Annotated in this window: 49 protein-coding genes (1 of these 49 running past the window's edge); 22 read left to right on the top strand and 27 right to left on the bottom strand. The window is 61.5% G+C overall.

All coding sequences use genetic code 11. The features are described 5' to 3' along the window. Nucleotides 1–479, top strand: partial view of a malate synthase G gene (locus ACTJK7_RS21500; protein ID WP_085654017.1) — the end only. The gene continues 1,699 nt to the left of window position 1, outside the view; only the last 479 of its 2,178 coding nucleotides appear in the window; its start codon lies off the left edge, out of view; the stop codon is at nucleotides 477–479. Between the two features lie 71 nt (nucleotides 480–550). Here the strand turns inward: ACTJK7_RS21500 and ACTJK7_RS21495 are convergent, their stop codons facing one another. Beyond that, nucleotides 551–997, bottom strand: coding sequence for a response regulator (locus ACTJK7_RS21495; RefSeq protein ID WP_085654016.1), 447 nt, complete (start codon nucleotides 995–997; stop codon nucleotides 551–553). A 253-nt stretch (nucleotides 998–1,250) separates the two neighbouring features. On the opposite strand from ACTJK7_RS21495, the gene ACTJK7_RS21490 reads away from it, so the two are divergent. The 8 genes from ACTJK7_RS21490 (at nucleotide 1,251) to ACTJK7_RS21455 (ending at nucleotide 10,170) form a co-directional block, all read left to right on the top strand. Next, nucleotides 1,251–3,191, top strand: a complete 1,941-nt coding sequence (locus ACTJK7_RS21490; RefSeq protein WP_085654015.1) for a putative nucleotidyltransferase substrate binding domain-containing protein — start codon at nucleotides 1,251–1,253, stop codon at nucleotides 3,189–3,191. Then, nucleotides 3,188–3,895 (top strand): 3'-5' exonuclease, encoded by a 708-nt coding sequence (locus ACTJK7_RS21485; RefSeq protein WP_011336254.1) that lies wholly within the window; start codon nucleotides 3,188–3,190, stop codon nucleotides 3,893–3,895. The genes ACTJK7_RS21490 and ACTJK7_RS21485 overlap by 4 nt, the downstream gene beginning before the upstream one ends. A gap of 110 nt (nucleotides 3,896–4,005) precedes the next feature. Next, nucleotides 4,006–4,524 (top strand): RNA polymerase sigma factor, encoded by a 519-nt coding sequence (locus tag ACTJK7_RS21480; RefSeq protein ID WP_039768032.1) that lies wholly within the window; start codon nucleotides 4,006–4,008, stop codon nucleotides 4,522–4,524. After that, entirely contained in the window at nucleotides 4,521–5,492 is a 972-nt protein-coding gene (locus ACTJK7_RS21475) for a FecR domain-containing protein (RefSeq protein ID WP_085654014.1), read from the top strand. Before ACTJK7_RS21480 ends, ACTJK7_RS21475 begins: the two co-directional genes overlap by 4 nt. Before the next feature lie 176 nt (nucleotides 5,493–5,668). Beyond that, entirely contained in the window at nucleotides 5,669–8,095 is a 2,427-nt protein-coding gene (locus ACTJK7_RS21470; RefSeq protein WP_085654013.1) for a TonB-dependent siderophore receptor, read from the top strand. Between the two features lie 73 nt (nucleotides 8,096–8,168). Beyond that, nucleotides 8,169–9,299 (top strand): PepSY-associated TM helix domain-containing protein, encoded by a 1,131-nt coding sequence (locus ACTJK7_RS21465; RefSeq protein ID WP_108563417.1) that lies wholly within the window; start codon nucleotides 8,169–8,171, stop codon nucleotides 9,297–9,299. Beyond that, nucleotides 9,296–9,484, top strand: a complete 189-nt coding sequence (locus ACTJK7_RS21460; RefSeq protein ID WP_108563418.1) for a hypothetical protein — start codon at nucleotides 9,296–9,298, stop codon at nucleotides 9,482–9,484. Before ACTJK7_RS21465 ends, ACTJK7_RS21460 begins: the two co-directional genes overlap by 4 nt. A 56-nt stretch (nucleotides 9,485–9,540) precedes the next feature. Beyond that, nucleotides 9,541–10,170 carry a glutathione S-transferase gene (locus ACTJK7_RS21455; protein ID WP_085654036.1) on the top strand — a complete coding sequence of 210 codons (630 nt, stop codon included), beginning with the start codon at nucleotides 9,541–9,543 and terminating at the stop codon, nucleotides 10,168–10,170. A 132-nt stretch (nucleotides 10,171–10,302) separates the two neighbouring features. Here ACTJK7_RS21455 and creD read toward each other — a convergent pair whose 3' ends face one another. The 4 genes from creD to rloA2 form a co-directional block, all read right to left on the bottom strand. Then, nucleotides 10,303–11,628, bottom strand: coding sequence for a cell envelope integrity protein CreD (gene creD / locus ACTJK7_RS21450; protein WP_440779555.1), 1,326 nt, complete (start codon nucleotides 11,626–11,628; stop codon nucleotides 10,303–10,305). An 82-nt stretch (nucleotides 11,629–11,710) separates the two neighbouring features. Next, on the bottom strand, nucleotides 11,711–13,126 hold the full coding sequence (gene creC / locus ACTJK7_RS21445) for a two-component system sensor histidine kinase CreC (protein ID WP_323150829.1): 1,416 nt from the start codon (nucleotides 13,124–13,126) through the stop codon (nucleotides 11,711–11,713). Then, complete coding sequence (gene creB, locus ACTJK7_RS21440) at nucleotides 13,126–13,806, bottom strand: two-component system response regulator CreB (RefSeq protein WP_323150828.1); 681 nt, start codon at nucleotides 13,804–13,806, stop codon at nucleotides 13,126–13,128. Before creB ends, creC begins: the two co-directional genes overlap by 1 nt. 73 nt (nucleotides 13,807–13,879) lie before the next feature. Beyond that, nucleotides 13,880–14,383 carry a retropepsin-like aspartic peptidase RloA2 gene (gene rloA2, locus ACTJK7_RS21435; RefSeq protein ID WP_007959815.1) on the bottom strand — a complete coding sequence of 168 codons (504 nt, stop codon included), beginning with the start codon at nucleotides 14,381–14,383 and terminating at the stop codon, nucleotides 13,880–13,882. 265 nt (nucleotides 14,384–14,648) lie between these two features. Here rloA2 and ACTJK7_RS21430 point away from each other — a divergent pair, with 265 nt between their 5' ends. Then, entirely contained in the window at nucleotides 14,649–15,536 is an 888-nt protein-coding gene (locus tag ACTJK7_RS21430) for an acyltransferase (RefSeq protein WP_085654009.1), read from the top strand. Nucleotide 15,537: 1 nt separating this feature from the next. On the opposite strand, the gene ACTJK7_RS21425 is transcribed toward ACTJK7_RS21430, so the two are convergent. Then, nucleotides 15,538–16,095 (bottom strand): DUF2780 domain-containing protein, encoded by a 558-nt coding sequence (locus ACTJK7_RS21425; RefSeq protein ID WP_011336267.1) that lies wholly within the window; start codon nucleotides 16,093–16,095, stop codon nucleotides 15,538–15,540. Nucleotides 16,096–16,358: 263 nt separating this feature from the next. On the opposite strand from ACTJK7_RS21425, the gene ACTJK7_RS21420 reads away from it, so the two are divergent. After that, entirely contained in the window at nucleotides 16,359–16,757 is a 399-nt protein-coding gene (locus tag ACTJK7_RS21420; RefSeq protein ID WP_108563421.1) for a hypothetical protein, read from the top strand. Nucleotides 16,758–16,837: 80 nt separating this feature from the next. Here ACTJK7_RS21420 and fdhA read toward each other — a convergent pair whose 3' ends face one another. From fdhA to ACTJK7_RS21380, 8 genes are all read right to left on the bottom strand, one after another. Beyond that, on the bottom strand, nucleotides 16,838–18,037 hold the full coding sequence (gene fdhA / locus ACTJK7_RS21415) for a formaldehyde dehydrogenase, glutathione-independent (RefSeq protein WP_011336270.1): 1,200 nt from the start codon (nucleotides 18,035–18,037) through the stop codon (nucleotides 16,838–16,840). A gap of 201 nt (nucleotides 18,038–18,238) precedes the next feature. After that, nucleotides 18,239–19,096, bottom strand: a complete 858-nt coding sequence (purU, locus tag ACTJK7_RS21410) for a formyltetrahydrofolate deformylase (RefSeq protein ID WP_007959808.1) — start codon at nucleotides 19,094–19,096, stop codon at nucleotides 18,239–18,241. Nucleotides 19,097–19,109: 13 nt separating this feature from the next. Then, complete coding sequence (locus ACTJK7_RS21405; protein WP_108563422.1) at nucleotides 19,110–19,742, bottom strand: sarcosine oxidase subunit gamma; 633 nt, start codon at nucleotides 19,740–19,742, stop codon at nucleotides 19,110–19,112. Between the two features lie 132 nt (nucleotides 19,743–19,874). Next, nucleotides 19,875–22,892 carry a sarcosine oxidase subunit alpha gene (locus tag ACTJK7_RS21400; protein ID WP_085654007.1) on the bottom strand — a complete coding sequence of 1,006 codons (3,018 nt, stop codon included), beginning with the start codon at nucleotides 22,890–22,892 and terminating at the stop codon, nucleotides 19,875–19,877. Beyond that, nucleotides 22,889–23,218, bottom strand: a complete 330-nt coding sequence (locus ACTJK7_RS21395) for a sarcosine oxidase subunit delta (protein WP_011336273.1) — start codon at nucleotides 23,216–23,218, stop codon at nucleotides 22,889–22,891. The genes ACTJK7_RS21400 and ACTJK7_RS21395 overlap by 4 nt, the downstream gene beginning before the upstream one ends. Nucleotides 23,219–23,232: 14 nt before the next feature. Continuing rightward, a complete protein-coding gene (locus ACTJK7_RS21390) occupies nucleotides 23,233–24,483 on the bottom strand; it encodes a sarcosine oxidase subunit beta (protein ID WP_003206307.1) in 1,251 nt (416 codons plus the stop codon). A gap of 20 nt (nucleotides 24,484–24,503) precedes the next feature. After that, nucleotides 24,504–25,757, bottom strand: a complete 1,254-nt coding sequence (glyA, locus tag ACTJK7_RS21385; RefSeq protein WP_011336274.1) for a serine hydroxymethyltransferase — start codon at nucleotides 25,755–25,757, stop codon at nucleotides 24,504–24,506. A 282-nt stretch (nucleotides 25,758–26,039) separates the two neighbouring features. Beyond that, nucleotides 26,040–26,750: a TraX family protein gene (locus ACTJK7_RS21380; RefSeq protein ID WP_108563423.1), complete on the bottom strand. Its 711-nt coding sequence runs from the start codon at nucleotides 26,748–26,750 to the stop codon at nucleotides 26,040–26,042. A gap of 127 nt (nucleotides 26,751–26,877) precedes the next feature. Here ACTJK7_RS21380 and ACTJK7_RS21375 point away from each other — a divergent pair, with 127 nt between their 5' ends. From ACTJK7_RS21375 to ACTJK7_RS21350, 6 genes are all read left to right on the top strand, one after another. Beyond that, on the top strand, nucleotides 26,878–27,918 hold the full coding sequence (locus tag ACTJK7_RS21375; protein WP_064380249.1) for a threonine aldolase family protein: 1,041 nt from the start codon (nucleotides 26,878–26,880) through the stop codon (nucleotides 27,916–27,918). 314 nt (nucleotides 27,919–28,232) lie between these two features. Beyond that, nucleotides 28,233–28,766 (top strand): REP-associated tyrosine transposase, encoded by a 534-nt coding sequence (locus ACTJK7_RS21370; RefSeq protein ID WP_039768014.1) that lies wholly within the window; start codon nucleotides 28,233–28,235, stop codon nucleotides 28,764–28,766. A gap of 248 nt (nucleotides 28,767–29,014) precedes the next feature. Next, the gene (locus tag ACTJK7_RS21365) at nucleotides 29,015–29,839 is read left to right on the top strand and encodes an SDR family oxidoreductase (protein WP_108563424.1); all 825 of its coding nucleotides are present in this window, start codon (nucleotides 29,015–29,017) and stop codon (nucleotides 29,837–29,839) included. A 90-nt stretch (nucleotides 29,840–29,929) separates the two neighbouring features. After that, nucleotides 29,930–30,415: an Hcp family type VI secretion system effector gene (locus tag ACTJK7_RS21360; protein ID WP_064380246.1), complete on the top strand. Its 486-nt coding sequence runs from the start codon at nucleotides 29,930–29,932 to the stop codon at nucleotides 30,413–30,415. Beyond that, on the top strand, nucleotides 30,412–31,860 hold the full coding sequence (locus ACTJK7_RS21355) for a hypothetical protein (protein ID WP_108563720.1): 1,449 nt from the start codon (nucleotides 30,412–30,414) through the stop codon (nucleotides 31,858–31,860). Before ACTJK7_RS21360 ends, ACTJK7_RS21355 begins: the two co-directional genes overlap by 4 nt. Beyond that, nucleotides 31,857–32,243 (top strand): hypothetical protein, encoded by a 387-nt coding sequence (locus ACTJK7_RS21350; protein ID WP_064380244.1) that lies wholly within the window; start codon nucleotides 31,857–31,859, stop codon nucleotides 32,241–32,243. The genes ACTJK7_RS21355 and ACTJK7_RS21350 overlap by 4 nt, the downstream gene beginning before the upstream one ends. A gap of 67 nt (nucleotides 32,244–32,310) precedes the next feature. Here ACTJK7_RS21350 and gbcB read toward each other — a convergent pair whose 3' ends face one another. After that, nucleotides 32,311–33,411, bottom strand: a complete 1,101-nt coding sequence (gene gbcB, locus ACTJK7_RS21345) for a glycine-betaine demethylase subunit GbcB (protein ID WP_011336281.1) — start codon at nucleotides 33,409–33,411, stop codon at nucleotides 32,311–32,313. Nucleotides 33,412–33,692: 281 nt separating this feature from the next. On the opposite strand from gbcB, the gene gbcA reads away from it, so the two are divergent. Then, entirely contained in the window at nucleotides 33,693–34,985 is a 1,293-nt protein-coding gene (gbcA, locus tag ACTJK7_RS21340; protein ID WP_011336282.1) for a glycine-betaine demethylase subunit GbcA, read from the top strand. A 142-nt stretch (nucleotides 34,986–35,127) separates the two neighbouring features. On the opposite strand, the gene ACTJK7_RS21335 is transcribed toward gbcA, so the two are convergent. The 9 genes from ACTJK7_RS21335 to ACTJK7_RS21295 all read right to left on the bottom strand — a co-directional run bounded on the left by ACTJK7_RS21335 (nucleotide 35,128) and on the right by ACTJK7_RS21295 (nucleotide 50,647). Further along, the gene (locus ACTJK7_RS21335) at nucleotides 35,128–36,372 is read right to left on the bottom strand and encodes a metallophosphoesterase family protein (protein WP_323150826.1); all 1,245 of its coding nucleotides are present in this window, start codon (nucleotides 36,370–36,372) and stop codon (nucleotides 35,128–35,130) included. A 25-nt stretch (nucleotides 36,373–36,397) separates the two neighbouring features. Continuing rightward, a complete protein-coding gene (locus tag ACTJK7_RS21330; protein WP_108563428.1) occupies nucleotides 36,398–38,266 on the bottom strand; it encodes a hypothetical protein in 1,869 nt (622 codons plus the stop codon). A 148-nt stretch (nucleotides 38,267–38,414) separates the two neighbouring features. After that, complete coding sequence (locus ACTJK7_RS21325) at nucleotides 38,415–41,867, bottom strand: alpha/beta fold hydrolase (protein WP_440779552.1); 3,453 nt, start codon at nucleotides 41,865–41,867, stop codon at nucleotides 38,415–38,417. 994 nt (nucleotides 41,868–42,861) lie between these two features. After that, nucleotides 42,862–43,632, bottom strand: a complete 771-nt coding sequence (gene etfB / locus ACTJK7_RS21320) for an electron transfer flavoprotein subunit beta (RefSeq protein ID WP_064380237.1) — start codon at nucleotides 43,630–43,632, stop codon at nucleotides 42,862–42,864. Nucleotides 43,633–43,641: 9 nt separating this feature from the next. After that, a complete protein-coding gene (gene etfA, locus ACTJK7_RS21315; RefSeq protein ID WP_085654001.1) occupies nucleotides 43,642–44,862 on the bottom strand; it encodes an electron transfer flavoprotein subunit alpha in 1,221 nt (406 codons plus the stop codon). Beyond that, complete coding sequence (dgcB, locus tag ACTJK7_RS21310) at nucleotides 44,862–46,811, bottom strand: dimethylglycine demethylation protein DgcB (RefSeq protein ID WP_011336288.1); 1,950 nt, start codon at nucleotides 46,809–46,811, stop codon at nucleotides 44,862–44,864. Before dgcB ends, etfA begins: the two co-directional genes overlap by 1 nt. Nucleotides 46,812–46,985: 174 nt before the next feature. After that, nucleotides 46,986–49,046, bottom strand: a complete 2,061-nt coding sequence (dgcA, locus tag ACTJK7_RS21305) for a dimethylglycine demethylation protein DgcA (protein ID WP_011336289.1) — start codon at nucleotides 49,044–49,046, stop codon at nucleotides 46,986–46,988. Between the two features lie 15 nt (nucleotides 49,047–49,061). Continuing rightward, the gene (locus ACTJK7_RS21300) at nucleotides 49,062–49,592 is read right to left on the bottom strand and encodes a DUF5943 domain-containing protein (protein WP_007926354.1); all 531 of its coding nucleotides are present in this window, start codon (nucleotides 49,590–49,592) and stop codon (nucleotides 49,062–49,064) included. Nucleotides 49,593–49,669: 77 nt separating this feature from the next. Beyond that, complete coding sequence (locus ACTJK7_RS21295; RefSeq protein ID WP_007959776.1) at nucleotides 49,670–50,647, bottom strand: dipeptidase; 978 nt, start codon at nucleotides 50,645–50,647, stop codon at nucleotides 49,670–49,672. 234 nt (nucleotides 50,648–50,881) lie between these two features. On the opposite strand from ACTJK7_RS21295, the gene ACTJK7_RS21290 reads away from it, so the two are divergent. After that, nucleotides 50,882–51,283: a lysozyme inhibitor LprI family protein gene (locus ACTJK7_RS21290; protein ID WP_064380231.1), complete on the top strand. Its 402-nt coding sequence runs from the start codon at nucleotides 50,882–50,884 to the stop codon at nucleotides 51,281–51,283. 45 nt (nucleotides 51,284–51,328) lie between these two features. On the opposite strand, the gene ACTJK7_RS21285 is transcribed toward ACTJK7_RS21290, so the two are convergent. Continuing rightward, nucleotides 51,329–52,294, bottom strand: a complete 966-nt coding sequence (locus ACTJK7_RS21285; RefSeq protein WP_108563431.1) for a tyrosinase family protein — start codon at nucleotides 52,292–52,294, stop codon at nucleotides 51,329–51,331. A 261-nt stretch (nucleotides 52,295–52,555) separates the two neighbouring features. Between ACTJK7_RS21285 and ACTJK7_RS21280 the strand changes: the two genes are divergently transcribed. Beyond that, nucleotides 52,556–52,972: a DUF3010 family protein gene (locus ACTJK7_RS21280; RefSeq protein ID WP_007959772.1), complete on the top strand. Its 417-nt coding sequence runs from the start codon at nucleotides 52,556–52,558 to the stop codon at nucleotides 52,970–52,972. On the opposite strand, the gene ACTJK7_RS21275 is transcribed toward ACTJK7_RS21280, so the two are convergent. Both ACTJK7_RS21275 and ACTJK7_RS21270 read right to left on the bottom strand, forming a co-directional pair. Then, nucleotides 52,973–54,145: a hypothetical protein gene (locus ACTJK7_RS21275; RefSeq protein ID WP_011336293.1), complete on the bottom strand. Its 1,173-nt coding sequence runs from the start codon at nucleotides 54,143–54,145 to the stop codon at nucleotides 52,973–52,975. A 68-nt stretch (nucleotides 54,146–54,213) separates the two neighbouring features. Then, nucleotides 54,214–55,158: a GlxA family transcriptional regulator gene (locus ACTJK7_RS21270; protein WP_440779551.1), complete on the bottom strand. Its 945-nt coding sequence runs from the start codon at nucleotides 55,156–55,158 to the stop codon at nucleotides 54,214–54,216. 193 nt (nucleotides 55,159–55,351) lie between these two features. On the opposite strand from ACTJK7_RS21270, the gene choX reads away from it, so the two are divergent. Both choX and ACTJK7_RS21260 read left to right on the top strand, forming a co-directional pair. Then, a complete protein-coding gene (gene choX / locus ACTJK7_RS21265) occupies nucleotides 55,352–56,296 on the top strand; it encodes a choline ABC transporter substrate-binding protein (protein WP_064380226.1) in 945 nt (314 codons plus the stop codon). A gap of 75 nt (nucleotides 56,297–56,371) precedes the next feature. After that, nucleotides 56,372–57,259 (top strand): 3-keto-5-aminohexanoate cleavage protein, encoded by an 888-nt coding sequence (locus ACTJK7_RS21260; protein WP_064380223.1) that lies wholly within the window; start codon nucleotides 56,372–56,374, stop codon nucleotides 57,257–57,259. Nucleotides 57,260–57,302: the final 43 nt, after the last annotated feature.

The following is a 57,302-nucleotide window of genomic DNA, read 5'->3' as shown; positions in this document are numbered from 1 at the left end:
AACGTGCCCGCGCGTCGGTCGATGACATCCTGACCATTCCGCTGGCGGTCAACCCGAACTGGACGCCGGAGCAGATCAAGAACGAACTGGACAACAACGCCCAGGGCATTCTCGGTTACGTGGTGCGCTGGATCGATCAGGGCGTGGGTTGCTCGAAAGTGCCGGACATCAACGACATAGGCCTGATGGAAGACCGTGCGACGCTGCGTATCTCCAGCCAGCACATCGCCAACTGGCTGCGCCACGGTGTAGTGACCGAGGCGCAAGTGATGGAAAGCCTCAAGCGCATGGCGCCGGTGGTGGACCGTCAGAACGCCAACGACCCGCTGTACCGTCCGCTGGCCCCGAACTTCGACAGCAACATCGCCTTCCAGGCGGCAGTCGAACTGGTGATCGAGGGCACCAAACAGCCGAACGGCTACACCGAGCCGGTCCTGCACCGTCGTCGCCGCGAGTTCAAGGCTGCCAACGGCCTGTAACCCGCGCAGATGCCGGACATGAAAAAGCCCTGATCTTTCGATCAGGGCTTTTTTTGTTTGCGCCGGATTGGCTAGGGCTCGATGCCCAGCTCATGTCTGACGAGACCGAGCAATTTGGCGGTATCAATCGGCTTGAGCAAAAAATCCACCACGCTCAAATGCATCGCCGCAATCGCATCCTTCACGTCGGCATCGCCGGACACAATGATGATCGGCATCGCCGCCCTGACGGATTCGCGCACCTGGCGGATCAGCTCCAGGCCATCGACGTTGCCCATGCGCAGATCGGTGATCACCAACCCGATCGAAGGTTTTTCCGCGAGCATTTTCAGCGCGGTTTCGCCGCTGGCGGCGGTCATGCAACGGATACCGTCCAATCCCAGAATCTCCGACAACAGCTCCCGGGCGTCCTTGTCGTCATCGACGATCAATACACGCTGCGGTGGCAGATCGGGTTCGAGCATTACAGCGCTGAGCGCTTCCCGCTCGGCGTCGCTCAAAATATCGTGGTCGGACATGGCGTTCTCTACGTTTTCAATTCGATCCCCTGGCACAGTGGTCAGACATCGCTGGGCAGAGCTTCAATGTGCACTTCGTCGGATTTTTTTCCAAGGGGCGAACCGAAGAATTTCCGACTGATTTTGTAGGGCATATCCGAAAACTACCCAACGGCATGCCCAACCTAGACTTACGTCCAATGGGCACCCCGCGCGATGGGGCCGACCATGGCTGCAACGATCCGACAACAACAATTCGAAAAAGACTGCGGTAATGGTTATGAGTAAAGCGGACGCCTTCACCCAGGCAGGGAAAACCGCGGTGTTGCAGAACATTCAGGGCACTTTGCAATTCCTCCAGCGCTTCCCCCCTTTCAATCAAATGGAACACGCTCACCTGGCCTATCTGGTGGAGCAATGCCAGCTGCGCTTCTACGGTCAGGGCGAGAGCATCATCAAACCCGCCGACGGGCCGGTCGAACACTTCTACATCGTCAAGCAGGGCCGGGTAGTCGGCGAACGTCCGCACACGGCCAAGGGCGGCACCGAAACCACCTTTGAAATCACCACCGGCGAGTGTTTTCCCCTTGCCGCGTTGCTCGGTGAACGGGCGACCCGCACCGAGCATCTGGCTGGCGAAGACACCTTCTGCCTGCAACTGAACAAACTGGCGTTCATCAAGCTGTTCGCCCTCTCCAACACCTTCCGCGACTTCGCCCTGCGCGGGGTCAGCAGCCTGCTGGATCAGGTCAATCAGCAAGTCCAGCAGAAAGCCGTGGAAACCCTCGGCACCCAATACTCGCTAAACACCCGTCTCGGCGAATTGGCCATGCGCCATCCGGTGACCTGCAGCTCTTCCACCCCACTGCGCGAAGCAGTGAAGCTGATGCACGAACAACAGGTCGGCAGCATCGTCGCGGTGGATGAGCACAAGGCGCCGCTGGGGATTTTCACCCTGCGCGATCTGCGGCATGTAGTGGCTGAAGGGGTTGGCGATTTCAGCGAGCCGATCGACCGTCACATGACCCGCTCGCCGTTCTATCTGTCGCCGGATCACAGCGCCTTCGACGCGGCGATTGCCATGACCGAACGGCACATCGCCCACGTCTGTCTGGTCAAGGATCGGCGCCTGTGCGGCGTGGTCTCCGAGCGGGATCTGTTCTCGCTGCAGCGGGTGGATCTGGTGCACTTGGCGCGGACCATTCGCAGCGCCCAGCGGGTCGAACAACTGGTGACCCTGCGCGGCGAGATCGGCCAACTGGTGGAGCGCATGCTGGCTCACGGCGCCTCGTCGACCCAGATCACCCACATCATCACCCTGCTCAACGATCACACCGTGTGCCGGGTGATCGAACTGACCCTCGCCGAAAAAGGCGATCCCGGTGTGCCGTTCAGCTGGCTGTGCTTCGGCAGCGAAGGCCGGCGCGAGCAGACGCTGCACACCGATCAGGACAACGGCATTCTGTTCGATGCGCGGGATGCGGTCCATGCGGCGGAGATTCGCGGCAAGCTGCTGCCCATCGCCCAGCAGATCAATACCAGCCTGGCGCAATGCGGTTTCACCCTGTGCAAGGGCAACGTCATGGCCGGCAATCCGCAGCTGTGCCTGTCCCGTGCCGAATGGGCCCGACGGTTTTCCGCGTTCATTCGCGAGGCGACGCCGGAGAACCTGCTGGGCTCCAGCATCTATTTCGACCTGCGCGTGGTCTGGGGCGACGAACAGGGTTGCGAACAATTGCGCCGGGGGATTCTCGATCAGGTCGGCGACAATCGTTTGTTCCAGCGGATGATGGCCGAGAACGCCTTGCGCAACCGCCCGCCAGTGGGACGTTTCCGTGAGTTCGTGCTGACCCGCAAGAACGGCGAGAAAGCCACCCTGGACCTGAAGATTCAGGGCCTGACCCCGTTTGTCGACGGTGCGCGCCTGCTGGCACTGGCCAACGGCATCGACGCCAACAACACCCTCGAACGCTTCCGCCAACTGGTGGATAAAGAAGTCATCGACCGGCTGGATGGCGCCGCGTACGAAGAGGCGTACCACTTCATTCAGCAGACGCGCATGCAGCAGCATCAATTGCAGACCCGGGAAAACCTGCCGTATTCGAACCGGGTCGATCCCGACAGCCTCAATCATCTGGACCGGCGCATCCTGCGTGAATCCCTGCGCCAGGCCCAGCGCCTGCAAAGCAGCCTGACCCTGCGGTATCAGCTATGAGCCTGTTCTCGTGGCTGCGTCCGGCCAGCCCCGTTGTGCCGGACGACCTGCAACAGCGCCTGACGAAACTGCCGGCCATCGGCGAACTGCGCGAGTGCAGCCTGCGCGAGCAACGCTGGGTAGTGCTGGATCTGGAAACCACCGGGCTGAACCTGAGCAAGGATCGGGTGCTGTCGATCGGCGCGGTGGTGATCGAGGACGGTGCGATCGACTTCAGTCAGCAATTCGAACGCACCCTGCAATGTCACGAGTTGAAACTCGGCCCGAGCGTGTTGATTCACGGCTTGGCCCCGAGCGCGATTGCCGCCGGCAGCGAGCCCACCGAAGCCCTGGTCGAGTTGCTGGAGTTTATCGGCGACAGTCCGGTGCTGGCGTTTCACGCTTCGTTCGACCAGCACATGCTCGGCCGCGCACTGAAGGAACATCTCGGGCACAAGTTGCAGACGGTGTTTCTCGATGTGGCGCAGATCGCCCCGCTGGTTTGCCCGCAGGCACATATTCGCGAGGCGGGGCTGGACGAGTGGATCGACTGGTTCAAGCTCGAAGTGTTCGAGCGCCACCATGCGAGCGCCGATGCTCTGGCCACCGCGGAACTGGCGCTGATCCTGTTCAGTCGGGCGCGCCAGCAGCAGATCCACAGTCCGCTGAATCTGCAGCAACGCCTGAGTCAGTGGAAGCGCCGCCAGCAGACGCATTCGTTCTGAATCCGGGTTGTCGCCCGACAACCCGACCGGTGGCCAATTGCTAACCATTCCCACCTCTGCCACAATCGCGAACAATTCTCGTTAGTTAACACTTCCCAGTCGGTGTCGTCGTGTCTTCAGCCCAAAGCCCTCACAGTGAGCTCGTCGGTGCGTTGTATCGCGACCACCGCGGCTGGCTGCTGGCTTGGCTGCGGCGTAACGTGGCTTGCCCGCAACGGGCCGAAGACCTGAGCCAGGACACTTTCGTCCGCCTGCTCGGCCGCGACGAACTGCTGACACCGCGCGAACCCCGGGCGTTTCTGGTGGCCATTGCCAAAGGCTTGTTGTTCGACTACTTCCGCCGGGCGGCGCTGGAACAGGCGTATCTGACCGAACTGATGCTGATCCCCGAGGGCGAGCAGCCCTCGGTCGAAGAACAGCAACTGATCCTCGAAGACCTCAAGGCCATCGACCGCATGCTCGGCAAGCTGTCGACCAAGGCCCGCGCCGCTTTCCTCTATAACCGCCTCGACGGCCTGACCCACGCCGAGATCGCCGACAAACTCGGCGTGTCGGTCCCGCGCGTGCGCCAGTACCTGGCCCAAGGTATTCGACAGTGCTACATCGCGCTGTACGGTGAGCCAACATGAGCCCGGCCAGTTCTAGACCGGTCCCGGCCCATGTGCTGGACGCGGCGATTGCCTGGCAATTGACCCTCGATTCCAGCACGCCGCTGGAGCGCGAAGAGTTCGCCAAATGGCACGCGGCCAACGAAGAACACGCCCGCGCCTGGCGCCAGCTGGGCATGCTCGACCAGCGTTTCAGCGTGGCCAAGGGCCCGGCACGCAGCGCGTTGCTGCAATCGCGCGAAGGCATCCGCCGCCGGGTGCGCAAGCTGGGCAGCGGATTGGCCAGTGTCGTGGCGGTGGTTGGGCTGGCGCTGTTTGCCGGTGAACGTTATCTGCCGCTGGACTACTGGCTCGCGGATCAACGCACATCCACCGGCGAACAGCGCACCGTGCGCCTGACCGACGGCACCGTGCTCAACCTCAATACCCACAGCGCAGTGGATGTCCGCTTCGATGAAAAACAACGCCTGATCGTGTTGCAGGAAGGCGAAATCCTCGTCGAAACCGGTCACGGCGATGCACGGCCGTTCATCGTCGAAACCGCCGAGGGCAGCATGCGCGCCCTGGGCACGCGGTTCCTGGTCAAGCGCGAAGACGCCGGCACGCGCCTGAGCGTGTTGCAGTCGGCGGTGGCGGCGCATCCGCAATCCGATCCGCAGGAACAGATCCTGCGCGAAGGCCAGCAAGTGCTGATCCGCAATAACGGTCTGGATTCGGTGGTGGCGCTCAACCCCGGCGCCGATGCCTGGACCCGCGGCATGCTGGTAGTGGACAACGCGCGCCTGGAAGACCTGGTGCATGAACTCGGGCGCTATCGTCGCGGCCATCTGGGCATCGCGCCGGAAGTCGCCGACCTGCGCATCACCGGCAGCTTCCCGCTGCACGACACCGACAAGGCGCTGAACGCCCTGCTGCCGACTTTGCCGGTGCAGATCGAACAGCACACGCCATGGTGGGTGACCGTGGCCAAGGCGGATCCGAAGCCCTGACATTCGGTGCTGCCTGCCCGCGACAGGCCACCTGCCCCCCCTGAAAACGGACTTTCTGCTGACTTGCGCAGCGATGCCGTTCGTTAATCGAAATTATTTTCATCCAGCCCTATCACTTTTCGAATCTCGTCCGGCACACAGGCAATTGAGAAATATTTCCATTCAGGAGCCGCCGTATGTCCCGTTCGCTAGACACCTTGTTGCGCCCCAGTTTGCTGGCGGTCGCCATTGCCCTCTGCACCCCGCTGGCCAGCAGCCAACTGATCGCCGCTGAACAGGCGTCGAGCGTACGCGCCTACAACCTGCCGGCGGCTCCGTTGTCGACCACCCTGAATCAGATCGCCAGCCAGGGCGGCCTCACGCTGTCGCTGAACCCGTCGCTGGCGGCGGGCAAGACCTCGGCGCCGGTCAACGGCCAATATGACGCGGCCGGCGCCCTGCGCGCGGCCCTGCGCGGCACCGGTCTGCAACTGGAACAGAGCAGCACCGGCACCTACACCCTGGTCGCCGTGCCGGAAGGCGCGATGGCTCTGCCGGAAACCTCGGTGATCGGCGTGGAAAACTTCGAAAGCGCCTGGGGCCCGGTCGAAGGCTACACCGCCACCCGCACCGCCGCCGGCACCAAGACCGACACCGCGCTGGTCGAAGCACCGCGTTCGATTTCGGTCGCCACACGCCAGCAAATGGAAGACCGCGGCGTGCACAGCCTCGATGACGCCGTGCGCTATATGCCGGGGATCACCGCCAGCAGCTACGGCAGCGACACCCGCGCCGACTGGCTGCGCGTACGCGGTTTCGAACCGACTCAGTTCCTCGACGGCCTGCCCCTGCCAAAAGGCGTGTACGCCAACCCGAAACAGGAAACCTGGAACCTCGATCGCCTCGCCCTGCTGCGCGGCCCGGCCTCGTCCGTCTACGGCCAGACCCCGCCGGGCGGCCTGCTGGACATGGTCAGCCGTCGCCCGAGCGATGTGCAGAGCAGCGAAATCCAACTGCAATACGGCAGCGACAACCACCGCCAGATCAACTTCGCCAGCACCGGCAAGATCGATGACGCCGGCCAGTTTCTCTACGGCCTCAGCGGTGTGGTACGTGACAGCGGCACGCAGATCGACCACGTCGACAACAAGCGCTACAACATCGCGCCGAGCCTGACCTGGAACATCGACGACGACACCAGATTCACCCTGCTGACCCAGTTCACCCGCGACGATACCGGCATCACCAGCCAGTTCCTGCCGGTGCAGGGCACCAAGATCGACATGCCGTTCGGCAAGGTTTCCCATCACAAGAACCTGGGCGATCCGGACTGGGAATACTACGACCGCACCTATTACGCGCTGGGCTATGCCTTCGAACATCGCCTGAACGATGTGTGGCAGTTCAAGCAGAACCTGCGCTACACCAAGTCGGATCTGTCGTTCCAGGGCATCACCGTCGGCTCCTACCCGTTCACTCAAGTGGACAATGACGGCAACGTCGGCCGTACCACCACCATCGTCGACGAAGACATCAGCCAGTTCGCCGTGGACAACAACTTCCAGGCCGACTTCGCCACCGGCGACATCCGCCACACCCTGCTGCTGGGTCTGGATCACCAGCGCAGCAACACCAACTACACCTCGATCTTCGGCAGCGCGCCGGAGATCAACGTGAACAATCCGATCCATGGTCAGCCGATCGTGCGTCCGGCGCGCACCACCGCGTTCTATGACTACAACCAGAAGACCTACCAGACCGGCCTCTACGTTCAGGACCAGATGGCCCTGGACCAATGGCGCCTGACCCTCGGCGGCCGGGAAGACTGGGTGCACACCAGCACTCAATTCATCAACAAGGGCGACGCCACCAACACCCAGCGTGACAAGGCGTTCAGCGGTAACGCGGCGATCAGCTACGTGTTCGATTCCGGTTTCGTGCCGTACCTGTCCTACGCCGAATCGTTCCAGCCGACCACCGGCGCCGACGCCTCGTCGACCGAATCGCTCAAACCGACCGAAGGCAAGCAGTGGGAACTGGGCATCAAGTACCAGCCACCGGGCAGCAAGACCCTGCTGACGGCAGCCGTGTATGACCTGACCCAGAAAAATGTCTCGGTCAGCTCGTTCGTCAACGGCGTATCGATCACCAGTCAGACCGGCGAAGTGAAGGTCAAAGGCCTTGAGCTGGAAGCCGTCTCCGACGTCACCGACAACCTGAAGGTCATCGCCGCGTACACCCTGGCCAAGTCCGAAGTGCAGAACGGCGCCGACAAGGGCAACCGTCTGCAACTGATGCCGAATCAGCAAGCCTCGCTGTGGGCCGATTACACCTGGCACAGCGGTGTGCTCGACGGCTTCGGCATCGGCGCCGGCGCGCGCTACACCGGCAACACCTACGGCGACAAAGCCAATACCTGGCTGGGCAAGGCGGACGCGTACACCGTGTTCGACGCCGCCGTGCATTACGACCTCGGCCGTCTGGACAACAGCCTCAAAGGCGCGTCGCTGGCACTCAACGCCACCAACTTGCTGGACAAGGACTACATCTCCACTTGCGACAGCTTCTACTGCTACTACGGCGACCAGCGCAGTGTCGTCGCAAGCGCCACTTACAAGTGGTAAGCGCCTGAGCTGAACAGGCCCTGCAACCAGGCCGTCCCTCGTGGACGGCTTGGGTGTTTTTGAAGGTCATGAAATGAAAAGTAAAACAATTCGCCGCTGGTCCTTGGTCCACACCTGGACCAGCCTGATCTGCACCGTGTTTTTGCTGCTGCTGGCCCTGACCGGCCTGCCGCTGATTTTCCATCACGAGATCGACCACCTGCTGGGCGATGCGCCCGAGTTGCGGGTGATGCCGGCGGACACGCCGCATCTGAACCTGGCGCAACTGGTCGAAGCGGCGGAGAAGCATCGCCCCGGCGAGGTCGTGCAGTACTTCGGCTTCGAAGACGACGAACCGAATGCCGTGCTGACGATCATGGCCAGGACCGCCGGCACCGAGCCCAATTCCTCGCACACCTTCATGCTCGACGCGCGCACCGGCGAAGCCCTGGAAATGCCGTCGGCCAACGGTGGGCTGATGCTGTTCATCCTGCGCCTGCACGTCGACATGTTCGCCGGGCTGCCGGGCAAATTGCTGCTGGCGTTCATGGGCTTGCTGTTCGTGGTCGCGATCGTGTCCGGCACGGTGTTGTACCTGCCGTTCATGCGCCGCTTGGCGTTCGGCACCGTGCGCCAGGACAAATCCACCCGCCTGCGCTGGCTCGACCTGCATAACCTGATCGGCGTGGTAACTCTGACCTGGGCGCTGGTGGTCGGCGTGACCGGGGTGATCAGCGCCTGCGCCGATCTGATCATCGCTGCATGGCGCAACGATTCGCTCAACGCCATGATCGCGCCCTACCGCGATGTCCCGCCGCTGATCCACCTCGCCCCGGCCACGCGACTGCTGGATATCGCCAACGAAGTCGCACCGGGCATGAAACCGGACTTCATCGCCTTCCCCGGCACCCGTTTCTCCAGCGAGCACCATTACTCGGTGTTCATGAAGGGCGGCACCCACCTGACCTCGCACCTGCTGACCCCGGTGCTGATCGACGCCAGCACCCTGCAGGTCACGGCGGTGGCAGAACGACCGTGGTACATGGACGCCATGGGCATGTCGCAGCCGCTGCACTTCGGTGACTACGGCGGCATGCCGATGAAAATCCTCTGGGCCACGCTGGACGTGCTGACCATCATCGTCCTCGCCAGCGGCGTGTACTTGTGGGTGGTACGACGCAAGGCCGCGAAACCGGTACTGGAACCGGCGCAGGCCTCTGCATGAAGCCGCGTCAGTCGAATTTCTGGAAGGTCTTCAGCACACCGCTGGTGATCGCGCTGCTGAGTGCGGCGGGCCTGTTCGCGGCGTTGCTGGGCGACGGGATCTGGGATGGCCTGAGCTGGATTGGTCTGGGCATTCCGGCAGTCATTGCCCTGCGCGGATTGCTGCAACGCCGCCGAACGGCTTGAGCCTGACGGGCAACGCGCTATGCTGCCCGTCATTGCCCCTGACCGAGACCCTGCCGATGTCCGCTCCCAGCATGACCCTGTTCCACAACACCCTGTCCCCGTTCGTGCGCAAAGTCATGGTGCTGCTGCACGAGACCGGCCAGCAGGATCGCGTCGCGCTGCAGGACTGCGTGCTCAGCCCTGTCAGCCCGGACGCCGCCCTCAACGCAGACAACCCGCTGGGCAAGATCCCGGCCCTGCGCCTGGCCGACGGCAATGTCATCCATGACAGCCGGGTGATCCTCGATTACCTCGACCACCAGCACGTCGGCAACCCGCTGATCCCCCGCGACGGCTCGGCCCGCTGGCGGCGCCTGACCCTGGCCTCGATGGCCGACGGGATCATGGACGCCTCGGTCATGGTGCGTTACGAGCAAGTGCTGCGCGCCCCGGAAAAACACTGGGACGAGTGGCTCGAGGCCCAGCGCGAGAAGATCCGCCGCGCCCTCGCCTTGCTGGAGCGCGACGCGATTGCCGAACTGACCTGCCACTTCGACGTCGCCGCGATCAGCGTGGCCTGTGCACTGGGTTATCTCGACCTGCGCTTCCCGGATCTGGGCTGGCGTGACGCCAATCCGCAACTGGCCAACTGGTTCTTTGAAGTGAGCCAGCGGCCGTCGATGATTGCGACCATGCCGAAGGCTTGACGCACCGGGCGGGAGGCAACGAGGCAAAGATCAGCGTCATCAACACCTCGGCCTCCCGCTGCTCCTCACGCAATCCCACGAACCGGCTCATTGCACCGCTCCGATATCGAATTGCAGCGGTTTGGCCGGTTTCTACCCGATCCCGTACCAGTCCAGATTGCGGGTCAGCACCATGAACACACCGAGCAGACCGAACAGCAGCAGCGAACCCATCAGCAGCGCGTAATCCTCGGCGCTCAGCAAGCCGTAGAGCAAACCGAACAACGCCGCCAGCCCCGCCGAAAAACTCAAGCCATGCCGCACGCTGCGCAGCACGTGGCAGACATAGAACCCGATCAACAGCACACAACCGCTGGCCGACAACAGATACGCCAGGGCAAACCCGATGTGCTCCGACAACGACAGCAGCAACAGATAAAAGAACGCCAGCGCCACGCCCACCAACGCGTATTGCACCGGGTGCACCGCCAGGCTTTTCAGCACTTCGAACAGGAAGAAACCGGCGAACGTCAGGACGATGAACAACAGCGCATATTTGATCGCCCGGTCACTCTTCAGATACTGATCCACCGGATCGATGAAGCTCACGCCGAAACTGCGCCCGTTGAACGCCTCGCAATCATTGCCCGACACACAACGGCTCATCGCCTCCTGCAAATTGGTGGAGAAAAACGAGGTCTGCCAATCGGCGGTGAAACCCTGATCGTTGATCTCGCGTTTGGCCGGCAGAAAGTTGCCGATGAAGCTTGGGTGCGGCCAGTTGGCAGCGAGGTTCACCCGACTGGTCTTGCCCACCGGCAGCACTTGCAACGAGCCGGTGCCTTGCAGGCGCAGGTCGAAGCCGAAGGCCAGTTCCGTGGTCTTGCTGGTGTCCAGCGCCGGCAGCGTCACTCGCACACCCTCGCCCAGCCAGCCGACCTGGGTGCCGGGCACGAAGTCCAGACGCTGCGCGCCCAGTTCCAGCTTCAGCGCGTTTTCAATCCCGCGAATGTCGCTGATGCCGACTGCAAGGAACGGCGCATCGAAGGTGTAATCGGCAAAGTCTTCCTTGACTCCCAACTGCGCAGGCACCGAGAAATGCCCGCTGATACGGTTATCGGCATGGAACAGCCGCGCCTCGTAAATGCCACGCGCGCGCAGCTCGGTCTGCACCTGGCCGTCGAGTTCAAAGCGTTCCGGGAGGAAATACAGGCGTCCGCGTTCTTCGCCGATTTCCTGATAACGCTCGTCGCTCTTCTCTTTGGTCTTCCAGGTGCGAACAACTTTGCGATACGGCACAACCATCACCGGCCCGCTGAGTTGCTGGCTGTAGCTTGAGCTTCTGGCGATGTCTTCGAGCACACCGTCACGCAGTTGCTGGCGATCGTCGATGATGCCGTCGATCATCAGCAGCGGTACCAGCAATACCAGGATCAGCAGGGCAATGGCCCCGAGTTTTATCGTCAGACTTTTGTTCATGGGACTCTCCCTGTTTCGATGGGCAGAGTCTGCAAAGAGGATGTGGGGGTTTTGTGGGAGGAATGTGGAGTTTGTGTGGAGACTACAACTGCAGAACGACTTCCACCCCGGCTTCGACGTTGCCGATGCGCATCGAACCACCGTGCAACTTGACCACCTCTTCGACAAAATTGAGCCCGAGACCAGTGCTTTTACGTCCGCTGTCCGGGCGTGGCAGGGAGTAGAAGCGCTCGCTCAAGCGCGGCAAGGCGTAGTCGGGAATCGGCGTGGTTTCGTTGAACAGGCGAAGCTCGACCCGCTCACCGATTTTCTCGGCGCCGAAGCGCAGCAGACCGTGCGACGGGGTGAAATCCAGTGCGTTCTCCAGCAAATTGCCCAGCGCCTGACGCAACAGAAACGGCTCGCCTATCAACGCCAGATCCGGCGCGATGGTTTGCTCGATCCGCAGTTGCCGGCCTTCGATGCGTGCCATTTGAGCCTGTAACAGCTCATCCACCAGCGCCGCCAATGGCACTGCGACGCGTTCCTCAAGACCCTGCCGCTGTTCGACCTGAGCAAGATTGAGCAGGCGCTCGATCAACTGCTGCATCCGGGCACTTTCACTGTCGATGTTGCCGACAAAACGCAATCGCTGATCCGCCGACATCTCGTCCTGCAACAACTCGGCGGCACCACGAATGGCGGCCAGGGGGCTCTTCAATTCATGGGTCAGGGTGTGCACATAGCGCTCGACGTAGGCCTTGCCTTCGAGCTGGGTGCGCATCTGTTCCACGGCGGTCGCCAACTGCTCCAGCTCGCCGCCGCGATAGTGCGGCACCGCCACCCGACGGCCCTCGCTCACGGCCTGGGCGTACACGGTCAAGCGGTGCAGCGCGCGACTGAGCCACCACGACAGCACGGCGCCAAGCAACAGGCCGAGGACGATCAACCCGGCGCCGTACCCGAGCAAACGGCGTTCGGTGCGATCGACATAAGGTTGTAGCGAACTGTTGGGCTTGGCCACGGTGACCACGCCGATGATCGCGCCGTTGTCGCGGATCGGCGCGCCGACATGCATCACCGAGGAGTTCGGGTCATTCGGGTCACTGCGGCTGGAACGTGCGCCGTATTCACCGCGCAGGGTCAGGTAGACGTCGTTCCAGCGCGAGTAGTCCTGACCGACCGCAACACCGCTGGAGTCCAACACCACGATGCCCTTGGCGTCGGTGACGTAGATGCGGTGGTTGACCTGGTTTTTCGCCAGGCCCCAGATCGTCGCCTTCGGCTGGCGTTCGCCATAGGCGCGGAGCAGCTGCGGCCAGCGATTCTGGTTCAGGGTGCCGGCCTTGAAATCGTCCCGCAGGATTTCCGCCATCAGGTTGGCGGTATCGACCAGGGTTTCTTCGGTGGACTGGCGCACGCCGGGGCGGATTTCTTCCATCACGGTATTGAGTACGAAGTATCCGGTGAGACCGATGAACAGCACGTACACCAGGAAAATCCGCAGCCCCAGCGACATCAGCTGTGCCCCGGACTGTAGCTGTAGCCGAGGCCGCGGTGGGTCTGGATCGGCTCGGCTTCGGCGCGCACCAGACGCAATTTGGCGCGCACGCTTTTGATATGGCTGTCGATGCTGCGCTCGTACCCGGCGTCCGCCGCTACGCCCAACGCATCGAGCAGTTGCTCGCGGCTGAATACCCGCTCGGGTTGCTCGAGCAGGCATTGCAGCAGGCGGAATTCGTGGCGGGTTAGGCTCAGGGGCTGGCCGCGATAGATGATCTGTACGCGTTCGGGATCGACGCGAAACAGCGCCGAGGATGCCTCGATGACCGGGCGTGGCGCCATGCGCTTGAGAATCGCCCGGACCCGCGCCGCCACTTCCCGTGGGCTGAACGGCTTGACCACGTAATCGTCGGCGCCGATTTCCAGACCCACCACCCGGTCAATCTCGGCATTGCGCGCACTGAGAAACAGCACCGGCACTTCACTGAAGCGACGCAGTTGCTTGCAGGTTTCGAAGCCACTGATGTCCGGCAAACCGATGTCGAGGATGATCAGATCCGCCGGGGTCTGGCGCTGATGTTCCAGCGCCGCTGCGCCCAGGCTCAGCCAGGTCGTGGTGAAGCCCTCGCCCTGCAAGGCAAAAATCAGCGTGTCGGCAATCGCCGCTTCGTCTTCGACAATCAGGATATGAGGCATGGCGTCCGAGCCTGTGGGTTAAGTGCGCGAACGGTGCCCCAAGCCCGGCGTTACGTCAATGAGACCACTTGTTTCAGCAGTCCGGCTTGTCCGCCGTGAAGCGCCGCGCCGGGTTCACCGCCGCGCCGAACTCGCGCAGGGCCTTGGCACCGATCAGCAACGGGTAGTTGAAGTTGCTGCGGTCGGTCAGGTTGACCTCCACGGTACGCTTGACGTCGCCCAGGCACAGCTCCAGATCGACTACCGGGCGCTTGGCCACTTCGGTGCTTTCGCCCTCGTCTTCTTCATCCGAGCGACTCTTGATCTTGCTGATCCGCGCAACCTTGTGTTCGTACACCTTGTTGCTGGCGTCCTTGGTGGCCAGACGGAAACGCACCCAGTCTTCGCCGTCGCGCTTGAACGTCTCGATGTCCTTGGCCGACAGCGAGGCAGTCAGTGCGCCGGTGTCCATCTTGGCCTTGAGCACTTCGCCGCCGATTTCCGGCAGTGCGATGTATTCATAGCGTCCGTAAAGGGTCGGCTCGGCTGCCAGGACCGGCAGGGCGACGAGGGAAAGCAGTGCAAGGAGGGATTTCACGTAAGGGGCTTCCTTGGGAAATGGGGGCGTCAGACGCGAGATTTTAGACCGTTGTTTACTTGATCGTTCCCACGCTCCGCGTGGGAATGCATCAGGTGACGCTCCGCGTCACAGGGACGCAGAGCGTCCCCGGCGGCGTTCCCACGCAGAGCGTGGGAACGATCAGACTAACGCCCCACAGGTGAAACATTCGTCACCGGCGGATTTGGCCTGTCGGCCGAAGCCACTTATCATGGCGCGCCCATCCGTTTTCCAAGAGTTGCTTATGCGCCGCCTGCTCACCGGCTGTTTCGTCACCCTGCTGCTGTTGTCCAACACCCTGGTGCTGTTCGGCCCGCTGATGGTGTTTGCCCTGCTCAAGCTGATTCTGCCGGGGCGCTTTCGCGACTACGCTTCGTGGGCGGTGATGTGGATCGCCGAAACCTGGGCGGAAATCGACAAGCTGATCTTCCGCCTGTGCATCCCCACGCAATGGGACATTCGCGGCGGCGAAAACCTGCGCAGCGACACTTCCTACCTGGTGATCAGCAATCATCAGTCCTGGGTCGATATCCCGGCGCTGATCCAGACCCTCAACCGGCGCACGCCATTCTTCAAGTTCTTCCTCAAGAAAGAGCTGATCTGGGTGCCGTTCCTGGGCCTGGCCTGGTGGGCGCTGGACTACCCGTTCATGAAGCGCTACACCAAGGCGTTCCTGGCGAAGAACCCCGAGTTGGCCGGCAAGGATCTGGAAATCACCAAAGCCGCGTGCGAGCTGTTCAAGCGCCAGCCGGTGACGGTGGTGAATTATCTGGAAGGCACCCGTTACACCGCCGCCAAAAGCACTCAGCAGCAGTCACCGTTCAGCCATCTGCTCAAGCCCAAGGCCGGTGGCGTGGCGTTCGTACTGGCGGCGATGGGCGAACAGCTGGACGCGATTCTCGACGTGACCGTGGTTTATCCACAGCAGAAGATTCCGGGGTTCTGGGACCTGATCAGCGGCAACGTGCCACGCGTGATCGTCGACATCCAGACCCGCGAGCTGGACCCGGCCCTGTGGCAGGGCGATTACGAAAACGATCCGGCGTTTCGCGAGAAGGTCCAGAATTGGGTCAACCAGCTCTGGACGCTCAAGGATCAGCGCATCGCCGAACTCAAGGGCGAGCGCCGCTGAGTCAACCGTTGGTGCCGGTGCCCCAGATGCTGCCCAGGCTTTGCAGCAGCGAACCGCCGACACCCTGCTGACCGAGGTATTGCAGGAGGATCGGGGCAAACTGGCCGACCATCCCGCTGTCCATGCCCAGCGCACCGAAGGCGTTGTTCAGGTCATTGGTGTCCTTGACGTTGCCCAGCGCATTTTCCAGCCCGGCGGACTTGCCCGACGAGCCGAGCAAACCGCTCAGCGCCGCCAGATTGCCAGCGCCGCCCGACAGCTTGTCGATGCCCGGCACTTCCTTGGCCAGCTCGGAATAGTCCGTGTTGCTCAGCTGGTTCTTCGCCAGTCCCAACATCGCACTGGTGCCGCCGACCGCTTGCTGCGGCGTGACGTTCAGCGCGCTCAAGGCACTCAACAGACCGGCGGTTTCCGAGGTCGGTGCCGCAGCGGCGGCCTTGTCCCCGCCTTGCATGCCCGATACCGCACCGGCCACGTCATTCAAACTGAAACCGGCAAACACCGGCCCTGCCGCCAGGGTCAGGAGCGATGCCAGGGCAAAACCGCGTGAAATCTTCATTCAGACATCCTCTTGTGGCGTGGATTGCGCCGGATACAGGCGCTCAAACTGCCGGTTTGACCGGACGACCGTCGGCATGTTCCAGCCGGTAAAGATCATTTTCCTTTAAAGAAACGCCACAAGACGACGGCCTTTAGCTCAGAAATTTTAAAAACCGACAGCGGTTATTTCGAAAAATGCTTAAAACCTGTCATTTATGACAGTTAACGAATAGAACATTAACAGACAGCATTACAGCTCAATCCCGTAACGGAGTACGAGTAATGTTGAAAAAAACATTTGCTGCTGCGCTGGTCACCGTTGCTCTCACCAGCACGGCCTATGCCGATTGCCCCGCTGTCACAACATTTATAAAACTGCCGGACGGCAGGTTCGTCGCGCAGATGAACCCCGAATTAGCGATACCGGTTGACGTCGATCCTGCCACTGCCAGTGAATCGGAGGTCCGGAGCCTTCTCTTCACCGCTGTACGCCTCAAGGAAAAAGATGATAAGGATAACGCCAGGGCCGTCTGCCAGTACGAAGATGGGAAAAAACCTTCTTTACTAGGGGCATCTTTGGTCTGGAAACCCGGGAAACCCATCACGCCTTCCGGTCCGAACTGGAAGAACGATGACTGTGCGACAAAGAGCGGGAACGTTGGGGACTGCCCGTTCCAGTAACGAGCCAAACAACGTACTTTTTGAAGCGTATGCAACGAAAAAGGGCAGCCCGACGGGCTGCCCTTTTTCATCTATGCAACTTACGCCGCACTGAACAACTTGTGCGGATCAATCACAAACTTCTTCGGCACGCCGGCATCGAACTCGCCGTAACCTTCCGGCGCCTGGTCGAGGCTGATGACCTGCACGCCCACCACTTCGGCGATGTTGATGCGGTCCCACATGATCGCCTGCATCAGCTGACGGTTGTACTTCATCACCGGGGTCTGACCGGTGTGGAAGCTGTGGGATTTGGCCCAGCCGAGGCCGAAGCGGATGCTCAGGCTGCCCATTTTCGCGGCGGCATCGACAGCACCAGGATCTTCAGTCACGTACAGTCCCGGAATACCGATCTTGCCGGCGACGCGCACTACGCCCATCAGCGAGTTGAGTACGGTGGCCGGGGCTTCGGATTTGACGCCGTCGTGACCATGACCACGGGCTTCGAAGCCCACGCAGTCCACTGCACAATCCACTTCAGGCTCGCCCAGCAGCGCGGCGATCTGTTCGTGCAGCGGGGTGTCTTTCGACAGGTCGACGATTTCGAAACCCTGAGCCTTGGCGTGGGCCAGGCGGATGGTGTTGACGTCGCCGACGATCACCACCGCAGCGCCGAGCAAACGGGCAGAGGCGGCAGCGGCCAGACCGACCGGGCCAGCGCCGGCAATGTAAACGGTGCTGCCCGGACCGACGCCAGCGGTAACGGCGCCGTGGTAACCGGTCGGCAAAATGTCGGAGAGGCAGGTCAGGTCACGGATTTTCTCCATGGCCTTGTCGCGGTCCGGCAGTTTCAGCAGGTTGAAGTCGGCGTACGGCACCAGCACATACTCGGCCTGGCCGCCGGTCCAGTCGCCCATGTCGACGTAACCGTAGGCACCCCCGGCACGGGCCGGGTTGACGGTCAGGCAGACGCCGGTGTGTTGCTCCTTGCAGGAACGGCAGCGCCCGCAAGCCACGTTGAACGGAACGGAGACCAGGTCGCCGATTTTCAGGCTTTCGACGTCGCTGCCCTTCTCGATCACTTCACCGGTGATCTCGTGTCCCAGCACCAGACCGACCTGAGCGGTGGTACGGCCGCGCACCATGTGCTGGTCGGAGCCGCAGATGTTGGTTGAAACCACACGCAGGATGACACCGTGCTCGATCTTCCTGCCGCGCGGATCCTGCATTTTCGGATAGTCGATTTTCTGTACTTCGACCTTGCCAGCGCCGAGATACACCACACCACGATTGCCAGACATGCTTTCACCTCGCTGTTGTTTTTATGGAACCGCGCCGCCCAGGCAGGCAGCGCGTTAAGTGCTCGGGTACAGATGCTGATGCTTGTGTTGCCTGTTATGGCCTCATCGCTGGCAAGCCAGCTCCCACAGGGGTTCTGGTTGGATTCAAATTTTGTGAACGACACAAAACCCTGTGGGAGCGGGCTTGCTCGCGAAAGCGATCTAAAGAACGACGGTTCTGTTGGCGTTCAAGAAAACCCTTCTTTCGATGTGATACCCGACAGCCCGGGCCAGGGTCAGGCCTTCGATGTCGCGGCCCTTGGCGATCAGGTCCTCGGGGTAGTGACTGTGATCCACCGCCTCGACGCCCTGGGCGATGATCGGCCCCTCGTCCAGGTCGTTGTTGATGTAGTGCGCGGTTGCGCCCACCAGCTTCACGCCCTTGTTGTAGGCCTGGTGATACGGTTTGGCGCCCTTGAAGCCCGGCAGCAGCGAGTGGTGAATGTTGATCGCCTTGCCATCGAGCTTGCGGCACAGCTCCGGCGACAGCACCTGCATGTAGCGGGCGAGGATCACCAGTTCAGCGCCGGCCTCTTCGATCACCTGCCACACCTGCCGCTCCTGGGCCGGTTTGTCGTTGGGGTCGAGGGGGAAATGGTAGTAGGGAATCTGGTGCCAGTCGGCCAGCGGCTTGAGGTCCGGATGGTTGGACACCACCGCCGCCACGTCCATCGACAACTGGCCGATGCGCTGGCGATAGAGCAAGTCGTTGAGGCAGTGATCGGCCTTGGAGACCATGATCACCACTTTTGGCCGGTAGTTCGGCGCAGTCAGCTCGAAGATCATGCCGAACGCCTGACCACGCTCGGCGAGGCCGGCGCGGAAGGACTGTTCGTCAAAACCGTCGGGCTGACGGAACTCCACCCGAATGAAGAACCGGCCCGAGAGCCGGTCATCGAACGAGTGGTGCTCGGTGACGTAGCAGCCCTGCTCGAACAGAAAACGCGTCACCGCGTCCACGGTGCCGAGAACGCTGGGGCAGTCGGCGGTCAGAATCCATGTATCCGGGGCGCGGCTCATCGTTTTCTCCTGATCAGGCCTGAACGCTGAGGCCGTATTCGGCGGACGCATCCTGCAACCACAACCACCAGTAATCCGAGAAGCTGCGGCGAATCAGCAGCTCCCAGATGTCTTCGGCGGTGTGGCGGATCATCAGCTGCGACTTGGCGAACACCGTGCCGACCGCCTTGCCGACCGGGAAGTTGTTCGGGTGCACGTCGTAGCTGGTGGATTTCATCAGCACCTGACGCACGTTCGGGCCGCTCAGTTCGAGCAACTGCTGGCCGCCGCTGACGTTGACGATTGCGATGTGCAGATCGCCCAGCGCTTCGCGCAGTTTCTGCTCGGCAGCGAACTCTTCACCGCTCGGCACGATCAGCAGCCACTCGTCCGGGCCCATCCATTGCAGGCTGGTTTCACCTTTGACGATCACGCTCAGGGCACCCGGCAATTCAATGCCCAGCGCCTTGTGCACACCGGCAGCGAATGCGGCATCGTGGCCGTCGCCACGGATGGTCAGATGGCCGAGGAGTTTCTTCTCGCGCACGGTCACACCGGCGTTCTTGCGGCCCTTGCCGACCAGGCTGGCGAGGTCGGCATGATGCAGCGACGACTCGGCCTTGGCCCCGGTGGTCGGGCGTTGTTGGTAAACGTTGGCTGCGGTCATAAAACACCTATTCTTTTGTTTGATCGTTCCCACGCTCTGCGTGGGAATGCCGCCATGGACGCTCTGCGTCCGCTCTTGGGACGCGGAGCGTCCCGGGATGCATTCCCACGCAAAGCGTGGGAACGATCAGTATCAAATGTTCTGGCGATCGCCTTTCGGATCGAAGAACACCGAAGAAACGATTTCCGCCTCGATCACGCTGCCATCCGCCAGCGGTGCGAACACCCGCTCGCCCATGCGCTTGAGACCGCCCTTCACCACACCCATGGCAAACGAATAGCCGAGGGAGTTGTGCGCATAGCTGGAGGTCACGTGGCCGACCATGGTCATCGGGATCGACTGCTTGGTGTTGAACACCAGCTGTGCACCTTCCGGCAGCCAGACGTTCGGATCGATCGGCTTCAGGCCCACCAGTTGTTTACGCTGGTCACGCACGCAGTCTTCACGGTTCATGCCGCGCTGGCCGATCCACGAGAACGGCTTGGTGCGACCGACGCACCAGCCCATGTTCAGGTCGTCCGGGGTCATCGAGCCGTCGGTGTCCTGGCCGACGATGATGAAGCCCTTCTCCGCCCTCAAGACGTGCATGGTTTCAGTGCCGTACGGGGTCAGGTTGTACTGCTTGCCCGCCTCGACGATTTTTTCCAGCACGCCCATCGCGTAGTCGGCCTGGACGTTGACTTCGTACGACAGCTCACCGGTGAACGAGATGCGGAACACCCGCGCCGGCACACCGCCGACCAGACCTTCTTTCCAGGTCATGAACGGGAACGCTTCATTGGCCAGGTCGATGTCGGTGACGGCGCTGAGCAGCTTGCGACTGTTCGGGCCGGACAGGGTCATGGTCGCCCAGTGGTCGGTGACGGAGGTGAAGTACACCTTCAGGTCCGGCCATTCGGTCTGGTGGTACAGCTCCAGCCACTGCAGTACGCGAGCCGCACCGCCGGTGGTGGTGGTCATGACGAAATGGTTGTCGGCCAGACACGCCGTCACACCGTCGTCGAAGACCATGCCGTCTTCCTTGCACATCAGGCCGTAACGGGCCTTGCCCACGTCGAGCTTGGTCCAGGCGTTGGTGTACACGCGGTTGAGGAACTCGCGGGCGTCCGGGCCCTGGATGTCGATCTTGCCCAGGGTCGAAGCGTCCAGCAGACCGACGCTGTCGCGCACGGCCTTGCATTCGCGTTTGACGGCGGCATGCATGTCTTCGCCGTTTTTCGGGAAGTACCACGGACGTTTCCACTGACCGACGTCTTCGAACTCGGCGCCGTTTTTCAGGTGCCATTGATGCAGTGCGGTGTAACGCACCGGTTCGAAGATGTGCCCGCAGTGACGACCGGCTACCGCGCCAAACGTCACCGGCGTGTAGTTCGGACGGAACATCGTGGTGCCCATCTGCGGGATGGTCACGTTCAGCGAACGGGCGGCAATCGCCAGACCGTTGACGTTGCCGAGCTTGCCCTGGTCGGTGCCGAAGCCCAGCGCGGTGTAGCGTTTGACGTGTTCGACCGACTCGAAACCTTCGCGGGTCGCCAGTTCGATGGCGGCGGCGGTGACGTCGTTCTGCAGGTCGACGAACTGCTTCGGCGCCCGCGAAGTGCCTTTCTCGTGCGGTACCTGGAACAGCGCCAGGGTTGGTTCTTCGAGACGGCTCAGGGCTTTCGGCAACACGGCTTCAACGGTCTGGAAACCGGCTTCGGACGCGGCGCGCACACCGCCTTCAAAACCGTCAGCCAGGGAGTCGCCGAGACCGTAGACGCCGTTGATGCCACCGACGCACACGCGTTTCTGCGGTGCTTCGCCCGGTACGAAACCGAGGATGTCTTCACGCCAGATCGGCTTGCCGCCGAGGTGCGACGCCAGGTGAACCACCGGGCTGTAACCGCCGGAGCTGGCGATCAGGTCGCAGTCGAGCCATTCGCCGGGGCTGGTGACCTTGTGGCCTTTGACATCGATCGCCGCCACGCGGGCAGCGGTGACGTGCTTGCTGCCACGGGCCTCGATCACGGCGCTGCCGGTGAGGATGCGAATGCCTTTGGCGCGCGCCTCTTCAACCAGTGCGCCACGCGGATTGCTGCGGGCGTCGGCGATGGCGACGACTTGCAGGCTGGCGTCGAGCCAGTCCAGCGCCACGCGGTAGGCGTGATCGTTGTTGGTCGACAGCACCAGTTTCTTGCCCGGTGCCACGCCGTAACGGCGCACGTAAGTCGACACCGCACCGGCGAGCATGTTGCCCGGCACGTCGTTGTTGCCGTAGACCAGCGGACGCTCGTGAGCGCCGGTCGCCAGCACCACACGCTTGGCGCGGACGCGGTGAATGCGCTGACGCACCTGGCCGATCGGCGCGCGGTCACCGAGGTGATCGGTGAGGCGTTCATGAATGGTCAGGAAGTTGTGGTCGTGGTAACCGTTGACCGTGGCGCGCGGCAACAGCAGCACGTCCGGAGTATTCTTCAGCTCAGCGATGACGCTGGCGACCCACTCCATCGCAGGCTTGCCGTCGAGGCTTTCGCGGGAGTCGAGCAGGCTGCCGCCGAACTCTTCCTGTTCATCGGCGATGATCACCCGGGCACCGCTGCGGGCAGCAGCCAGGGCAGCGGCCAGACCGGCCGGGCCGGCGCCGACGATCAGCACGTCGCAGTGCTGGTTCATGTAGTCGTAGGTGTCCGGATCGACTTCGGTCGGCGAACGACCAAGACCTGCGGCCTTACGAATGTACTTTTCGTAAGTCATCCAGAACGATTGCGGGTACATGAAGGTTTTGTAGTAGAAGCCCGGCGGCATCAGCTTGCCGCCGACCTTGCCGAGAATCCCCATCATGTCGTTGTTGACGCTCGGCCAGCCGTTGGTGCTGGTGGCGACCAGGCCCTGGTACAACGCCTGTTGCGTGGCGCGCACGTTAGGGATCTGGGTGGCTTCGGTAGCACCGATCTGCAGCACCGCGTTCGGCTCTTCGGCACCGGCGGCGAAGATGCCGCGCGGACGTGAATACTTGAAGCTGCGGCCAATGATGTCGACGCCGTTGGCCAGCAGGGCTGCGGCCAGCGAGTCGCCTTCAAACCCTTTGTAGGTCTGGCCGTTGAAGGTGAAGCTCAGCACTTTGTTGCGGTCGATCCGTCCACCGTTGGACAGGCGATTGGTCTGGCTCATACCTTCTCTCCCAGCGCCGTCGTGGCTGTTTTCGCAGTGTCAGCCTTGTCGGTGAATTGCGGCTTGGTGCCGATCTTGTAGGTTTCGAGAATCTCGTAGGTCACGGTGTCGCGGGTGACGTTGAAGTACTGGCGGCAACCGGCGACGTGATCCCACAACTCGTGGTGCAGACCGCGCGGGTTGTCGCGGAAGAACATGTAGTCGCCCCACTCCTCGTCGGTGCAGCTGTTCGGATCCAGCGGACGCGGAATGTGCGCCTGACCGGATGCGTGGAATTCCTCTTCGGAGCGCAATTCGCCGCAGTGAGGACAGAAGATATGCAACATGGGGATTTCTCCTGTTAGTGGGCGACAGCCGCAGCGCCGTGTTCATCGATCAACGCACCGTTGTGGAAACGGTCGATGGAGAAAGGTGCGGCCAGCGGGTGCATTTCACCCTTGGCCAGACTCGCGGCAAACACGTTGCCCGAGCCAGGTGTCGCCTTGAAGCCACCGGTGCCCCAACCGCAGTTGAAGAACATGTTCGGGACCGGGGTTTTCGAAATGATCGGGCACGCATCCGGCGTGGTGTCGACGATGCCGCCCCACTGACGGTTCATGCGCACCCGCGACAGCACCGGGAACATCTCGACGATGGCCTGAATGGTGTGCTCGATCACCGGGTACGAACCGCGCTGGCCGTAGCCGTTGTAGCCGTCGATACCGGCGCCGATCACCAGGTCGCCCTTGTCGGACTGGCTGATGTAGCCGTGCACGGCGTTGGACATGATCACACTGTCGATAATCGGTTTGATCGGCTCGGACACCAGCGCTTGCAGCGGGTGGGATTCGATCGGCAGACGGAAACCGGCGAGCTTGGCCATGTGCCCGGAGTTACCGGCGGTGACCACGCCGACGCGCTTGGCGCCGATGAAGCCCTTGTTGGTTTCAACACCGATGCACACGCCGTTTTCCTTGCGGAAACCGATCACTTCGGTCTGCTGGATCAAGTCCACACCGAGGGCGTCGGCAGCGCGGGCAAAACCCCACGCCACGGCATCGTGACGGGCCACGCCGCCGCGACGCTGAACGGTTGCGCCCATCACCGGGTAGCGGGTGTTTTTCGAGCAGTCGAGGTACGGAATTTCGTCCGCGACCTGCTTGGCGTTGAGCAGTTCGCCGTCCACGCCGTTGAGGCGGTTGGCGCTGACCCGACGCTCGGAATCACGGATGTCCTGCAGGGTGTGGCACAGGTTGTAGACGCCGCGCTGGGAGAACATCACGTTGTAGTTCAGGTCCTGAGACAGGCCTTCCCACAGTTTCATCGCGTGTTCGTACAGGTGCGCCGACTCGTCCCACAGGTAGTTGGAGCGAACGATGGTGGTGTTGCGCGCGGTGTTACCGCCGCCCAACCAGCCCTTCTCGACCACGGCCACGTTGGTGATGCCGTGCTCTTTGGCCAGATAGTAGGCCGTCGCCAGACCGTGCCCGCCACCGCCGACGATGACCACGTCGTAGACCTTTTTCGGGGTCGGCGTGCGCCACATGCGCTGCCAGTTTTCGTGGTGGCTGAGGGAGTGTTTGAAGAGGCCGAAGCCCGAATAGCGTTGCATAGTCATGTACTCCAGAACGCTCAGCGATAAACCGGGAAGTCAGCGCACAGGGCCGAAACCTGCTGGGCGACGTTGGCCTCGACATCGGCATCGCCGAGGTTGTCGAGGATGTCGCAGATCCAGCCGGCCAGCGTCACGCACTGGGTCACCTTGAAGCCGCGGGTGGTCACCGCCGGGGTGCCGATGCGCAGGCCGGAGGTCACGAACGGCGACTGCGGGTCGTTCGGTACGGCATTCTTGTTGACGGTGATGTGCGCGCGACCGAGGGCGGCGTCGGCGTCCTTACCGGTGAGGCCCTGACGGATCAGGCTGACCAGGAACAGGTGATTGTCGGTGCCGCCGGACACTACATCGTAGCCACGTTTGATAAATACGCTCGCCATCGCCTGGGCGTTGTCGATCACTTGTTGCTGATAGGCCTTGAAGCCAGGCTCCAGCGCTTCCTTGAAGCACACGGCCTTGCCGGCGATGACGTGCATCAGAGGGCCGCCCTGAGCGCCGGGGAATACCGCCGCGTTGAGCTTCTTCTCGATTTCTTCGTTGGCCTTGGCCAGGATCAGGCCGCCACGTGGACCGCGCAGGGTCTTGTGCGTCGTGGTGGTGACCACGTCGGCGTAAGGCAGCGGGTTCGGGTACAGACCGGCGGCCACCAGACCGGCGACGTGCGCCATGTCGACGAACAGCAGGGCGCCAACCTTGTCGGCGATCTGACGGAAGCGCGGGAAGTCGAGGGTTTTCGAGTAGGCCGAGAAACCGGCGACGATCATCTTCGGTTTGCACTCGACAGCCAGACGCTCGACTTCGTCGTAATCGATCAGGCCGGTCTTGGTGTCGATGCCGTACTGCACGGCGTTGTACAGCTTGCCCGAGGACGAAACCTTGGCGCCGTGGGTCAGGTGACCACCGTGGGCCAGGCTCATGCCCAGAATGGTGTCGCCCGCTTGCAGCAGCGCGAGGTACACGGCGCTGTTGGCCGAAGAACCGGAGTGCGGCTGGACGTTGGCGTAATCGGCGCCGAACAGTTGCTTGGCGCGTTCGATGGCCAGCGCTTCGACCTTGTCGACGTGCTCGCAGCCACCGTAGTAGCGCTTGCCCGGATAGCCTTCGGCGTATTTGTTGGTCAGGCCGCTGCCTTGCGCTTGCATGACGCGTTTGCTGGTGTAGTTCTCCGACGCGATCAGCTCGATGTGATCTTCCTGACGTTGCTCCTCGGCATTCATCGCCGCCAGCAGTGCATCGTCGTAACCCTGGATCTGGTCTTGCTTGCTGAACATCGCGTCTCTCCCAGCGGCATCTGTGCGCCATTCGTCTCGGTAAGGCACGGCGCTCAGCCAGTGCCCTTTGATGCGATGGTATGGCCGGCGCAGGGAGGTCAAATGCCTACGGACGCCACGCAAAGGTGCGTTTACGACATGGCCCGAAATGCCATTGCCAGACTCGATCTCGAAAACACCGGAAAACCTTGTGGGAGCTGGCTTGCCAGCGATGGCGGCGGCACATCCGACATTGATGGTGGCTGACCCAACGCTATCGCTGGCGAGCCAGCTCCCACAGGGTTATGTGAAGAGTTGGCGGACGGCGAGCAGCAGCAGGAAATGCGCGGGATAGAGGGCATACGCCCAGCGGTGCATCGGAGGTGGCTGAAGATGTCGCCCATGTCGCAACAGGAACATTCCGAGCATTGGCGCAAACAGACAGGTGGCCATGCCGAGGATGGCGACCATGTTGCCGAACTGCGCGGATTCGTAGAGCACCCGCCATTGATTCGCGGCCAGACACAGCAGGCCCGGCAACAGGCTGAAATACCAGGGTTTGCGAAACACCAGCAACGTCGCCAGCGGCAGCAGGACGCCGAACAGACCGAACATCAGTCGCTCCGGGAACAACGCGGCCACCAGCAAGGCGCCGACAGCCAGCAATCGCGAAACCAGTGCCTGATCCTGCCAGCCCCGCGCCACCAGCAAACCCAGCGCCAGCGTGGGCATCACGTTCAAGGTGTCGGGCTCGGGAATGTACAAACGGTAGGGAATCTCGCTGAGCAGGCTGAACAGCAGCAACCAGCCCAGATAGCGCCATTCGGTCTTGCGCGTGCCGTCCCGCGCCAGATTCGCCGCCATCGCCAGGCAGAACCACGGGAACGCCAGCCGCCCCGGCACATACAGCCAATCGGCGCTGATCCCGACATATCGCAGGTGATCGAGCAGCATGCTCAGCAGCGCCAGCCACTTGAGCAGATCGAGTGCGCCGTCACGCTGGCTCAGGTGCATAATCGGCTCGCATCCTTGTAAAGTTCTGACAGCGACATCCCGTGTGCTCCCCGGATGATCTTCGGTAAAGTGCGCACCCTCATTGACCAACGGAGCGCCACAAGCGCACCGATCACGGAAGCCGGCCATGACCGACAAGAGCCAACAATTCGCCAGCGACAACTACTCCGGTATCTGCCCTGAAGCCTGGGCTGCCATGGAACAGGCCAACCACGGCCACCAGCGCGCCTATGGCGACGATGAATGGACAGCCCGCGCCTCGGATGATTTCCGCAAGCTGTTCGAGACCGATTGCGAAGTGTTCTTCGCCTTCAACGGCACCGCCGCCAACTCGCTGGCGCTGTCGTCGCTGTGCCAGAGTTACCACAGCGTGATCTGCTCGGAAACCGCCCACGTCGAAACCGACGAATGCGGCGCACCGGAATTTTTCTCCAACGGTTCGAAACTGCTGATCGCCGGCACTGAAAACGGCAAGATCACCCCGGCCTCGATCCGCGAAGTCGCCCTCAAGCGCCAGGACATCCACTACCCGAAACCGCGCGTGGTGACGCTGACCCAGGCCACCGAGGTCGGCAGTGTCTACACCCCGGAAGAAGTCCGTGCCATCAGCGACACCTGCAAGGAACTGGGCCTGAACCTGCACATGGACGGCGCGAGGTTCTCCAACGCCTGCGCATTCCTCGGCTGCTCACCCGCGGACCTGACCTGGAAGGCCGGCGTCGACGTGTTGTGCTTCGGCGGCACGAAAAACGGCATGGCGGTGGGTGAGGCGATCCTGTTCTTCAACCACAAACTGGCCGAAGACTTCGACTACCGCTGCAAACAGGCCGGGCAACTGGCTTCGAAGATGCGTTTCCTGTCGGCGCCGTGGGTCGGCATCCTGGAAAACGACGCCTGGCTCAAATACGCCCGCCACGCCAACCACTGCGCGCAACTGCTGGCTGAACTGGTCAGCGACATCCCGGGCGTGGAACTGATGTTCCCGGTCCAGGCCAACGGCGTGTTCCTGCAACTCTCGGAACCGGCCATCGCCGCCCTGACAGCTCGCGGCTGGCGCTTCTACACCTTCATCGGCAAGGGCGGCGCCCGCTTCATGTGCTCGTGGGACACCGAGGAAGAACGCGTACGCGAACTGGCACGCGACATCCGCGACGTCATGTCGGCCTGATCGCCTCCTCCTTGATCGTTCCCACGCTCCGCGTGGGAATGCCTCCCGGGACGCTCCGCGTTCCTGCCGCACCGCCGATGCAACGCCTGCCACCGCCATGACGCGGAGCGTCGAGGGCTGCATTCCCACGCAGAGCGTGGGAACGATCAAACGCCGACTCTATGTTGACTTTTCCCACCTTCACTACAGACGTCTCTGCTAGCGAGATCACTTTATCGACCCCACTCTTCTCGTTCCCACGCTCCGCGTGGGAATGCATCCGGGGACGCTCCGCGTTCCTCTCAACAGCACCGCAAGATTCAAGGATGAATCCCATGGGCCGAAGCCGCTACACCATCACCGAACCCGAAAAGCCTCACTTCCTGACCTGCACGCTGGTGGAGTGGCTGCCACTGTTCGTCCGCCCTTACCTCGTCGACCACCTGCTCAACTGTTGGCGCTATCAACAAACCCACCAGCAACTGAAGCTCTACGGCTACGTGATCCTGGAAAACCACCTGCACTTCGTGGCCCAGGCGCCTGACCTGAGCAAATGCCTGAGCCAGTTCAAATCCTTCACAGCCCGACAGATCATCGATGACCTGCAAAACAGGGGTGCAGAAAGAGCATTGAAGCGCCTTCGCTTCAGCAAACGGGCGCACAAGGAAGATCGGGTGTATCAGATGTGGCAGGAAGGTGCTCACGCGGAGATGGTCTACAGCGAAGAAGTCATGCGCCAGAAACTCGATTACATCCACAACAACCCGGTAAAGCGTGGTTATGTGGAGCTGCCGGAGCACTGGCGGTATTCGAGCGCCCGAAACTATGCAGGGCTGGATGGGTTGATCGAGGTTCAGCGCTGGTACTGAAGCCCCTGATATCCCACACGCAGATCGCTTCCTGATCGTTCCCACGCTCTGCGTGGGAATGCCTCCCGGGACGCTCCGCGTTCCTGCCGCACCGCAGATGCAACGCCAGGCACCGTCATGACGCGGAGCGTCAACGGCTGCATTCCCACGCGGAGCGTGGGAACGATCTGAGACCGCGTTACCTTCACTGCTTGGTCTACATTGTCTGTCGAGCCATCGCTCACATAACAATAAGCAGGAGCATCCGCATGTCGCTGAAAGACAAAACCCTGTTCATCACTGGCGCAAGCCGCGGGATCGGTCGTGAGATTGCGTTGCGGGCTGCAAAGGACGGGGCCAATATCGTGATCGCGGCCAAGAGCGCCGAGCCGCACGCCAAGTTGCCCGGCACCATCCACAGCGTCGCGGCGGAAGTCGAAGCGGCCGGCGGCAAGGCCTTGGCGCTGCAACTGGATGTGCGGGATGAGGAGGCGGTGCGACAGGCGCTGGCTCAGGCCAATGAGCATTTCGGCGGGATCGATGCACTGGTGAATAACGCCGGGGCGATCAAGTTGACCGGTGTGCAGCACATCGAGCTCAAGCGTTTCGACCTGATGCACCAGATCAACACCCGCGCGGTTTTGCTGTGCAGCCAGGCGGCCCTGCCCTACCTGAAGAAATCCTCCGGGCACATCCTTAACCTGTCACCGCCGCTGAATCTGGCCAGTAAGTGGTTCGCCCAGTACAGCCCCTACACCGTGACCAAGTACGGCATGAGCATGCTGACGGTCGGGATGAGCGAGGAATTCGCCAACTACGGCATCAGCGTCAATTCGCTGTGGCCGCAGACCATGATCGCCACGGCGGCCATCGAATTTCAGCTGGGCAATCGGGAGTCGTTCAAGCATGCGCGCACGCCGCAGATCATGGCGGATGCGGCGCATGTGATTTTGAGTAGCAGCGGGCGGCGGATTACCGGGCGGTTGCTGATTGATGAGGAGATTTTGCAGGAGAGCGGCGTAACCGAGTTCGATCATTACCGCTTCGATCCGGGGAGTGATGCGAAGTTGATGACAGACCTGTTTATCGACTGAGCATTTTCAGAAACGACCTACGCCAGGGCCTACATAAACCAAACAGGCCTCGCCATAGACTGCCGACTCCATTTTCGAGGAGCGCAGACTATGGCGAACCCTGCCTACATGACCATCACCGGCAAGACCCAAGGCCTTATTTCAGCCGGATGTTCGACGCCGGAATCGGTCGGCAACAAATACCAGACGGCCCATACCGATGAAATCATGGTGTTCGCCCTGAGCCATGAAATGCGCCGCGACGCCAATCTCGGAAAACCCGTCCACCGGCCGGTCATCATCACCAAAGCGGTCGACAAATCTTCCCCACTGCTGGCTCAGGCGCATTCGACCAGCGAAGAACTGGACTGCACGATCAGCCTCTACCGCACTTCGCCCCAGGGGCAGCAGGAAAAATTCTATTCGATCACCCTCGACGGGGCGGTTCTCGCTGAACTGTCGCAGGATGTGCCGCACGTGATTCTGCAAAATGATGCCCAGCCTCAAGAACAACTGGCCATTCGTTACCGCGGCATCAGTTGGGTACACCACATTGCAGGCACCACTGGCTATACCTCGTGGGGCGAAGCGGGTTGAGTTCACGGCAGCATGATCTGTGCGATGTGCAGGACGCTGCCGGCAACCTGCTTGGACAGGCACTGACCATCGGAAACCGTCATCTGGCATTTGGCATTGCACGTGTGCAATTCCATCAACAAGTCGCGTACTTCGCCAAGCAAATTACCGAGGAGGTAGCGGACGGACGCCTGACGCCGCAGCAAGGGATCAATGCGCTTGTGCAGGAACAAAGAAACCTGTTGAACCAGTCCCGAGCCCTGCAGCAGAACAGACACGGCACGCTCACCGGCGCGGCCAGGACACCACACTTGTCGATGCTTCCACATGCCGCGGCAAGCCCCGATCCGCACCGTTTACTGCGGGCCGTTCGCCAGCAGAATCTGAGAGTGACGCGCCTGAACTCAGCCCCGCTCTCATCTGTGCATCCAGTCAACGACTTGCGATTTTTCCCCCGCGAACACTGGCCCCAGGAATTGCCGGCACCGGAGGAGCCTGGGTTCTACATCGTGCCCAAAAGTCTGTCCGCCGAGAAACTGCAGGCGCAACTGTTTCCGTCGCCCAACCCGAATGTCATCGCCAAATTCAAAAGCCTCAATCAGCTGGACGACGTGGTGAAAGCCGGAACGCTGATTGTCCTGAGCGACCCGGACAATCAGCAATGCACCTATGAAGAATCACTGCTGATGGAAACCGCGCACATCGTCAGCACGGCGCTGGCGCCGTTGACGGTGGAAGAGGCGGACTTTTTTGCCCAGCACTACGAGGTCATCAGACGGACGCTTTCAGATGGGTCGAAAGTTATTGGGGTTGGTACCGCTATGGCCGCTAACCATCTGGATGGCATAAAAGCCGCTTTGAAAGATATTGAGGAATTGCATACCAGCACGATCAAGGCCAATGGCAGCCTGAATTCAAAGGCATTCAAAAAGCGCCGCGCCGGATTACTTCAACGGCTGGACGGACAGCTCACCGGATTGACCAAGAGAGCCATCGGCCTCCCTGATTACCCAAACCTTAAAATCGCTTTAGGTATTGAGCATCCTCACCGGGTGCACCGTTGGAGAAAGGCTGGCGGCATCGGCCAGACGCCCGGGTACTCCACTCACATTCAAGGCGTAGTGAAAGCCTCGCAATACATCAAATACGGTGGCTGGATTGGTACGGCCGTGGGTGGCGGAGCCTCGGCAATGAAGGTTCAAGATGTCTGTACGAACGGCAGTGCCGAGGCATGCAAAAAGGTGAAATACACTGAAGCCGGAAGTTTTCTGGGTGGAGCTGTCGGTTCTGCTGTGGGTGCAAGCGCGGCCTCCACCATTTGCGTAGCAATCGGGGTATCGACCGCAGGTATCGCTGGGGTGCTGTGTGGGGTACTGGTTGCGGGAGCCGGATCTTTTACGATCGGCTCTGTGGGCGAAAAAGGCGGCGAAATCGCCGGTGAATTGATTTACGAGAAAATCCGATGAGTTATGCAACTGCAAGAGAAGCATTCATTATTCTAAACATCATAAATTTCGCCACACTCATAATAATAAACTGCATATCGCTATATATCGCAAAAACAAAAATAGAGCTAATTATCAGCAGCCTTCAGAACAGCTCAATATTAAGCGGCCTCATCATGCTATGGCATGGCGGGATACATGGGCGGATCTACATGATGGGAGAAATTTTTGGTTTCCTGAAACGCCCGGAAGTCTACATTTACCAAGGAAAATTGAGTGCAACCGATATAATAAATTTTCCACCAGATTTTAAACGCACGCTGCTGACACTGTATAAATATCAGCGAATTTCAGGCTTCATGTTTGTATTCTTTGGGCTTCTCGCCGTATTCGAAGTCATTTAAAAACAGCAACTAATGCCTTCTTGTGATTTCCCCTATGGGAGATCACAAGAAGGCCTGCAAACTAACCTCAATACTCGATCCGAACATCCCCCTTCGGCACACTGCAGCAAGAAAGAATGTACCCCTCCGCCTCGTCGTCCTCGGTGATCCCGCCGTTGTGATCCATCTCCACCTCGCCGCCCAGCTTCAGCACCTTGCACGTCCCGCAGATCCCCATGCCGCAGGCTTTCGGGATCATCAGGCCGACCTTGGCAGCCGCCGCATGCACGGTCTCGCCCGGCGCGACACGGATGCTCTTGTCCGAAGAGGTGAATTCCACCAGGTGCAGATCCGCCGCCGGGACTTCCGGTGCTTCCGCTGCCTGCTCGGCCTGTTCCACCGCGTCGGCACGAGCTTCCGGCGGCGTGGCGCCGAAGGATTCCTCGTGATAGCGCTTCATGTCGTAGCCGGCGTTTTCCAGCAGGCGCTTGACCGCCGTCATGTACGGCGTCGGGCCGCAGCAGAAGACTTCGCGCTCAAGGAAGTCCGGCACCATCAGTTCGAGCATCTTGTGGTTGAGGTAGCCGCGATAGCCGGCCCACGGCTCGCCGAGTCCGTGTTTCTCACAGATCAGGTGCAGGCTGAAGTTGTCGATCCGCGACGCCATGTGTTCCAGCTCGCGGTGGTAAATGATGTCTTTCGGCGAGCGGGCGCTGTGGATGAACGTCATGTCGACGTTGCCGTTGGTGTCGTAGAACCAGCGCGCCATGGACATCACTGGTGTGATGCCGACACCACCGCTCAGGTACAGCACTTTCGGGCTCGGGAAATCGATGGCGTTGAACAGCCCGACCGGGCCGTGTACCGCCAGTTCCTGGCCTTCATGCAGGGTGTCGTGCAGCCAGTTGGACACCTTGCCCCCCGGCACCCGCTTGATGGTCACCGAAAAGCTGTACGGCACCGACGGCGAGCTGGAGATGGTGTACGAACGCATGATCGGCTGGCCTTCTATCTCCAGCTCCAGGGTCACGAACTGTCCGGGCTTGAAGAAGAACAGGATCGGCTGGTCGGCCATGAAACAGAAGGTACGCACATCCCAGGTTTCCTGGATGACTTTGACGCAACGGACGATGTGTCGGCCATTGGCCCAGGTCTGGGTGGTGACCGGATTCAGGAAGCTGTTCGACATGCTGTTCTCCACGGCCGACTGTCGGCCTTCATGTGGCGATTCTGCGTATAGCGCAGACGGCCCGTTTACCTATCCGCGACATTCACATACTTATCGCGACCAGCCCCCAACCACCGGGGGTTGCGCGTCGGGAACAGATTGCACCATGTCGCCCATGGATAAGGTTCCGGGCAGCGCCGGCCCCACACTCGCCTCCAACACAAACAGATTCTTTACACCTTGCGCTGCAACCCTGATCAGCCACTTTCGCGGCCACGCAGATGGCCTTGAGGAATTCATCGATGGACACCGCAAAAATCAGCCTGGGCGACCCGCTGGAACCCGCACGCAAGGCCACCGCACAAATGCTCCAGGAGCGCGAGCGCACCTATTCGCTGCCGCAACCGTTCTACAGTGACGAGCGCCTGTTCGATATCGACATGCAGGAGATCTTCCAGAAAGAGTGGTTGATCGCCGGCATGACCTGCGAGATCCCGGCCAAGGGCAACTACATCACCCTGCAGATCGGCAAGAACCCGATCATCGTGATTCGCGGCGCCGAGGGCGTGGTACATGCGTTCCACAACGTCTGCCGCCACCGTGGCTCGCGCCTGTGCACCAGCGACAAGGGCAAGGTCGCCAAACTGGTCTGCCACTACCACCAGTGGACGTATGAGCTGGACGGTCGCCTGCTGTTCGCCGGCACAGAAATGGGCGCCGACTTCGACATGAAGCAGTACGGCCTCAAACCGGTAAACGTGAAGACCGCCGGCGGTTACATCTTCATCAGCCTGGCGGAGAACCCGCCGGCCATCGATGACTTCCTGTCGACCCTGAACCACTACATGGAACCGTACGACATGGAAAACACCAAGGTGGCGGTGCAAACCACCTTGATGGAAAAGGCCAACTGGAAACTGGTGCTGGAAAACAACCGCGAGTGCTACCACTGCAGCGGTTCTCACCCGGAACTGTTGAAAACCCTGCTGGAGTGGGACGACGTCACCGACCCGCGCGCCGACCAGGCGTTCAAGGATCACGTCGCCGCCTCCGCCGCTGCCTGGGAAGCCGAGAAGATCCCTTATGCCCACGCCAGTTTCGGCCTGCGCAACCGCATCGTGCGCATGCCGCTGCTCAAGGGCACCGTGTCGATGACCATGGACGGCAAACAGGGCTGCGCCAAGCTGATGGGCCGGATCAAGAACCCGGACCTGGGCTCGATGCGCATCCTGCACCTGCCGCACTCGTGGAACCACTGCATGGGCGACCACATCATCGTGTTCACCGTGTGGCCGATCAGCGCCCAGGAAACCATGGTCACCACCAAATGGCTGGTGCACAAGGATGCGGTCGAAGGCGTGGACTACGACGTCGAACGCATGCGCCAGGTGTGGGACGCGACCAACGATCAGGACCGTCGCCTGGCCGAAGAGAACCAGCGCGGGATCAACTCCACCGCCTACCAGCCGGGCCCGTACTCCAAAACCTATGAGTTCGGCGTGGTCAACTTTGTGGACTGGTACAGCGAGCGGATGCTGAGCAACCTCGGCGCCGAGCCTGCGCCGTACCTCAAAGGCGTGCCGGTCCAAGGCTGATTGCATCTGACCGATCGTTCCCACGCTCTGCGTGGGAATGCAGCCGGGGACGCTCTGCGTCCCAAAAGCGGACGCAGAGCGTCCATTGAGGCATTCCCACGCGGAGCGTGGGAACGATCATGGCGTCCTTATAGCAACCGCATCATTGCGATGACCACCTTACCGAGCCATCCTCCCCGATAAACTCCTCGAAAATCTCCTCCCCCACCAACCTGATCTTCGCGTACCCGTTCAACACCCGCAGCGGATAGTCCGGATCGTTCGCATCCTGCGTCTCCGAAAACAACACCCGCGAATGCCCGTTCAGCTCGCTGGTGGTGCCATAGGGAATCGCTCCGTGCCCGGCGCAGCGCGCACGCAGTCCACCCTGCGGCGCATAGACAATGCCGTTGTGCAAATGGCCCCAATACCAATAATCCGGCTCACGCCCCAGCGCATCGCACACCGGTTGATACAGCGCAGTCTTGTGGTGCCCGGTGATGTCGAAGCCCTGATGGTGGCTGAGCACCATGAGTTTCTTGCGTTTCGGCAGTCCCTTCATCCATTCGATCTGCGGCTTGTTCAACGTGCCGTCCATGTACAGGTTCATGACGTCCGAGGCGTACGCCGTGTCCAGCCCGACAATCAGCCAGTCATCGTTGATCAGGGCGAAGTAGCTGGTGCCCTGCTGCCCCGGAAAACGCGCCGCCAGTTCCTTGAAGTAACCGTGGGCGCCGCTGTACATCTCGTGGTTGGAATTGAGGGTGAACGAGCCGTGGGTGCCCATCGGCCAGCCGGCCATGTCGGTGTCTTCCTGGGAGTGAGTGCCGGCGTAATAGACATCCCCCAGGTGAATGGTGAAATCGGCATTGGCCAGTTGCATCTGGTTGGCCACCGACACCGCCGGCGCATGACTGTTGAACGGCCCGGTGCCCCAGTCGCCGGCAATCGCCAGCGTCACTTCGCGCTCCATTTTCACCAGCGCCGGATCGGTGCCGAAGGTCGCGTGATGGCGCAGGTTCTCGATCCACTTCAGCAGCGCCTCGCTCCACAGCAGATCCAGCAGCTCCCATTTGCGGCAGCCAAGCAACGTGCCGTCCTTGAGCACTTTGGTCTGCAATTGATCGGGCGATTGCGGCAACGGCGTCGCGTTGCCGATACGCAGGATCGACAAACCGTGGGCCAACTCCCACGGCACGGCCGGCTCGTCGGTCGGCAACTCGCCGTGCTTGAGCACGTATTGCGCCTGATCGTGACCGCGTTGGAGCAACTTGATGATGGCCTCGAATTCCTTGGGTTCGAGTTCGCTGATGAGCTTCATCCAGGCCATTTCGATGCGCGTGAACAAGCCGTGCAGGCGCAGCTTGACCTTGTCGTATTCGTGTTTCAGATGACCGACCGCTGACATGGCGAAATCCTCTATCCGTAAGGGTTCACAGGGTTTTCATGAATTCGATCAGTGCACGCTTGTCGTCGTCCGACAGCGTCGTGCCGTACAGGTGACCGCTGTTGTGGTTGCCTTCCAGGCGCGTGTCGTAGGTGAAGTCCGCCGAGGCCTTGGCCTGGGCGCCGCTGGTCACGAAGCCGACGTTGACCGGGTCGTAGACATCGGAGCCGGTGATGAACACCTGCGGACGTTTTTCCGGCGGTTGCAGCAAGTCCCACAGGGTCGGCACCGAACCGTTGTGCAAGTAAGGTGCACGCAGCCAGATGCCGTCGGTAGGCGTGTTGCTGTAGCTCTGGGTCTTGCGGTAGGCGCCGAAATCGAACGGCGGTTTCTTGAAGGTGTGGAACGCCGCCACCAGCCCGGTGGTGAACGAGTTCAGCCGGTGCGGATCGGTGCCGAGCTGGTCGATGTTGGTGGTGACCTGCCCGGTGTCGGTACGCCCGAAGTCATGACAACTGGCGCAATTGGTTTCCCAGATCGGTTTGCCCTGGGCGACTTTGGCCTGATCGAGTGCCCATGGCCACGCCGGCGGCTTGTGGCCGAGCAGCCAATTGGTCACCCGGTTGAAACTCGGCGGCAGCACCGATTCCGGCGTCGCGCCTACGGCCATCGCAGCGGCGTAGTTGCGTTCGTGGATCTTGTTGTTATTGCCGTCCCAGTGCAGGTACATCGATTCCCGGGGTTTCTGGTTCCACACCTGTGGCAGGTCGACGGTGCCGATGGTCGAGTCATCCGGGAAGCCGAACACCACCATTTTCGTCGGGTTGAAGGTGTCGGTACGCCCCGGTCCCTGTTGCGGGCGCAGCTTCTGCCAGGCGTAGGCCTGCTTCTGTTTGAGCAGCGCGGTCTTGGCCATCGGGATGATCAGGTAGCGGTTGTAGAGCTTCTCGAAAAAGCCCAGCTGGAATTTGCTGTTGATCGCCGCCATCACCGCGTCGGTGGTGAATTTCGGATCGCTGGCGCAATCGTAGGCGAACCACTGGAAGGCCTGCAGTTGCAGGGTGTTGGCCGGTGCACTCGGCACGTTGACTGCAACGTCGCTGGCATTCGCCCGGTAGGAGCCGGTGTGGCACAGCGCGCAGTTCGGCTCGACGGTCGGGTATCCGATCTGCCGCTTGGCCATGCCGATCGGCAGGTCCTTGCCGTTCTCGAACAGGAAACCGAAGACTTCCCAGCCACCGGGTTTCGGCAGTTTTTCCGGGCACATCTGCGGCAGCACGGAGAACAGGTAATACGGAATCCGCGCCTCGATACCCAGGCCAATCGCGGCGTATTTGTAGTGATCTTCGTCGGAGGCGTAATCCTGCTCCGGCACCACGCGCAGCATCTGATACCAGGTCTGGTAACCGATGAACGCCAGCAAAGCCACCACGACCAGCGTGCCGACCTTGAACGCGTGACTCTGCCAATGCCGCGCCCACGCCGCCCGCCACTCGCGCCAGCCGTCACACAGCAGGGCCAGTGGTCGGTTTTCAGGGGTGGTGCCGAGGTACAGCAGGATGCCGAGGATCAGGAAAAAGCTCAGGTCGCCCATCAGCATCGGCACGAACACCGAACCCTGACTACTGGTGTTGATCAGGTAAATCCAGAACGCCACGGCGATCAGCCGCGTCAGCACGCACAGCCAGGAATGCACCACGTAGCGTGGCGCATTGAAGCCCGACGGCATGTAGAACACGCTGATGCCCACCAGCAGCATCCCGGCGTTTTCCAGCCACGGGTCGGAGAGCTGCGGCGGCAGGCCGACCACCGATGTCAGCAACCCCGGCGCGAACAGCGCCGGGATCGCGAACACCATGTTCATCGCAATGCCGAGCCAGATGAAGCGTTGAAACCAGCGGATGTAGCTGTCCATATCAGTTCCCCAGATCGTTCCCCCGTCGAAGCGTCGAACCGTCCGCGGGGGAATGCATCTCGTGACGCTCCGCGTCACAAAAACGGACGCAGAGCGTCCATGGCGGCGTTCCCACGCAGAGCGTGGGAACGATCGACACGATCGGGGGCTATCCGAGGGCTGTTTTCTCCAGGTGTTCAAGGATGATCGGATACACATCGACCACCGCGTTCTTGCCGAACATGCAATCGATGTGGCCGTAACCCGGCACCACATGCCGGCTGTAGCGTTCCGGCCCGTGCTTCTCGCAAACCCGCTGATAGGTCTTGAGCGTGCTTTCCGGCAGATAACACTGGTTGTCGGCACCGCTGATGAAGCAGATCGGCATGGTCAGCCGATCAAAGTGCGGCATGTACACGTCGTGCCCTTTGAAATCCACCAGATGCCCTTTGCGTACGATCAGCGCCAGGTGCTCGAAGGTCTCTATGTTCGACTCGCCGAACAGTTCGTGCAGGTTGTCATGCAGGGTTTCGTTGAGGGTGTCGTGGCGATACAGCGAGGCGTACATGAAGGTGATGCGGTGGCACACCGGGTTGGTGCAATAGCCTTGGGCTTCGATCCGCGCGTAGCCGTTGAGCGCCTTGTCGTAAAGCCGGTTGAACCAGTTCTCCTTGCTGTCGGCATAGGCGGTCATCGATTTGATGCCGATCGCATCGAGCATCCCCGGCAAGTGCAGACCGGCCTTCAGCCCCGTTGCGGTCGCCACCACCGTGTCGGCGGCAATCTGCGAGCAAACCACCGAACGCACGCCCTGCAAACCGGCGAGCAGCGACATGAAGAACGTGGTTGCGCCGTAGCAATGCACCACGCACTGCACGTCTTTCGCGCCGGTCTGCTGCTGGATCTGCCCGATGGCGGCCTTGAAGTCGTACTGGGCGATCTGGTCGCCGTTCCATTCCTTCTTGCTCGCCGGCAGCAGGATGCTCACCCGGAAATCCAGCAGCCACACGTCGTAGTCGTGCTTGCACAGAAACTCCAGCAGGTTGGTCTGGATCGTATCGGTCGAGAAGATATTCGAGCCCACACCCAGACCATGCACCAGCATCACCGGGCCTTTGCTGCCGGCCTGATAACGGGTCAGGCGCAACTGCACGCCGTCTTCGGTGGAGAAGAAATGCACGGCCGGCGTCGGCGCATCCAGTGGCCGTTTCAGCCGTGGCGGCGCGTCGGGGTTGAAGTATTTGTCACCGGCAAACACCCCGCCGTAACTCTCCCAGAGAATTCCGGCGAAGAACTTGCCGAACCGCGCCAGCCCTTCGATCCGCTCACGCTCGTTGCGCGCGTTGAGGACTTTCATGGTGGTCATCTGCTTGGCGAAGTCGGTCGGTTTGATGTGCATCACACCCGAACCGATGACTTCGCCGGATTTGTCCGGCCCGCGATACAGCGTCACGTAGAGGGTGCTGGTGTCGTGCCAGATATTCAGCACGCCGTTGTCTTCCGGCACGGTCTTGAAGGCGCTGAAGAAGTAGTCGTTGCCGTCCTCGGCGGTCAGTTTCATGTCGTACTTCATGTGGCGCGTATCGACCTGCTGCTCGAACTGCTCGAACAGGTTGAACACGCCGTTGCTGGCAGTCAGCGGTTCTGGCGACAGCGCCGGAGCGATCACCGTGCCGACGATGGTCGCGGCGTGTTCCGGCTCCTTGATCATGCGGTTGAGGTCGTTGGCGGTGATGGTCAGGGTGAAATCGATTGGCGAGTTGTCCGCCTCGCCACGTTTGGCGGCCGCCTCGTAAACCTTCAGGTCGGTGCTTTGCGCGGCGGTGAAGGCGCGGGAGAAGTAGCCTTTCATGGTTTCAGTGAACTGCACGCCAAGGGTCGGCGACGCGGTCTGCTTGCGCGGCGCCGACGGCAGCGTGTAGTCGATCGTCCAGCCACGGTCGGCCGCCAGCAGGCCCATGTTGCGCTCGCTCACGGCGGAGATGGTCAGCAGCGGATTGACTGCCAGTGACGTCGGGATCACCGCGCCGTCGGTCACGTAGAGGTTGGCGTAGACATCGGTGCCGGTCGCACCACTGAACACCTGGCCCTTGTGGTTGACCACGCCTTGCGCGGCGTCTTCGCCCATCACGCAACCGCCCAGCGGATGCACCGAGACGATGCTGTGCTTGAGCAGTTTGGTCCAGATCGGATTCTCGACCCAGATCCCGCCCAGGGCCTTGGTGCTCTGGTACAGCCGTTCGTTGCCGATCTTGAAGTTTTCCTGCTCGCCGACGCCCGGCCAGTCGATGCGCAGTTGATCCTTGCTGTCGAGAACCATGCGTCCCTGACCGCTGTCGTGGCTCATGATCAGGTAGGTCTGCAGGTTGTGCAGCGCCCCGTGATACGGGCCGCGCAGGAAGCTTTCGGCTTCGCGCTCTTTGTACTTCACCTTGCCGCTGAAGCTGTCGTCGGTGGGCTTGCCGATCATCTCGGCGAACCCGGCCATCGCCGGTACCATCGGCCGGCCGAGCGCGCCAGGGATCGAACCTTCCTCGATGACCATACGACTGCTGCGGTCACCCTCGGTGCGCATGTCGATGATCGAGGTGATGCACGGGCCGACCGGTTGCAGTTCCTTGGCCGAATGCGCGCCGAAACCGATACCGTTGATGGTCTGCTCACAGTTGTGGCCAAAGCCGAGGATGTCGCCGTTGCCGCTCATGTTCTCGCCGAGCTGGCCGGACATCACCAGACCTTTGTCCCGTGAGCGCAGCAGAATTTCGGTAGAGCCGAGGGTGCCCGCAGAAACCACGACGATGTCAGCCTTCACGAACAAGGTCGGGGCGTCGAACTTCTCGCGGCCGCTGTCGAGATACTGGAAGTGCACGATCCAGCCGTTGCCGTCGCGCTCCAGATGCCGCACCTGGGCCTGGCAGAAAATCTCCGCACCGTGATTGGTGGCGTCCGGCAGATAGTTCATCAGCGTGGTGTTCTTGGCCTTGTTGTTACAGCCCGAAACGCAGTCGCCGCAGTGGTTGCACGGCAGCTGCTCGACGCCGACGTGGTTGAGGTTGTTGGGCAGTTTGTCGAAGGTCACGTTGATCGGCGGCTTGTAGAAGTGCGCGCCTTGCTTGAGGAAGTCTGCGGATTTTTTGTTGGCATCGAGTTTCGGCAGGTTTGGCGAGGTGCTCGGGTAGGGATTGGGCTTGAGCATCTCCCGGGCCTTGGCGTAACCCGCTTTGAGCAAACCGTCACGGTCCTCGCGCACGGCCAGTGGCCAGCGCGGATCCTGGAACACATCGACGGTTGGCTCCAGAGAAACGTTGGCATTGATCAGCGACGTACCGCCGAGGCCGCAGCCGACCACCACGTTCTGCTGGGCGTTGACGTGCAGGTCGAACAACCCGGTGCGCGAGCCGAGGTGGCCGTCCGGGTCGTGCACCTGCAATTCTTCGGTCGCGGCGATCATGGTGTTGGGGTATTCGCCGGGCTGGATTTCCCGACCGCGTTCCAGCAGACAGACCTTTTTACCGGCCCGGGACAGGCGCGACGCGGCAATGCCGCCGCCATACCCGGAGCCGATGACGATCACGTCGTAGTGTTCCTTGATTTCGCTGATGGGCGTTGCGATCCGTGTCATGAGGGGGTTCCTCTCTCAGGCAGATGGGGCAACTCTGCGGTTGCCTGCAATCAATGGGCGAACGGGCACCTGGCCGCCGGGAAATCCCGACGGCAGTACAACGGTTTGGGCAGGAATCAGGTGCTACAGACGGGCGTGCTGATTGACGCCACGACGCAACGTGCGCTTGCGCGGCGAAGGTGCCGGCAGCGCGCGGAGCGTGCAGGGACTGAGGGGTAAGCGGTGTGGCTGGGTATCCATCACGCGTTCTCCCTGAACCAGATGTGGATAAGTGAAGGCTGTCCTTGTGCCATTGCAGTGAAGACAGGCACCGGATCGAAGTCAAGGCAGCCTCTTAGAACTGTATGAAATCTGATCAATTGCCTTTTGGACTAAGCCCGCCGGGGGTTGCAGGGTTTGGCGAACAAGTTATCCACATAGACACCCACAGCTAATGGGGACAACTGTGGATGAACTGGAAAAATAATCGGATTTTTGTGAAGAAAATTCGTGACTTATCCAGATGCAGGGTTTCCATTAGCGATTGATCATTTTTTGATCAATCTTCTACATGGCACGGTTTACCTGGCTTGCAGAGGATGGCGAACACCTTATCCACAGAAGCGCCAACAGAGTTCGGGGGTAACTTGGCGAGTGCTGTGGAAAAGCGCTGAGGGCGTTGATAAATCGGGGTTTGCGTGGGGATTGGCGGGTTAAAAGGTTGAATTGAACGTTTTTTGATCAGATCCTTGTAAGCCGCGGTTTATAGGGCTCTTGGCGGATAGCGAACATCTTATCCACAGAAGCGCCAACAGAGATTGGGGGCAAGTCTGGGAGTTATGCTGGGGAAAAACTCAGAAAAAACCGCGAGTTAGACTGGTTGTTTTTTGACCTGAGGGCTGGAGAGCTTGATTGCCGTGGGGTACAGGGAGGGGCGAACACGTTATCCACAGATCCGCCAACAGGGATTGTGGGTAAAGCACCCTCTCCCGAAGGGAGAGGGTCAGCAAAGGTTTCAGCGGACAACACCTTCTTCGATCAGCAGTTTGAGAATGGCTTCAGCACCGGCCTGCGCCGTCACGCCTTTCAGGACTTGCCCACCACCGCCGCTAGCCTTCGCCGTCGCCGCCTTCATCCGGTCCGCCCCGCTCTTGGCCTTGATCACCTTCAATCGTTTCGGCCGTGGCTTGGCCGGTTGCAGAGTCGCCACCGCGAGCAATTCGTCATCCACCACTTCCACGTCTTTAGCTTGAAGAGCGCCACGCCGCGCAGGCCCGTAAGCACTCTGCCGAGGCTTGGGCGCAGCGTTATCCACAGTCGCCAGAAACGGCAGGCGCACCTTCAACCGGCGGCGCTGCCCACGGGGCAACGCTTGCAGCACCAGCGCCGAACCGTCGTTGATCGACTCGACTTGCGCCAGCCCCACCACCAATGGCCAGCCCAGCCCTTCGGCCAGCAGGAACGGCAGCATCCCCGAACCCTCGCCGGTTTCCGCCTGGCTGCCGGTCAACACGACCTGGGCACCAGCATCACGCAGATACTCGGTCAATGCCGGCAACGCATCGGCGCCGGCCGGTTGTTCCAGCACGTGCATCTGCGCAAGCCCCATGCCCAGATAGGCGCGCAGCGCCGGTTCCGCGATGTCGCCGGCGTGCAGCACTTGCAGGTTGTCCCCCGCCAGTTGCAGGCCGAGCTCCACCGCGCGGGCGTCCTGATCGGCGCGGCGCGGGCGGCCGGACGTCGGGTGGGCGCCGATTGAAACCAGACTGATGATCTTTGTGCTCATAACCGTTCCTTAAGCCGCATCGCGCTTGGCTTCGTTGCGGTAAGCCTCTACCGCCGCGATCAAGGCCTGAAGAATTTCCGCGCTTTCGCCGATCACCGACAGGTCGGCACGCTTGATCATGTCGCAGCCCGGATCGAGGTTGATCGCCACTACCTTGTCGCAGGCACCGATGCCTTGCAGGTGCTGGATCGCCCCGGAAATCCCCACGGCCACGTAAACCCGCGCGGTGACCCAGGTGCCGGACGCGCCGACCTGACGGTCGCGGGCCATGAAGCCATCGTCCACCGCCACCCGCGAAGCGCCTTCGGTAGCGCCGAGGGCGGCGGCGGTCTTGTGGAAAAGCTCCCAGTCCTTGACCCCGTTGCCGCCGGAGAAGATGAACTCCGCTTCGGCCATCGGAATCGCCGCCGGGTCCACCGCCACGGCGCCCAGATCCTCGATCCGCGACAGGCTGCGTGCGACGGGTGTGGATAACTCCACCGGCAGCGCTTCGTGACGGGTTTCGCTGACAGGTTCCGCGCATTCGGCTGAAGCCAGAATCAACCGCGCCACCGGGCGAGCCAAGTCTTGCAAGCCCGCACCCGCACGGCCGATGCACTCCTGATCCTTGACCTGCCACACCCGTGTCGCCGGGCGTTCACCCAGTGCGGCAGCAAAGCGCCGACCGAGTTCGCCGCCGCCACTGCGGCTGTCCGGCAGCAGCCAGTGACGCGGGTTGAACTGGTTATCCACAGCCCGCAGGCCCTGGATCCGTTGCTCCGGTGCATAACCGCTGAACGCTTCGCCTTCCAGCACCAGCAAGCGGTCAACGCCCGCCGTGGCGAAAGCGTTTTCCTTATGCTCACCGAACACCACCGCCAGCACCGCGCCGTCGCTGCCGGCCAGTTGATGGGCCAGGCCAAGCAAGTCGCGGTCGTGGCTGCTCAAGCGGCCGCCGACCATGTCCGGCACCACGCTGATGTAAAACGCCGGGGCCGGCACCTGATGCAGCGGCAGTTGCACTTCCACCGCGGCCGAGCGTTTGACCGCCCCGCCCTGCTGGGCGCCGCTGCGGTCGATGCGCTTGATGCCGTTCGGCCCGATGAAACCGATGCCGTGCGGATTCTTGCGGATGATCCCATTGGGCCCCATCCAGCTGTGTTGCGCCGGTTGCATGGCCGCGTGCAGCGGGTGCAGGCGGTTGCGTGCGATCCATTCGGCGCGGGGGTCGCGGCGGATAATGTCGCTCATCAGTGGGCCTCCGCAGGTTCACGTTTGGCCGGGGTGGCAGGCTTGTTCGGCGCGGCGTCTTCGAGCAGCGCGTCGGCCACCAGTTCGGCAATGTCCTTGATCAGCGGACGCGGTTCGACCACGCCTTCGAGCATCGCCGTGCACTGTGGACAACCCACGGCCACAAGCTCAGCGCCGGTCTCGCGAATGTCTTCCATGCGCATGTCGGGGATCCGCTGCTTGCCCGGAATGTCGGTGATCGGCGCCCCGCCGCCACCGCCGCAGCAGCGCGAACGGAAGCCGGAGCGTTGCATTTCCTTGATCTCGATGCCGAGGGCGCGCAGCACTTCGCGCGGCGCCTCGTACTCGCCGTTGTAGCGGCCGAGGTAGCACGGATCGTGGTAGGTCACGCTGTTGCCTTTGTGCTGACCGAGGTTCAGCGCGCCGGCCTGGATGATTTCCGCCAGGTAGGTGCTGTGGTGCTGCACGAGGTAGTTGCCGTCGAACGCGCCGTACTCGTTTTTCAGCACGTGGAAACTGTGCGGATCGCAGGTAACGATGCGGTTGAAGCTGTATTTGGCCAGGGTCTGGATATTGCGCTTGGCGAGCAGCTGGAAAGTCGCTTCGTCACCCAGACGTCGGGCCACGTCGCCGCTGTCGCGCTCTTCCAGACCCAGCACCGCGAAGTCGACCTTGGCCGCTTTCAGCACTTTGACGAACGCCCGCAGAGTGCGCTGGTTGCGCATGTCGAAAGCGCCATCGCCGACCCAGAACAACACGTCGGTGGACTTCTTCTCGCTGAGCAGGTTGAGGTTCAGGTCCGCCGCCCAGTTCATCCGACCGCCCGGGGCGAAACCGCCAGGGTTGTCGGTGGCAATCAGGTTTTCCAGGACTTCGGCGCCCTTGTTCGGGGTCGCGCCTTTTTCCAGGGTCAAGTGTCGGCGCATGTCGACGATGGCATCGACGTGCTCGATCATCATCGGGCATTCCTCGACGCAGGCGCGGCAGGTGGTGCACGACCACAGGGTTTCGGCATCGACCAGACCGTTGACGATCGGTTGATGCGGATTGCCGCTGTGTTCGCCCACCGGTTTGCCCGGATACGGGCTGCCGGCGAACTGGGCATCGGTGCCGCCGGCGAGGCCGACGACCATGTCCTGAATCAGCTTTTTCGGGTTCAACGGCTGGCCGGCGGCGAACGCCGGGCACGCGGCTTCGCACTTGCCGCACTGCACGCAGGCGTCGAAACCGAGCAACTGGTTCCAGGTGAAATCCTTGGGTTTCTCCACGCCCAGCGGCGCGGTTGGATCATTCAGGTCCAGCGGTTTCAAACCGGTGGAACGGCCGCCACCAAAACGTTCGGCGCGACGGTGCCAGGCCAGGTGCAACGCACCGGCGAAGGCGTGTTTCATCGGGCCGCCCCAGGTCATGCCGAAGAACAGCTCGGACACGCCCCACAGCACACCGATCCCGAGAATTGCTGCGAGCACCCAGCCGCCGAAGTTCTCCGGCAGGATTCCGGCCACGGGCAAGGTCACCAGGAAGAACGAGGCCGAGAACGCCAGCAGGCTTTTCGGCAGGCGCATCCACGGGCCTTTCGACAGCCGCGCCGGCGGGTTGAGCCGACGCCGATAAACGAAGATCGCCCCGACGAACATCACCGCCGTCATCAGCAGCAACGCGTAGCCGAGAATGCGGTTATGCAGGCCGAAACCGTGCACCAGAATCGCCAGCACGATCGACGCCACCGCCCCGCCCGCCGTGGCGACGTGGGTGTTGGCGATGTATTTGTCTCGCGCCACCACGTGGTGCAGATCGACCATGTAACGCTTGGGCATGGCGAACAGGCCGCCGATCAGGTCGACCTTCGAGGCCCGGCCCCGACGCCACATGGCTACCCGTCGCAACGCCCCCAGCACCGCAAGGGCCAGGGCTGCGAACAACAGGATTGGAAGAAGGGTGTTCAACATGGTGAAGCTCCCACCAGTACAGCCTGGAGAAACACGTGACGATCGTTCCCACGCTCTGCGTGGGAATGCCTCAATGGACGCTCTGCGTCCGCTTTGGGACGCGGAGCGTCCCGGGCTGCATTCCCACGCGGACGGTTCGACGCCTCGACGTGGGAACGATCAGTTCATCAGCGTTTAGAAGTCTTTGCACAACCGCAGGGCGTCATAGATCGCAGCATGGGTATTCCGCTGCGCCACGCAGTCACCGATGCGGAACAGCAGGTAACCGTCGCCGGTGCTGCTCAGCGAAGGTTGCGGCTGGATCGCGAACAGCGCCTCGACGTCGATCTGGCCCTTGTTGCGCGAGCCGTCCTTGAGGGCGTAGTAGATTTCTTCGTCCGGGCGCACGCCGTTCTCGACGACCACCTGATCCACCACCCGCTCCTCTTTGGCGCCGGTGTATTCGTTTTCCAGCACGGCGACGAGTTTGTCGCCTTCGCGGTAGACCTTCTCCAGCATCATGTCGCCGGTCATGATCACTTCTTTCGGGTACATGCTGCGGTAGTAGGTCGGGAACGACGTACCGCCGATGGCCACGCCCGGTTTGATGTCGTCGGTGACGATCTCGACCTGGCTGCCCTTGTCGGCGAGGAAGTCGGCCACCGACATCCCGGTGAACTCGCAGATCGTGTCGTAGACCAGCACGTTCTTGCCCGGCGCGACCTTGCCGTCGAGCACGTCCCAGCTGCTGACCACCAGCCCTTCGGCAGCGCCCCAGTGTTCGTTCTGCTCCAGGTACGGATGCCCGCCAACGGCCAGCACCACGATGTCCGGACGCAGGTCCATGATGGTGTCGGCGTCCGCCGCAGTGCCCAGACGCAGGTCGACTTTCAGCCGCGCCAGCTCCAGCTGGAACCAGCGAGTGATACCGGCGATCTGGTCACGCTGCGGCGCTTTCGAGGCCGTAGTGATCTGGCCGCCGATGAATTCTTTCTTCTCGAACAGGGTCACGTCGTGGCCACGTTCGGCCGCCACACGGGCAGCTTCCATCCCCGCCGGGCCGGCACCGACGATCACCACCTTGCGTTTCGGCCCGGTGGATTTCTCGATGATGTGCGGCACACCCATGTATTCACGGGAGGTCGCGGCGTTCTGGATGCACAGCACGTCCAGACCCTGGTACTGACGGTCGATGCAGTAGTTGGCGCCGACACATTGTTTGATCTGGTCGATCTGACCCATCTTGATCTTGGCGATCAGGTGCGGGTCGGCGATGTGGGCGCGGGTCATGCCGACCATGTCGACGTAACCGCCCTCGAGAATCCGCGTAGCCTGGTTCGGGTCCTTGATGTTCTGCGCGTGCAGCACCGGAACCTTGACCACTTCCTTGATCCCGGCCGCCAGGTGCAGGAACGGCTCCGGCGGATAACTCATGTTCGGAATCACGTTGGCCAGGGTGTTGTGGGTGTCGCAACCCGAGCCGACGACGCCGATGAAATCGAGCATGCCGGTGTCGTCGTAATACTTGGCGATCTGCTTCATGTCTTCGTGGGACAGACCGTCCGGGTGGAACTCGTCGCCGCAGATGCGCATGCCGACGCAGAAGTCATCACCGACTTCGGCGCGTACGGCTTTCAGGACTTCCAGACCGAATTTCATGCGGCCCTCGAAAGTGCCGCCCCACTCGTCGGTCCGCTTGTTGACGCGCGGGCTCCAGAACTGGTCGATCATGTGCTGGTGCACGGCCGACAGTTCGACGCCGTCCAGGCCACCGGCCTTGGCGCGGCGCGCGGCTTGCGCGTAGTTGCCGATCACCCGCCAGATCTCTTCCGGCTCGATGGTCTTGCAGGTTGCGCGGTGCACCGGTTCACGGATGCCCGACGGCGACATCAGGGTCGGCCAGTGGAAACCGTCCCAACGGGAGCGACGACCCATGTGGGTAATCTGGATCATGATCTTGGCGCCGTGCTTGTGCATGGCGTCGGCGAGATTCTGGAAGTGCGGGATGATCCGGTCGGTGGACAGGTTCACCGAACTCCACCATTGCTGCGGGCTGTCGATCGCCACCACGGACGAACCGCCACAGATCGCCAGGCCGATGCCGCCCTTGGCTTTCTCTTCGTAATATTTGACGTACCGCTCGGTGGTCATGCCGCCGTCGGTCGCGTAGACCTCGGCGTGCGCGGTGCTGAGCACGCGGTTGCGGATGGTCAGTTTGCCAATTTGAATTGGCTGAAACATTGCTTCGAAAGCCATGGCGGGTTCCTCGACTTACAACGGCTTGACGGTGAACAGGCCGTCGTCGTGGCCTTCTTCGGAGCCACCGTAGACCTGCTCGGCCACGGTGCGGATCTTGCTGCCGCGAGCGGCGAGGATCTGGTCCATGGCACCGGCAAACCAGCCGGTGAACATGTAGTCGACCTTGCGCCCGACCTTGCCGTAGACGTAGACGAACGCCGAGTGTTCGAGCTTGACGCTGGCGGTGCCTTTGTCGAGGTCGATGTCCTGGATCTTGAACAGGCCCCAGCCGCGCTGCGACAGGCGCTTCATGTAGTGTTCGAACACCGCGACGCCTTCCAGGCCGTGGCACTCGGCTTCTTTTTCACACCAGTGCCAGGCGGATTTGTAGCCGGCCTTGTAGAGGATTTCGGCATAGGCGTCGGCGCCCAGCACTTCCTCGATGCCCATGTGGTTGTTGACGAAGAAATGGCGCGGCACGTACAGCATCGGCAGGGCGTCGGAGGTCCAGACACCGGTCTCGCTGTCGACTTCGATTGGCAATTGCGGGGCGATCTTGGCCATGGAAACTTAACTCCAGAAAAATTTTGGTGTTGCCCCCGGCGCGGACGGCCGGGGGAAAGTATTCGGGAAGCGGCGGCTTATTCGCCCCAGACGTCTTTGAGGACGTTGACCCAGTTTTCGCCCATGATCTTGCGTACCACGCGCTCGGAGTGGCCGCGCTTGAGCAGGGTTTCGGTCAGGTTCGGGAACTCGCCGACGGTGCGGATGCCCAGCGGGTTGATGATCTTGCCGAAGTTGGTCAGACGGCGGGCGTAGCCCTTGTCGTGGGTCAGGTATTCGAAGAAGTCCTGGCCGTGACCCTGGGTGAAGTCGGTGCCAATGCCGATGGCGTCTTCGCCGACGATGTTCATGGTGTATTCGATGGCTTCGGCGTAGTCGTCGATGGTCGAATCGATGCCCTTGGCCAGGAACGGCGCGAACATGGTCACGCCGACGAAACCGCCGTGGTCAGCGATGAACTTCAGCTCTTCATCGGACTTGTTGCGCGGGTGCTCTTTCAGCCCCGACGGCAGGCAGTGGGAATAGCAGACCGGTTTTTTCGATTCGAGGATGACTTCTTCGGAGGTCTTGGAGCCGACGTGGGACAGGTCGCACATGACGCCGACACGGTTCATCTCGGCGACGATTTCGCGACCGAAGCCCGACAGGCCGCCGTCACGTTCGTAGCAACCGGTGCCCACCAGGTTCTGGGTGTTGTAGCACATCTGCACGATGCCGACGCCGAGCTGCTTGAACACCTCGACATAACCGATCTGGTCTTCGAACGCATGGGCGTTCTGGAAGCCGAAGAGGATGCCGGTCTTGCCCTGCTCCTTGGCCTTGCGGATGTCGGCGGTGGTGCGGACGGGGATCACCAGGTCGCTGTTTTCGCGAATCAGTTTCTGGCTGGCGGCGATGTTATTGACCGTGGCCTGAAAGCCCTCCCACACCGACACGGTGCAGTTGGCCGCCGTCAGACCGCCCTTGCGCATGTCTTCGAACAGCTCGCGGTTCCATTTGGCAATGATCAGACCGTCGATAACGATGCTGTCGGCGTGTAATTCGGCTGGGCTCATCAGGCGTCCCCTTATTGGCGATTCATGCGCCGAATCGTCTGCCGGCGCTTTGGGGCCAGCATATGCCTCGGTGCGCGACCAGCCGGGTGCAAAAACGACAGGGGAATTGCCGAAAGCGTCAATCCGCGACAAAGGGTCGCCAACCGGTCCGACCGGCCACCTGTTCAAGCCCGCGAGCTTGAGCCAGAATCTGCCGCATCCCGGAAACACCACTGGATTAGAGCGGCGACATCAATGAAATCGATCTTCCTGGCCCTGGCCCTGATTGCGACCGGCGTACACGCCGCCGAAGAGTCCGACAACAACCCGTGCGACGCGGTGGAAAACGACATCCAGACCCTGGAATGCTCGACCTACAGCCGCACCACCGCCGAGGACCTGCTCAAGGACAACTACGCCAGCCTGAACGAGCGCATGCAGACCACCTACGGCAAGAACCCGGCGCAACTGGCCGACATCACCGCCAAAATCAAGGCCGCCCAGCAACAATGGCTGAAAACCCGCGACGCCGACTGCGCCGTTGAAGCCTTCCCGGCGACGGACGGCAGCAAGGCGTTCAAGATTGCGCAGAACGATTGCGTGGCGCGGATGAGTGACGAGCGGTCGGAGTTTTTGGAGTCGATCGGGCAGGAGTGAGGAGCGTTCCCGCACGAATCGGGCAGGAACGATGACACCCCATTCTCATGACGCCATGAAAGGCGACTTGAAGGGACGCTTCTGCAACGACGGGATGGGCGCGTATTCATAACCCAACGCGCGGATGTCCATGACGTGTCTGACGGTTCTCGTCCATGGCGCCAGCGTGTCATCAAGGTTATGACCGGGTGGCCCACCACTGATCGGCGTGTAATGCGGAGCCCATTGCGGATTGTCCAGCGCCATTTGTGCCTGCCAATTCGCCCAGATCCTGTCGATATTGCAGTGGTGCAGGAAGAACACCGGATCTTCAGGGGAGGTCATGGCCAACATGTTGCCCCCTATCCACAGATGGACGCGGTTGTGCAGCTGCGAACCCGGGGTTGTGACCTGAGGATCACCTCGTTGCGTGATCCACCCCTCCAGTCGATTGCGAAATCCCCTGGTGTATGGGCCGGAATCGTAAGGCGGCGTATCGTACAACCACTCTCGCATCGCCATGTCTACGTCTGCAGACGTCGGAAGCGAGGTCACAAGAACGCCGAACTGACGCTTGAGACCAGGTTCCGTCTCACCGTTTTCCGGGTAGGCCGGAACCGGCCAGTTTCCGTACTGGTGAGCAAAAGGCCCGGTCTGTACTCGATCATGATCACCTGGGCTGCCATTGCCGCCCATCCATTCATCACTCCAGACGGGTGAGTTTGTCGGATCAAACGTGTCCTGAGTCCAATCCCAATACGGCAGAGTCACTTGAGGATCAATCGCACGCAAGTCCGCCTCGAACTGCATCAACATTTCTCGATGCCATGGCAGAAATGCCGGACCGAGGTGGGCTCCGTTTCGATACTCAGGATCTTGCGGTTCCCAAGGATGCACAGTGGGTTTCATCACTTGGTGATGCCAGTGCACATATTTGTCGTACCCCCCATTGCGCTTGAGGGTGAGCAGACAGTTGATGAATGCGGCCCGCTCGAAGGCTGTGTGCGAGCGAATTTCTTTCCTGACGATCATTGTGCGACTCCTTTGCCGGAACAGTTGTTCTTGGGTTCAGAGCCGGTGATGGCCCTCGCATCAATCTTCGAAGCAATGTCGATAAGGATCTACTGTCAGAAATAACAGGTAGCGGGCTGTATCCGACAAACGGAAATTCGGCGTTGCCCTAACCGAGCGCCGGTGCAAGGCTACTTGCGCGAAGATTGCAGCGGCATTTGGCATCACCGCCAACCAGCTTGAGCTGTAAGCTGCACCTCTTCAGCCAATCAGGGGATTCACATGAACATCTGCGGTATCGAAATCAAAGGCAGTGAAGCGATCATCGCCGTGGCGTCCCTCGACGGTTCGGTGCTGAGCCATGTCGCGTTGAACACCAAGAAAATCGCGCTGGACGATGACGACGAGGCGGCCAACGTGAAGCTGTTCGCCGCTCAGGTGGCGTCGTTCGTGCGCGAGAACTCCATCGATCGCATCGCGATCAAGAAACGCAGCAAGAAGGGTGAATTCGCCGGTGGGCCGACCACGTTCAAGATCGAGGGCGTGTTTCAGTTGCTGGACGGTTGCGAGGTGACGCTGCTGTCACCGCAGACGATCAATGCCCAGGCCAAGAAGCACAATTTCGAGCTGCCAGGCACGCTGAACAAGTATCAGCATGAAGCCTACAAGGCAGCGTGCTCGGCATTGGTGAAGAAGTAGCTAGCGCGCTTTACGTGCGCTCAGCCAGTCGCCGAAGGACTTGTCTTCCAGCGCATAGCCACCACGGCTCGACTTCCACACCAGTTCCTTGTCGCGCAGGGCATCGATGCAGGCCTGAATGGTCTGGGTGCCCGGCACCACGTCGCTGCCCATGTTTTCCAGTGCCTTGCCGACCGCCATGAGCGTGCTGTCAGTGAACGGTGCAAAGGGCTCGTTGTTCTGTGAGCGCTCCACCATCACCTCCAGCACGGCGCGCTGAGGAATTGTCAGAGCGTTCCACGCGCTCTCGAACTCGGTCCATACGCCTGCGCGCAACAATTCGGCACGGCTTTGCAGCAGTTGCCCCAGATTGCTGGCCTCGCCCAGCTCCAGCGCGACTTCGCCGATGATGGTGCGCAACATTTCCGGGCGTCGCCCCACCAATTCAAAGGCGTCGTCGATATCAGCCGCGCTGAACTGGTTGGTCTCGGCCAGATGGGCGTTGAGGTGCAAGGTGTACGCCTGGGTGAACTCTTTCCCCAGCAGCGGAAAGGGCGTGATGCTCGAGCCGAAGAACGGTTGGCTCTTGCCCAGCACCAGGTGCGCGAGTTTGTCGCGATTGGAACCGGTGAACACCAGATGCAAACCGCTGCCCTCGCCTTCCCGTCCCTGGTTGAGCTGATCCCGCGCTGCCTTCAGGGCAAACATCGCGTTGATGCCGGCGGCGGTGGTGAGCGCGTGCTGGGCCTCATCGATCACCAGCACTACGGATTTTTCGGCGGCGCTGTGGAGCAATTCCAGTGCTTGCGTCAGGGTCGCGCCCGCCGGCAGTTGCGGCTTGGTGAAATCCCAGGACAAGGTGCGCAGAAAGCTGAGTTTTTCGATGCCGATATTCTTCGCCAGTTTGCGGATGCCCTTTTCGAAGGGGACCAACGCGCCTGCAATGGCACTGGCGATCAGGTCAGCAGGGTCTTTTTCCTTGTCGGCCCACAGGTCGACGTAAACCGTCAGCCAGCCTCGGGCCTGGCATTCCGGGATCAGATCCTCGCGCAGAAAGGTACTTTTGCCGGTGCGACGCGGCGCTGCCAAAAAAAGGCCGGAGGTGAAATCCTGCAGACCTGCACCCACCAGACCATCGGCAACGCTGCGGGCCAGAGCGGGGCGGCGGAAAACGAAGCCGTTGTTTCGGGACATGGTTTTACACTCAATTATTCAAACGACTGCAATTTATACCTGAAAGTATAATTAACTATAATCGTCCGTCAAACGGCCTCCCGTCGCCGGTCCTCCCGTGGACACCGGGCAAACTTCGCCCGGTAGCTGCGAGTGAAATACGACGGTGATTCAAACCCGCAGGCGATGCTGACTTCGAGCACGCTCATGTCGGTCTGGCGCAGCAGCTGTCGGGCCTTTTCCAGCCTTAAGCGCAGATAGAAATTGCTCGGCGTGTCGTTCAGGTGCAGGCGAAACAGGCGCTCCAGTTGCCGGCGCGTCACCTTGATCGATTCCGCCAGTTCCAAAGTGGTCAGCGGCGGTTCGCTGTGCTGTTCCATCTCGCCAATTACATGCACCAGCTTCTTGTTGCTGATGCCGTAACGCGTGGCAACTTCCATGCGCTGGTGGTCCTTGCGCGGACGAATCCGCCCCAATACAAACTGCTCGCTGACCTGGATCGCCAGTTGCGGGCCGTGGGCCTGGGCAATCAGGTCGAGCATCAGGTCGATGGACGCGGTGCCGCCGGCGGATGTGATGCGCCGACGGTCGATCTCGAACAGCTCCTGGGTGACGCCGAGCTGTGGATAAGATTCCTTGAAGGCGTCGATGGCCTCCCAGTGCAGGGTCAGGCGATGGCCATCGAGCAGACCGGCTTCGGCAAGGACGAAGCTGCCGGTGTCGATGGCGCCGAGGGTCACGCCTTCGTTGTCCAGCCGTCGCAGCCAATGCTCCAGCGCCGGGGTGGCGAATTTCAGCGGCTCGAAACCGGCGACCACCAGCAGCGTCGCCCCTTTCTTCAGCGGTTCCAGCGCCGCATCGGCGTTGACCGACATCCCGTTGCTCGCCAGCACCGCCCCGCCATCGGCGCTCAAGACGTGCCAGCGGTACAGCTCGCCGCGAAAGCGGTTGGCCACCCGCAGCGGTTCGATCGCAGAGATGAAACCGATGGCGGAAAAACCCGGCATCAACAGAAAGTAGAAATCCTGGGACATGGCGCGCACTCGAATCGCGGGTAGCGTGCAACGTTGATACGCCAGTTGTCGGCGGCATTCAAGAGCACAGGTCGCTGCAGTGCAAGAGCTGGTCGCCGCAGTGCGTTTTTGCGGGGGCATTGCTGCGTAATTTGAGCATCACCGGCACGACAGATGCCGGGCCCCACAATAACGACCTGCCGAGGAACCCGACATGAAACGACTGATCAGCAGCTGTGTTCTCGCACTCAGCGGTACCGCGTTTTTAAGCGCCAGTGTCATGGCGGCCGATTCCCCATCGTGTCAGAACGTGCGCATGGGCGTGGTGAACTGGACCGACGTGATCGCCACCAGCGCCATGGCCCAGGTTCTGCTCGACGGCCTCGGCTACAGCACCAAACAGACCAGCGCCTCCCAGCAGATCGTCTTTGCCGGGATCCGCGACCAGCGTCTGGACCTGTTCCTCGGCTACTGGAACCCGCTGATGACCCAGACCATCACCCCGTTCGTCGAGGCCAACCAGGTCAAGGTGCTTGAAGCGCCGAGCCTCAAGGATGCGCGCGCCACCCTCGCCGTGCCGACCTATCTGGCGGACAAGGGCCTGAAAACCTTCGCCGACATCGCCAAGTTCGAGAAAGAACTGGGCGGCAAGATCTACGGCATCGAGCCTGGCTCGGGCGCCAACACCCAGATCAAGGCGATGATCGCCAAGAACCAGTTCGGCCTTGGCAAGTTCCAGCTCGTGGAGTCCAGCGAGGCCGGCATGCTCGCCGCCGTCGATCGCGCCGTGCGCCGCAAGGAGGCCGTGGTGTTCTTCGGCTGGGCACCGCACCCGATGAACGTCAACGTGCAGATGACTTATCTGACCGGCAGCGATGACGCCCTCGGCCCGAACGAAGGTATGGCCACCGTGTGGACCGTCACTGCGCCGAAATACGCCGAACAATGCCCGAACGTCAGCCGCCTGCTGAGCAACCTGACGTTCACCGCCGAAGACGAGAGCCGGATGATGCAGCCGCTGCTCGATCACAAGGACGCTTTCGAATCAGCCAAACAATGGCTCAAGGATCACCCGCAGGACAAACAGCGCTGGCTCGAAGGCGTCACCACCTTCGATGGCAAACCGGCGGCAGAAAACCTCCAGCTCACCAGCAAATAAACCGCAACGAACGAACCACTTCGCAGTCCGCCACGGGCTGCGAACAGACCCATCACGCCTGAAGGAAAACGCACCATGAACCACGACGTCATCATCACCTGCGCACTCACCGGTGCTGGCGACACGACCGCCAAGAGCCCTCACGTGCCGGTCACCCCGAAACAGATCGCCGCGGCCGCAGTAGAAGCGGCCAAGGCCGGCGCCACGGTCGTGCACTGCCACGTCCGTGACCCGCAGACCGGCAAGTTCAGCCGCGACGTGGCGCTGTACCGCGAAGTCATGGAGCGCATCCGCGAAGCCGACGTCGACATCATCGTCAACCTCACCGCCGGCATGGGCGGCGACCTGGAAATCGGCCCCGGCGAGAACCCGATGGAGTTTGGTCCGAACACCGATCTGGTCGGCCCGCTGACCCGTCTGGCTCACGTCGAAGAACTGCTACCGGAAATCTGCACCCTGGATTGCGGCACCCTGAATTTCGGCGACGGCGACACCATTTATGTCTCCACCCCGGCCCAACTGCGCGCCGGTGCCAAGCGCATCACCGAGCTGGGCGTGAAGGCGGAGCTGGAGATTTTCGACACCGGCCACCTCTGGTTCGCCAAACAGATGATCAAGGAAGGCCTGCTCGACAATCCACTGTTCCAGCTGTGCCTGGGCATCCCGTGGGGCGCGCCGGCCGACACCACCACCATGAAAGCCATGGTCGACAACCTGCCTGCCGACGCGGTGTGGGCCGGGTTCGGCATCGGCCGGATGCAGATGCCGATGGCCGCGCAAGCGGTGCTGCTCGGCGGCAACGTGCGGGTCGGCCTGGAAGACAACCTGTGGCTGGACAAAGGCGTGCTGGCGACCAACGGCCAACTGGTCGAACGCGCCACCGAGATCCTCAGCCGCCTCGGCGCCCGCGTGCTGACCCCGGCTGAAGGTCGCAAGAAGATGGGCCTGACCCAGCGCGGCTGATTCGAATTCACCTCTGACCCTGTGGGAGCGGGCTTGCCCGCGA

The sequence above is a fragment of the Pseudomonas sp. 22085 genome (assembly GCF_052045815.1).
In the GTDB taxonomy this organism is placed as follows: domain Bacteria; phylum Pseudomonadota; class Gammaproteobacteria; order Pseudomonadales; family Pseudomonadaceae; genus Aquipseudomonas; species Aquipseudomonas glycinae.
This window is presented reverse-complemented; position numbering and strand designations above follow the sequence as displayed.

What these genes read in the sequence shown, in the direction of transcription:
- ACTJK7_RS21495 (WP_085654016.1), bottom strand. Translation starts at nt 997, where the DNA reads ATGTCCGACCACGATATTTTGAGCGACGCCGAGCGGGAAGCGCTCAGC.
- ACTJK7_RS21490 (WP_085654015.1), top strand. Translation starts at nt 1,251, where the DNA reads ATGGTTATGAGTAAAGCGGACGCCTTCACCCAGGCAGGGAAAACCGCG.
- ACTJK7_RS21485 (WP_011336254.1), top strand. Translation starts at nt 3,188, where the DNA reads ATGAGCCTGTTCTCGTGGCTGCGTCCGGCCAGCCCCGTTGTGCCGGAC.
- ACTJK7_RS21475 (WP_085654014.1), top strand. Translation starts at nt 4,521, where the DNA reads ATGAGCCCGGCCAGTTCTAGACCGGTCCCGGCCCATGTGCTGGACGCG.
- ACTJK7_RS21470 (WP_085654013.1), top strand. Translation starts at nt 5,669, where the DNA reads ATGTCCCGTTCGCTAGACACCTTGTTGCGCCCCAGTTTGCTGGCGGTC.
- ACTJK7_RS21465 (WP_108563417.1), top strand. Translation starts at nt 8,169, where the DNA reads ATGAAAAGTAAAACAATTCGCCGCTGGTCCTTGGTCCACACCTGGACC.
- ACTJK7_RS21460 (WP_108563418.1), top strand. Translation starts at nt 9,296, where the DNA reads ATGAAGCCGCGTCAGTCGAATTTCTGGAAGGTCTTCAGCACACCGCTG.
- ACTJK7_RS21455 (WP_085654036.1), top strand. Translation starts at nt 9,541, where the DNA reads ATGTCCGCTCCCAGCATGACCCTGTTCCACAACACCCTGTCCCCGTTC.
- creD (WP_440779555.1), bottom strand. Translation starts at nt 11,628, where the DNA reads ATGAACAAAAGTCTGACGATAAAACTCGGGGCCATTGCCCTGCTGATC.
- creC (WP_323150829.1), bottom strand. Translation starts at nt 13,126, where the DNA reads ATGTCGCTGGGGCTGCGGATTTTCCTGGTGTACGTGCTGTTCATCGGT.
- creB (WP_323150828.1), bottom strand. Translation starts at nt 13,806, where the DNA reads ATGCCTCATATCCTGATTGTCGAAGACGAAGCGGCGATTGCCGACACG.
- ACTJK7_RS21430 (WP_085654009.1), top strand. Translation starts at nt 14,649, where the DNA reads ATGCGCCGCCTGCTCACCGGCTGTTTCGTCACCCTGCTGCTGTTGTCC.
- ACTJK7_RS21425 (WP_011336267.1), bottom strand. Translation starts at nt 16,095, where the DNA reads ATGAAGATTTCACGCGGTTTTGCCCTGGCATCGCTCCTGACCCTGGCG.
- ACTJK7_RS21420 (WP_108563421.1), top strand. Translation starts at nt 16,359, where the DNA reads ATGTTGAAAAAAACATTTGCTGCTGCGCTGGTCACCGTTGCTCTCACC.
- fdhA (WP_011336270.1), bottom strand. Translation starts at nt 18,037, where the DNA reads ATGTCTGGCAATCGTGGTGTGGTGTATCTCGGCGCTGGCAAGGTCGAA.
- purU (WP_007959808.1), bottom strand. Translation starts at nt 19,096, where the DNA reads ATGAGCCGCGCCCCGGATACATGGATTCTGACCGCCGACTGCCCCAGC.
- ACTJK7_RS21405 (WP_108563422.1), bottom strand. Translation starts at nt 19,742, where the DNA reads ATGACCGCAGCCAACGTTTACCAACAACGCCCGACCACCGGGGCCAAG.
- ACTJK7_RS21400 (WP_085654007.1), bottom strand. Translation starts at nt 22,892, where the DNA reads ATGAGCCAGACCAATCGCCTGTCCAACGGTGGACGGATCGACCGCAAC.
- ACTJK7_RS21395 (WP_011336273.1), bottom strand. Translation starts at nt 23,218, where the DNA reads ATGTTGCATATCTTCTGTCCTCACTGCGGCGAATTGCGCTCCGAAGAG.
- ACTJK7_RS21390 (WP_003206307.1), bottom strand. Translation starts at nt 24,483, where the DNA reads ATGCAACGCTATTCGGGCTTCGGCCTCTTCAAACACTCCCTCAGCCAC.
- glyA (WP_011336274.1), bottom strand. Translation starts at nt 25,757, where the DNA reads ATGTTCAGCAAGCAAGACCAGATCCAGGGTTACGACGATGCACTGCTG.
- ACTJK7_RS21380 (WP_108563423.1), bottom strand. Translation starts at nt 26,750, where the DNA reads ATGCACCTGAGCCAGCGTGACGGCGCACTCGATCTGCTCAAGTGGCTG.
- ACTJK7_RS21375 (WP_064380249.1), top strand. Translation starts at nt 26,878, where the DNA reads ATGACCGACAAGAGCCAACAATTCGCCAGCGACAACTACTCCGGTATC.
- ACTJK7_RS21370 (WP_039768014.1), top strand. Translation starts at nt 28,233, where the DNA reads ATGGGCCGAAGCCGCTACACCATCACCGAACCCGAAAAGCCTCACTTC.
- ACTJK7_RS21365 (WP_108563424.1), top strand. Translation starts at nt 29,015, where the DNA reads ATGTCGCTGAAAGACAAAACCCTGTTCATCACTGGCGCAAGCCGCGGG.
- ACTJK7_RS21360 (WP_064380246.1), top strand. Translation starts at nt 29,930, where the DNA reads ATGGCGAACCCTGCCTACATGACCATCACCGGCAAGACCCAAGGCCTT.
- ACTJK7_RS21350 (WP_064380244.1), top strand. Translation starts at nt 31,857, where the DNA reads ATGAGTTATGCAACTGCAAGAGAAGCATTCATTATTCTAAACATCATA.
- gbcB (WP_011336281.1), bottom strand. Translation starts at nt 33,411, where the DNA reads ATGTCGAACAGCTTCCTGAATCCGGTCACCACCCAGACCTGGGCCAAT.
- gbcA (WP_011336282.1), top strand. Translation starts at nt 33,693, where the DNA reads ATGGACACCGCAAAAATCAGCCTGGGCGACCCGCTGGAACCCGCACGC.
- ACTJK7_RS21335 (WP_323150826.1), bottom strand. Translation starts at nt 36,372, where the DNA reads ATGTCAGCGGTCGGTCATCTGAAACACGAATACGACAAGGTCAAGCTG.
- ACTJK7_RS21330 (WP_108563428.1), bottom strand. Translation starts at nt 38,266, where the DNA reads ATGGACAGCTACATCCGCTGGTTTCAACGCTTCATCTGGCTCGGCATT.
- ACTJK7_RS21325 (WP_440779552.1), bottom strand. Translation starts at nt 41,867, where the DNA reads ATGACACGGATCGCAACGCCCATCAGCGAAATCAAGGAACACTACGAC.
- etfB (WP_064380237.1), bottom strand. Translation starts at nt 43,632, where the DNA reads ATGAGCACAAAGATCATCAGTCTGGTTTCAATCGGCGCCCACCCGACG.
- etfA (WP_085654001.1), bottom strand. Translation starts at nt 44,862, where the DNA reads ATGAGCGACATTATCCGCCGCGACCCCCGCGCCGAATGGATCGCACGC.
- dgcB (WP_011336288.1), bottom strand. Translation starts at nt 46,811, where the DNA reads ATGTTGAACACCCTTCTTCCAATCCTGTTGTTCGCAGCCCTGGCCCTT.
- dgcA (WP_011336289.1), bottom strand. Translation starts at nt 49,046, where the DNA reads ATGGCTTTCGAAGCAATGTTTCAGCCAATTCAAATTGGCAAACTGACC.
- ACTJK7_RS21300 (WP_007926354.1), bottom strand. Translation starts at nt 49,592, where the DNA reads ATGGCCAAGATCGCCCCGCAATTGCCAATCGAAGTCGACAGCGAGACC.
- ACTJK7_RS21295 (WP_007959776.1), bottom strand. Translation starts at nt 50,647, where the DNA reads ATGAGCCCAGCCGAATTACACGCCGACAGCATCGTTATCGACGGTCTG.
- ACTJK7_RS21290 (WP_064380231.1), top strand. Translation starts at nt 50,882, where the DNA reads ATGAAATCGATCTTCCTGGCCCTGGCCCTGATTGCGACCGGCGTACAC.
- ACTJK7_RS21285 (WP_108563431.1), bottom strand. Translation starts at nt 52,294, where the DNA reads ATGATCGTCAGGAAAGAAATTCGCTCGCACACAGCCTTCGAGCGGGCC.
- ACTJK7_RS21280 (WP_007959772.1), top strand. Translation starts at nt 52,556, where the DNA reads ATGAACATCTGCGGTATCGAAATCAAAGGCAGTGAAGCGATCATCGCC.
- ACTJK7_RS21275 (WP_011336293.1), bottom strand. Translation starts at nt 54,145, where the DNA reads ATGTCCCGAAACAACGGCTTCGTTTTCCGCCGCCCCGCTCTGGCCCGC.
- ACTJK7_RS21270 (WP_440779551.1), bottom strand. Translation starts at nt 55,158, where the DNA reads ATGTCCCAGGATTTCTACTTTCTGTTGATGCCGGGTTTTTCCGCCATC.
- choX (WP_064380226.1), top strand. Translation starts at nt 55,352, where the DNA reads ATGAAACGACTGATCAGCAGCTGTGTTCTCGCACTCAGCGGTACCGCG.
- ACTJK7_RS21260 (WP_064380223.1), top strand. Translation starts at nt 56,372, where the DNA reads ATGAACCACGACGTCATCATCACCTGCGCACTCACCGGTGCTGGCGAC.